Annotated in this window: 50 protein-coding genes, 1 tRNA gene and 2 pseudogenes (2 of these 53 only partly in view); 28 read left to right on the top strand and 25 right to left on the bottom strand. The window is 55.8% G+C overall.

Annotation, left to right across the window (positions count from 1 at the left end):
* Together Q5H92_RS24465 and Q5H92_RS24470 are read right to left on the bottom strand one after the other, a co-directional pair.
* On the bottom strand, window positions 1-2,171 hold the 5' portion of the coding sequence (locus Q5H92_RS24465) for an efflux RND transporter permease subunit (protein WP_305014204.1). It extends 937 nt beyond the left edge of the window; the window shows 2,171 of its 3,108 coding nt (coding positions 1-2,171); the start codon lies at window positions 2,169-2,171; its stop codon lies beyond the left edge, outside the window.
* Between the two features lie 116 nt (window positions 2,172-2,287).
* Window positions 2,288-3,514 (bottom strand): efflux RND transporter periplasmic adaptor subunit, encoded by a 1,227-nt coding sequence (locus Q5H92_RS24470; protein WP_305014205.1) that lies wholly within the window; start codon window positions 3,512-3,514, stop codon window positions 2,288-2,290.
* 182 nt (window positions 3,515-3,696) lie between these two features.
* Here Q5H92_RS24470 and Q5H92_RS24475 point away from each other — a divergent pair, with 182 nt between their 5' ends.
* Window positions 3,697-4,053, top strand: a complete 357-nt coding sequence (locus Q5H92_RS24475; RefSeq protein ID WP_305014206.1) for an MGMT family protein — start codon at window positions 3,697-3,699, stop codon at window positions 4,051-4,053.
* 21 nt (window positions 4,054-4,074) lie between these two features.
* Here Q5H92_RS24475 and Q5H92_RS24480 read toward each other — a convergent pair whose 3' ends face one another.
* A complete protein-coding gene (locus Q5H92_RS24480) occupies window positions 4,075-5,526 on the bottom strand; it encodes a hypothetical protein (protein ID WP_305014207.1) in 1,452 nt (483 codons plus the stop codon).
* 174 nt (window positions 5,527-5,700) lie between these two features.
* Complete coding sequence (locus tag Q5H92_RS24485; protein ID WP_305014208.1) at window positions 5,701-7,149, bottom strand: hypothetical protein; 1,449 nt, start codon at window positions 7,147-7,149, stop codon at window positions 5,701-5,703.
* Between the two features lie 183 nt (window positions 7,150-7,332).
* Between Q5H92_RS24485 and Q5H92_RS24490 the strand changes: the two genes are divergently transcribed.
* Entirely contained in the window at window positions 7,333-10,026 is a 2,694-nt protein-coding gene (locus Q5H92_RS24490; protein WP_305014209.1) for a TonB-dependent receptor, read from the top strand.
* A 93-nt stretch (window positions 10,027-10,119) separates the two neighbouring features.
* On the opposite strand, the gene Q5H92_RS24495 is transcribed toward Q5H92_RS24490, so the two are convergent.
* The 6 genes from Q5H92_RS24495 to xseA form a co-directional block, all read right to left on the bottom strand.
* Window positions 10,120-10,533: a response regulator gene (locus Q5H92_RS24495; RefSeq protein WP_305014210.1), complete on the bottom strand. Its 414-nt coding sequence runs from the start codon at window positions 10,531-10,533 to the stop codon at window positions 10,120-10,122.
* Window positions 10,530-11,312: a sensor histidine kinase gene (locus Q5H92_RS24500; RefSeq protein ID WP_305014211.1), complete on the bottom strand. Its 783-nt coding sequence runs from the start codon at window positions 11,310-11,312 to the stop codon at window positions 10,530-10,532. Before Q5H92_RS24500 ends, Q5H92_RS24495 begins: the two co-directional genes overlap by 4 nt.
* A 229-nt stretch (window positions 11,313-11,541) precedes the next feature.
* Window positions 11,542-12,246, bottom strand: a complete 705-nt coding sequence (locus Q5H92_RS24505) for a hypothetical protein (RefSeq protein ID WP_305014212.1) — start codon at window positions 12,244-12,246, stop codon at window positions 11,542-11,544.
* 29 nt (window positions 12,247-12,275) lie between these two features.
* Window positions 12,276-12,590 (bottom strand): hypothetical protein, encoded by a 315-nt coding sequence (locus Q5H92_RS24510; RefSeq protein ID WP_305014213.1) that lies wholly within the window; start codon window positions 12,588-12,590, stop codon window positions 12,276-12,278.
* Window positions 12,591-12,692: 102 nt separating this feature from the next.
* The gene (gene xseB / locus Q5H92_RS24515) at window positions 12,693-13,010 is read right to left on the bottom strand and encodes an exodeoxyribonuclease VII small subunit (protein WP_305014214.1); all 318 of its coding nucleotides are present in this window, start codon (window positions 13,008-13,010) and stop codon (window positions 12,693-12,695) included.
* 37 nt (window positions 13,011-13,047) lie between these two features.
* On the bottom strand, window positions 13,048-14,394 hold the full coding sequence (xseA, locus tag Q5H92_RS24520) for an exodeoxyribonuclease VII large subunit (protein WP_305014215.1): 1,347 nt from the start codon (window positions 14,392-14,394) through the stop codon (window positions 13,048-13,050).
* A gap of 251 nt (window positions 14,395-14,645) precedes the next feature.
* On the opposite strand from xseA, the gene Q5H92_RS24525 reads away from it, so the two are divergent.
* Window positions 14,646-16,712 carry a M13 family metallopeptidase gene (locus Q5H92_RS24525; RefSeq protein WP_305014216.1) on the top strand — a complete coding sequence of 689 codons (2,067 nt, stop codon included), beginning with the start codon at window positions 14,646-14,648 and terminating at the stop codon, window positions 16,710-16,712.
* Between the two features lie 244 nt (window positions 16,713-16,956).
* Complete coding sequence (locus Q5H92_RS24530) at window positions 16,957-19,056, top strand: M13 family metallopeptidase (RefSeq protein WP_305014217.1); 2,100 nt, start codon at window positions 16,957-16,959, stop codon at window positions 19,054-19,056.
* A 242-nt stretch (window positions 19,057-19,298) separates the two neighbouring features.
* On the opposite strand, the gene Q5H92_RS24535 is transcribed toward Q5H92_RS24530, so the two are convergent.
* Together Q5H92_RS24535 and Q5H92_RS24540 are read right to left on the bottom strand one after the other, a co-directional pair.
* Window positions 19,299-20,024 carry a peptidylprolyl isomerase gene (locus Q5H92_RS24535; protein WP_305014218.1) on the bottom strand — a complete coding sequence of 242 codons (726 nt, stop codon included), beginning with the start codon at window positions 20,022-20,024 and terminating at the stop codon, window positions 19,299-19,301.
* A gap of 75 nt (window positions 20,025-20,099) precedes the next feature.
* Window positions 20,100-21,290: a zinc dependent phospholipase C family protein gene (locus tag Q5H92_RS24540; protein WP_305014219.1), complete on the bottom strand. Its 1,191-nt coding sequence runs from the start codon at window positions 21,288-21,290 to the stop codon at window positions 20,100-20,102.
* Window positions 21,291-21,446: 156 nt separating this feature from the next.
* Between Q5H92_RS24540 and Q5H92_RS24545 the strand changes: the two genes are divergently transcribed.
* From Q5H92_RS24545 to Q5H92_RS24565, 5 genes are all read left to right on the top strand, one after another.
* On the top strand, window positions 21,447-22,061 hold the full coding sequence (locus Q5H92_RS24545; protein ID WP_305014220.1) for a hypothetical protein: 615 nt from the start codon (window positions 21,447-21,449) through the stop codon (window positions 22,059-22,061).
* 203 nt (window positions 22,062-22,264) lie between these two features.
* Window positions 22,265-22,519 (top strand): acyl-CoA-binding protein, encoded by a 255-nt coding sequence (locus Q5H92_RS24550; protein ID WP_305014221.1) that lies wholly within the window; start codon window positions 22,265-22,267, stop codon window positions 22,517-22,519.
* Window positions 22,520-22,671: 152 nt separating this feature from the next.
* The gene (locus Q5H92_RS24555; RefSeq protein WP_305014222.1) at window positions 22,672-23,712 is read left to right on the top strand and encodes a hypothetical protein; all 1,041 of its coding nucleotides are present in this window, start codon (window positions 22,672-22,674) and stop codon (window positions 23,710-23,712) included.
* A gap of 132 nt (window positions 23,713-23,844) precedes the next feature.
* Window positions 23,845-26,457 (top strand): hypothetical protein, encoded by a 2,613-nt coding sequence (locus Q5H92_RS24560; RefSeq protein ID WP_305014223.1) that lies wholly within the window; start codon window positions 23,845-23,847, stop codon window positions 26,455-26,457.
* Window positions 26,458-26,689: 232 nt separating this feature from the next.
* Window positions 26,690-29,326 (top strand): T9SS type A sorting domain-containing protein, encoded by a 2,637-nt coding sequence (locus tag Q5H92_RS24565; RefSeq protein ID WP_305014224.1) that lies wholly within the window; start codon window positions 26,690-26,692, stop codon window positions 29,324-29,326.
* 74 nt (window positions 29,327-29,400) lie between these two features.
* Here the strand turns inward: Q5H92_RS24565 and Q5H92_RS24570 are convergent, their stop codons facing one another.
* Both Q5H92_RS24570 and Q5H92_RS24575 read right to left on the bottom strand, forming a co-directional pair.
* A complete protein-coding gene (locus Q5H92_RS24570; protein WP_305014225.1) occupies window positions 29,401-29,631 on the bottom strand; it encodes a CDGSH iron-sulfur domain-containing protein in 231 nt (76 codons plus the stop codon).
* 116 nt (window positions 29,632-29,747) lie between these two features.
* The gene (locus Q5H92_RS24575) at window positions 29,748-30,275 is read right to left on the bottom strand and encodes a GNAT family N-acetyltransferase (RefSeq protein ID WP_305014226.1); all 528 of its coding nucleotides are present in this window, start codon (window positions 30,273-30,275) and stop codon (window positions 29,748-29,750) included.
* Between the two features lie 114 nt (window positions 30,276-30,389).
* On the opposite strand from Q5H92_RS24575, the gene Q5H92_RS24580 reads away from it, so the two are divergent.
* Window positions 30,390-30,857 (top strand): hypothetical protein, encoded by a 468-nt coding sequence (locus tag Q5H92_RS24580; RefSeq protein WP_305014227.1) that lies wholly within the window; start codon window positions 30,390-30,392, stop codon window positions 30,855-30,857.
* Between the two features lie 159 nt (window positions 30,858-31,016).
* Here the strand turns inward: Q5H92_RS24580 and Q5H92_RS24585 are convergent, their stop codons facing one another.
* On the bottom strand, window positions 31,017-31,463 hold the full coding sequence (locus Q5H92_RS24585; RefSeq protein WP_305014228.1) for a hypothetical protein: 447 nt from the start codon (window positions 31,461-31,463) through the stop codon (window positions 31,017-31,019).
* Between the two features lie 127 nt (window positions 31,464-31,590).
* Here Q5H92_RS24585 and Q5H92_RS24590 point away from each other — a divergent pair, with 127 nt between their 5' ends.
* The gene (locus tag Q5H92_RS24590; protein WP_305014229.1) at window positions 31,591-32,214 is read left to right on the top strand and encodes a deoxynucleoside kinase; all 624 of its coding nucleotides are present in this window, start codon (window positions 31,591-31,593) and stop codon (window positions 32,212-32,214) included.
* A gap of 171 nt (window positions 32,215-32,385) precedes the next feature.
* On the opposite strand, the gene Q5H92_RS24595 is transcribed toward Q5H92_RS24590, so the two are convergent.
* The 3 genes from Q5H92_RS24595 to Q5H92_RS24605 all read right to left on the bottom strand — a co-directional run bounded on the left by Q5H92_RS24595 (window position 32,386) and on the right by Q5H92_RS24605 (window position 34,675).
* Window positions 32,386-33,063 (bottom strand): DUF2461 domain-containing protein, encoded by a 678-nt coding sequence (locus tag Q5H92_RS24595; protein ID WP_305014230.1) that lies wholly within the window; start codon window positions 33,061-33,063, stop codon window positions 32,386-32,388.
* 244 nt (window positions 33,064-33,307) lie between these two features.
* Window positions 33,308-34,132: an MOSC domain-containing protein gene (locus tag Q5H92_RS24600; protein ID WP_305014231.1), complete on the bottom strand. Its 825-nt coding sequence runs from the start codon at window positions 34,130-34,132 to the stop codon at window positions 33,308-33,310.
* Window positions 34,133-34,156: 24 nt separating this feature from the next.
* On the bottom strand, window positions 34,157-34,675 hold the full coding sequence (locus Q5H92_RS24605) for a hypothetical protein (RefSeq protein WP_305014232.1): 519 nt from the start codon (window positions 34,673-34,675) through the stop codon (window positions 34,157-34,159).
* A 324-nt stretch (window positions 34,676-34,999) separates the two neighbouring features.
* Between Q5H92_RS24605 and Q5H92_RS24610 the strand changes: the two genes are divergently transcribed.
* The 5 genes from Q5H92_RS24610 (at window position 35,000) to Q5H92_RS26755 (ending at window position 40,892) form a co-directional block, all read left to right on the top strand.
* Window positions 35,000-35,072, top strand: a tRNA-Lys gene (locus Q5H92_RS24610).
* 166 nt (window positions 35,073-35,238) lie between these two features.
* A complete protein-coding gene (locus Q5H92_RS24615) occupies window positions 35,239-35,766 on the top strand; it encodes a hypothetical protein (RefSeq protein WP_305014233.1) in 528 nt (175 codons plus the stop codon).
* A gap of 272 nt (window positions 35,767-36,038) precedes the next feature.
* Window positions 36,039-37,688, top strand: a complete 1,650-nt coding sequence (locus tag Q5H92_RS24620) for a 5'-methylthioadenosine/S-adenosylhomocysteine nucleosidase family protein (RefSeq protein WP_305014234.1) — start codon at window positions 36,039-36,041, stop codon at window positions 37,686-37,688.
* Window positions 37,669-40,308, top strand: coding sequence for an AAA-like domain-containing protein (locus Q5H92_RS24625; RefSeq protein WP_305014235.1), 2,640 nt, complete (start codon window positions 37,669-37,671; stop codon window positions 40,306-40,308). Before Q5H92_RS24620 ends, Q5H92_RS24625 begins: the two co-directional genes overlap by 20 nt.
* A gap of 233 nt (window positions 40,309-40,541) precedes the next feature.
* Window positions 40,542-40,892, top strand: a complete 351-nt coding sequence (locus Q5H92_RS26755) for an HK97 family phage prohead protease (RefSeq protein WP_369811179.1) — start codon at window positions 40,542-40,544, stop codon at window positions 40,890-40,892.
* A gap of 164 nt (window positions 40,893-41,056) precedes the next feature.
* On the opposite strand, the gene Q5H92_RS24630 is transcribed toward Q5H92_RS26755, so the two are convergent.
* Window positions 41,057-41,266, bottom strand: a complete 210-nt coding sequence (locus tag Q5H92_RS24630) for a helix-turn-helix domain-containing protein (protein ID WP_305014236.1) — start codon at window positions 41,264-41,266, stop codon at window positions 41,057-41,059.
* A gap of 155 nt (window positions 41,267-41,421) precedes the next feature.
* Between Q5H92_RS24630 and Q5H92_RS24635 the strand changes: the two genes are divergently transcribed.
* The 3 genes from Q5H92_RS24635 to Q5H92_RS24645 all read left to right on the top strand — a co-directional run bounded on the left by Q5H92_RS24635 (window position 41,422) and on the right by Q5H92_RS24645 (window position 44,262).
* Window positions 41,422-42,762 (top strand): toxin-antitoxin system YwqK family antitoxin, encoded by a 1,341-nt coding sequence (locus Q5H92_RS24635; RefSeq protein WP_305014237.1) that lies wholly within the window; start codon window positions 41,422-41,424, stop codon window positions 42,760-42,762.
* A gap of 167 nt (window positions 42,763-42,929) precedes the next feature.
* Entirely contained in the window at window positions 42,930-43,487 is a 558-nt protein-coding gene (locus Q5H92_RS24640) for a murein L,D-transpeptidase catalytic domain-containing protein (protein WP_305014238.1), read from the top strand.
* A gap of 94 nt (window positions 43,488-43,581) precedes the next feature.
* Window positions 43,582-44,262 carry a recombinase family protein gene (locus Q5H92_RS24645; protein ID WP_305014239.1) on the top strand — a complete coding sequence of 227 codons (681 nt, stop codon included), beginning with the start codon at window positions 43,582-43,584 and terminating at the stop codon, window positions 44,260-44,262.
* Window positions 44,263-44,360: 98 nt separating this feature from the next.
* Here the strand turns inward: Q5H92_RS24645 and Q5H92_RS24650 are convergent, their stop codons facing one another.
* The gene (locus tag Q5H92_RS24650) at window positions 44,361-44,744 is read right to left on the bottom strand and encodes a hypothetical protein (RefSeq protein ID WP_305014240.1); all 384 of its coding nucleotides are present in this window, start codon (window positions 44,742-44,744) and stop codon (window positions 44,361-44,363) included.
* Between the two features lie 648 nt (window positions 44,745-45,392).
* On the opposite strand from Q5H92_RS24650, the pseudogene Q5H92_RS26795 reads away from it, so the two are divergent.
* Window positions 45,393-46,345 (top strand): annotated as a pseudogene (locus Q5H92_RS26795) (ADP-ribosylglycohydrolase family protein).
* A gap of 16 nt (window positions 46,346-46,361) precedes the next feature.
* On the top strand, window positions 46,362-46,865 hold the full coding sequence (locus tag Q5H92_RS24665) for a hypothetical protein (protein ID WP_305014243.1): 504 nt from the start codon (window positions 46,362-46,364) through the stop codon (window positions 46,863-46,865).
* A 270-nt stretch (window positions 46,866-47,135) separates the two neighbouring features.
* On the opposite strand, the gene Q5H92_RS24670 is transcribed toward Q5H92_RS24665, so the two are convergent.
* From Q5H92_RS24670 to Q5H92_RS24680, 3 genes are all read right to left on the bottom strand, one after another.
* A complete protein-coding gene (locus tag Q5H92_RS24670; RefSeq protein WP_305014244.1) occupies window positions 47,136-47,411 on the bottom strand; it encodes a hypothetical protein in 276 nt (91 codons plus the stop codon).
* A 116-nt stretch (window positions 47,412-47,527) separates the two neighbouring features.
* On the bottom strand, window positions 47,528-48,031 hold the full coding sequence (locus Q5H92_RS24675; protein WP_305014245.1) for a hypothetical protein: 504 nt from the start codon (window positions 48,029-48,031) through the stop codon (window positions 47,528-47,530).
* Window positions 48,032-48,528: 497 nt separating this feature from the next.
* On the bottom strand, window positions 48,529-48,816 hold the full coding sequence (locus Q5H92_RS24680) for a hypothetical protein (protein WP_305014246.1): 288 nt from the start codon (window positions 48,814-48,816) through the stop codon (window positions 48,529-48,531).
* Between the two features lie 483 nt (window positions 48,817-49,299).
* Here Q5H92_RS24680 and Q5H92_RS24685 point away from each other — a divergent pair, with 483 nt between their 5' ends.
* From Q5H92_RS24685 to Q5H92_RS24710, 6 genes are all read left to right on the top strand, one after another.
* Window positions 49,300-49,485 (top strand): hypothetical protein, encoded by a 186-nt coding sequence (locus Q5H92_RS24685; RefSeq protein WP_305014247.1) that lies wholly within the window; start codon window positions 49,300-49,302, stop codon window positions 49,483-49,485.
* A gap of 51 nt (window positions 49,486-49,536) precedes the next feature.
* Window positions 49,537-50,871 carry a hypothetical protein gene (locus Q5H92_RS24690; protein ID WP_305014248.1) on the top strand — a complete coding sequence of 445 codons (1,335 nt, stop codon included), beginning with the start codon at window positions 49,537-49,539 and terminating at the stop codon, window positions 50,869-50,871.
* Between the two features lie 76 nt (window positions 50,872-50,947).
* Window positions 50,948-51,616 carry a hypothetical protein gene (locus Q5H92_RS24695; RefSeq protein ID WP_305014249.1) on the top strand — a complete coding sequence of 223 codons (669 nt, stop codon included), beginning with the start codon at window positions 50,948-50,950 and terminating at the stop codon, window positions 51,614-51,616.
* 313 nt (window positions 51,617-51,929) lie between these two features.
* Complete coding sequence (locus Q5H92_RS24700; RefSeq protein ID WP_305014250.1) at window positions 51,930-52,478, top strand: hypothetical protein; 549 nt, start codon at window positions 51,930-51,932, stop codon at window positions 52,476-52,478.
* Window positions 52,479-52,505: 27 nt separating this feature from the next.
* On the top strand, window positions 52,506-53,729 hold the full coding sequence (locus Q5H92_RS24705; protein WP_305014251.1) for a PIN domain-containing protein: 1,224 nt from the start codon (window positions 52,506-52,508) through the stop codon (window positions 53,727-53,729).
* Window positions 53,730-53,738: 9 nt separating this feature from the next.
* Window positions 53,739-54,236: a hypothetical protein gene (locus tag Q5H92_RS24710; RefSeq protein ID WP_305014252.1), complete on the top strand. Its 498-nt coding sequence runs from the start codon at window positions 53,739-53,741 to the stop codon at window positions 54,234-54,236.
* Between the two features lie 1,426 nt (window positions 54,237-55,662).
* On the opposite strand, the pseudogene Q5H92_RS26760 reads toward Q5H92_RS24710, so the two are convergent.
* Window positions 55,663-55,893: pseudogene (locus Q5H92_RS26760) on the bottom strand (Arm DNA-binding domain-containing protein); the annotation flags it as partial.
* Between the two features lie 18 nt (window positions 55,894-55,911).
* Here Q5H92_RS26760 and Q5H92_RS24720 point away from each other — a divergent pair.
* Complete coding sequence (locus tag Q5H92_RS24720) at window positions 55,912-56,262, top strand: hypothetical protein (RefSeq protein WP_305014254.1); 351 nt, start codon at window positions 55,912-55,914, stop codon at window positions 56,260-56,262.
* Here Q5H92_RS24720 and Q5H92_RS24725 read toward each other — a convergent pair.
* Window positions 56,222-57,108: the 3' portion of a Rossmann-fold NAD(P)-binding domain-containing protein gene (locus Q5H92_RS24725; RefSeq protein WP_305014255.1), read on the bottom strand. Its footprint extends 58 nt past the window's final position; 887 of the gene's 945 nt are visible here — the last part of the coding sequence; its start codon lies beyond the right edge, outside the window; the stop codon is at window positions 56,222-56,224. The two genes, Q5H92_RS24720 and Q5H92_RS24725, sit on opposite strands and share 41 nt — an antisense overlap.

Here is a 57,108-nt window from a genome sequence, read left to right on the forward strand (position 1 = left end):
GTCTGGGCCTTTTCGCGGTCAATCACCACGCGCAGCTCGGGCTTGTTGAACTTCAGGTTCACGTCCACGAAGCTGAAGGTTTTGTCGGCCAGCGCGGCTTCCAGAAACTTGGGCACGGCGGCCGTCAGCTTCTCAAAATCCTGCGTTTGCACCACGAAGCCCACCGGCAGGCTGCCGCCGCGCCCGCCGCCCCCGCCGGAACTAATGCTCTGGTCCTGCGACACCGACACGCGGGCGCCGGTGTATTTCTTCACAGTGGCCGTCAGAATGTCGGCCAACTGCTGCTGCGAGTGCGGGCGCTGCTCGGGGTCCTTCAGCAGCACGCGGGCGATGGCTGAGTTGGCCGCGCCGCCGCTGCTGCCGCCGCCGGGCGAAGTCACGGTCAGAATATTGTCGGCGTCCTGCTTGGAGCTGTCGGTCAGTACTTTGGTCAGCTCGCCCATGTAGTTGTCCATGTACTCGAACGAGGCGCCTTCCGGGGCCGTGGCGTTGATGCTGAGGCGGTTGCGGTCTTCCACCGGAGCCAGCTCCGAGGGCAGCGTTTTCATGAAAAACCAGATGCCCACACCCGTCATCGCCACCAGGCCCCAGGCCAGCCAGCGCCGGTCAAGGAAGGTGATGAGGGCGTTGCGGTAGCCGTTGGTGAGGCTCTGGAAGAAGGGTTCGGTCTTGCGGTACAGCCAGTTGTGGTCGCCGCCCGCCTTCAGCAGCTTCGAGCACATCATGGGCGTGAGCGTGAGCGACACAAAGGCCGAAATCAGCACCGAGCCGGCCAGCACAATGCCGAATTCGCGGAACAGCTTGCCCGTGATACCCGACAAAAACACCACCGGCAGAAACACCGCCGCCAGCACGATGGTAGTCGAAATAACGGCCATGAGGATTTCCTCCGAGCCATTTTTAGCCGCTTCCATCGGGCTTTCTCCTTCCTCAATTCGACTGTAGATGTTTTCCAGTACCACGATGGCGTCATCCACCACTAGGCTGATGGCCAGCACGATGGCCAGCAGCGTCAGCACGTTGATGGTGAAGCCCATCAAGTCCATCACGAAGAAAATGCCGATGAGCGACACCGGAATGGCCACCACCGGAATGATAGTAGAGCGCCAGTCGCGCAGAAACAGGAAAATCACGACCACCACCAGCACGAAGGCCTCAATAATCGTGTCCTCCACCTCCGCAATCGAAGCCCGGATAAACACCGAGTTGTCAAAACCAGTGCTCACCTTCAGGTCCTTGGGCAAGTCGTTCTGATATTGCTTCATCCGCTTGTTAAACTCGTCGGTGATGGCAATCTGGTTGGTGCCCGGCTGCGGAATGGCCATGATGCCCACCATCGGAATGCCGTTGCGGCGCAGGATGGTCTGGTCGTTTTCGGGGTATAGCTCGGCGTAGCCAATGTCGCTCAGGCGCACCAGCGAGGTGGGGTCGTTGCGGATAATCAGGTTGTTAAAGTCCGCTACGGTGGAGAGGCGGCCCATGGTACGCAGCGAGAGCTGGGTGCTCTGGCCCTGCACGGCGCCGCTGGGCAGCTCCACGTTTTCGCGGGCCAGGGCCTGCTGCACGTCCACCGGCGACACGCCCAGCGCGGCCAGCTTGATAGGGTCGAGCCAGAGGCGCATGGAGTACTTGCGCTCGCCCCACACGCGGATTTCGCTCACGCCGGGAATGGTTTGCAGACGCTCCTTGAGCACGTTGTTGGCGTAGTCGGTCAGCTCCAGCAGCGTGCGCGAGGAAGAACTTAAGTAGCTCAGGATGATGGGGGAGGAGTCGGCGTTGGCCTTGCTCACGGTGGGCGGGTCTACGTCGCGCGGCAGGCGGCCCTGCGCGCTTGATACCTTGTCGCGCACGTCGTTGGCGGCCGCTTCCAGGTCCACGTCGAGGTCGAATTCCACGGTGATGGTGCTGGCGCCGTCGCGGCTGGTGCTCGACAGGTTGCGGATGCCCGCGATGCCGTTGATGCCCTCTTCGAGCGGCTCGGTTATCTGGCTCTGAATCACGTCGGCCGAGGCGCCGGTATAGCTGGTTTGCACCGTGATAATAGGCGGGTCCACGCTCGGGTACTCGCGGATGGCGAGCGAGCGGAACCCGATGCCGCCAAAAATCACAATGAGCAAGCTCATCACGATGGCGAGCACCGGCCGGTTGATGCTGACGGAGGAAAGACTCATAATCTATTGATTGAACGAGGTTGAGACGCATACTTGCGTCTCGTCGTTGAACGATGACGCTCAGGCGGCACAGACGACGAGACGCAAGTATGCGTATCTACAATCGTGCAGCGTTACTATTTCTGTATTGAAACCCGGTCACCGGCTTTCACCTGCAAAATGCCGGTGCGAATAACCGTGTCGCCCACGGCCAGACCTTTGGTAATTTGGATAACCTTGTCCGAGCGCACGCCAATATTCACGGGTTGAACGGCGGCCTTGCCGTTTTTCACTGTGAACACCGTGTAGCCGCTGGCCACCGGCACCACGGCTTCGGTCGGAATCTGCAGGGCCTCGGCAGTTTCGCCTAGTTCCAGGTTCACCTTCACGAAACCGCCGGGGCGCAGCTCCATATTCTTATTAGCGTAAATAGCCCGCACCGGCAGCGTGCGCGACACGGGGTCAATCTGCGGGTTGATGGCGTAGACTTTGGCTTCTATTTTCTTGGTCGAAGCCTCATCGGTCACCTGCACCGGGTCGCCCACGCGCACGGCCGAGGCAAAGCGGCTGGGCACGTTGAAGTCAATCTTCACCGGCGACACCCGCGAGAGCGTGGTGATGGCCGTGCCCGGCGACACATAGGCGCCCACCGAGGTGTTGCGTAGGCCCAGAATGCCATCGAACGGCGCCCGCACGTAGGCTTTTTGCAAGGTCACGCGCAGGGCGGCGAGGTCGGCCTGCGAGGTGAGCAGGGCGTTTTGCGACTGCTCATATTCCTGCCGGCTGATGTATTCCTTGGCCAGCAGCGTGCGCTGGCGCTGCTCCTGGTCGCGGTAGAGCTTGATGTTGTATTCCTGCTTCTGAAGCTGAGCCTGCACATCGGCCGCGTTGATGGTGAACAGCAGCTGGCCCTTGCGCACGGCCTTCCCTTCCTGAATGTTGAGGCTGGTGATTTTGCCTGAAATCTCGCTCTGGATGGTCACCGACTCGTCGGCCATCACTGAGCCTGTCGAGGCCACTTCGTCGGAGAGCTTGGTGGCGGCTACCACGTACACCTGCACGGGCACTTTGGCGCCGGGGCCGCCCGCGCCGCCAGGCCCACCTTTGCCGCCCTTGGCACCGCCGGCCGCGCCACCTTTACCACCTTTTTCGCCCGCGTTTGGGCTGGGGAAATACGTCATCTTGGCCCAGACCATGCCGCCGATAACCAAGGCTGCTATCAACCAGCCCAGCCAGCTGCGTTTACCTTTCGGCGGTGTTTCCGGAGTTGGGGCAGGAGCGGAGGGTGGCGCAGCAGTGGGGGCGGGAGTGGAAGTGGTATCCCAGTTTTTGGGCGGGGCAGTCGTTTGGTTTTCAGAAGACATAGAAGGCAAGAACGCACAAGCGGCGGCGGATGTTCGGTAGCAAGCTCGGCGCTAGTGAAATACGGTAGCGGAGTGGCAGTGCCAGAACTAGCAATAGGGCAAAATTCGGGTGAAAAGTTGCTTCGCTGCCCATATAATAGACGTAGAAGGGCGCTACCCTGACCGAGACTACCTTCGCCCCGATGAAGCCGACCGCCCAAAACCCAACCGAACCGCGTAATTTTTTCCAGGACGTGCACGAGGTCGTGCGCCTCATTCCGCCCGGCCGCGTCACCACCTACGGCACTATTGCGCACTACCTGGGCGCCCGCCACGGCGCCCGCACCGTGGGCTACGCCATGATGGCCGCCCACACCGCCGAGCAGCCCGTGCCCGCCCAACGCGTGGTCAACCGCCTAGGGCACCTCACCGGGCGAATGCATTTCGCCACGCCCTTCGCCATGCAGGAAGCCCTCGAAGCCGAAGGCGTGCGCGTGGAGGAAGACCGGGTGGTCGATTTTCAGAAGCTGTTCTGGGACCCCAGCGTGGAGCTGGCTTGATAGTAGTGCTGCGTGGCGTTCCTACGGCTTGCCCCGCCGTTCCAGCGCGTCCACTTCGGCTTCGCCCTGGCGGGTGGGCATCCATTGCCAGGGGCTGGTGGCCGAGGCGCTGAGCAGCTTCACGTAGTTGGCGGTGGCGGTGCTGGGCACGGCCAGCGTGGCCGGCCCGCCCAAGGTGCCCATGCTCAGGCGCATGGGGCGGCCGAAGTGCGGCCAGGACAGCTCCAGGTACTCACCGGGGCGCAGCTGGCCTACTTCGTGGTCGTTGAGGAACACGCGCTGGACGGCATCGGGGGCGCTGGCCGGGCGGTATACGTACACAAAAGCCGTGTCTTTGCGCAAAGGCTGGCCGGGCGTGAGGAAGGGCGCCACCAGGCCGGTATGCAGGTCCAGCGAGTACACCATGGGCTGGCCGGTGTTATCGTTCATGGTGCCGCCCAGGTGCCCAACCCCGATTAGGCTGCTTTCGAGCAACCGTTTATTGCGCTGGTTCACGGCCAGCATGTCAATCGGCGCCGCTCCGACGAAGGTGTAGCAGTCGGCCTGCCGGGTAAGGGGGCGGTAGAAGTTGAGCTGCCGCACGTAGGCTTGCCGCCCATCCGAGAAGCCCCACACTTCGTGCCCGGGCACCCGGCTGCCGGCTGCGCTGCGGGCGTGCACCTTGAGCACCATGGTGCCCTTCCATTCGGAAGCGCTGCCCGCCGCCAGCGTGGCCGCGTGCAGGGTGTCGAGCTGCAGCCGGGTGAGGGTGTCGGGTTGGTTGGCCAGAAAATCATCGACTGTGAAGTATACGCCTCGGCGCGGCGCGGCCACCCGCGCAATGGCCGGGCGCACGGCCTGCGGCTGGTCGGTGGCCAGCTGGGCCAGGGTGCGAACCGGCCGTTTGGCCGCCGCGGCCCAGTCGACCACCGCGAGCTGGCGCAGGCAGTTGCCCAGCAGCGTGGCCAGGCGCACGGAGTGCTCAAAGTCCAGGCCCACGCCCGGGGCACTGACGCGGTCGGCCACGCGGCGCACAAAATGGTAGCCGTCGGGCTGCACAGCGTACACGTCGGCCATCAGGTCGGCCGACGACGTGCCGCCCCATTTTTTGCCGTCCACCAGTTCGCCCACCCGCAGCTGCCGCACGCACAGCACCACGGCGTGGTCGGTGGCCTGCCGGGGGGCCTGCTGCTGCATCCAAGCCGTGAGCTCGGGCACCAGGCCCTGCTCAAAAAGCACGGCCCGCTGCTTGTTGCTGATGCCGTGGATGATAACCCCGATGGCGCTTTGGCCCGGCCGGGTGTCCAGCACCTGCGCCACGTACCAATCGCGCACGGGCAGGCGAATAGTCTGCTCCTTAAGGTCGAGGTAGTACGGCCGGGCGCGCGGGGCCGAGTGGTCGGTTTGGGCTATGGCCGGTGCCGCGGCTACCCAAGCCATCAGCGCCAGCCACAAGCATCGCTGCCGAATAAAATCAGGTAGTAGAAAGCGCATCGAAAAACTTGGGAAAGGGGAAGTTAATGGTAGAGAAGTTTAGGGAAAGAACCGTCATGTCGAGCTTGCCGAGACATCTCGCGTGGGGTAGTAAATCCTGTCGATTGGATTGGTTCGGCGCGCGAGATGTCTCGGTAAGCTCGACATGACGGTTCTTTCCTCGCCGAAAAAGAATCACCTGCCCGCCTTGCTTAGTCGCTGAATGCGCCGCAACTCAAACTGGCCTTCCTTCACCGGCACCAGGCGGAAGGTGGGCGCGCTGCCATCTTCCGGCACCATGCATTCCAAATAGTTGGGCTGGCTGAAATCGGGCACGAACTGGTGGCAGCCTTTGGGCTCGCCCGCCACCTGCCCGCAGAGAGCAAGTTCCTGGCGGCGGTCGGTCCAGATTAACTTGGTCCACTGGCCGGCCTGCAGCATCAAAGGTTTCTGGCCGGTGATGCTGAGCGTGGCCGACCGGTTTTTCGCCGACTCCACCCGGCGGTACACGTACACGCGCGCCGTGTCGGGCACCGTCTGGAAGCCGTCGGCGTCGGTGTGGCCGGCTTCGGGCATGGGCAGTACGCGGCCGCTGGCCAGGTGCAGCTCGTACGGAATCATGGTGCCGCCGCCTTGGGCGGCGCCGGCAATGGCCGCGCCTATCGCGCCACCGGCCACGGCGGCCACGGCCATGTTGGTGGCCGCCTGCTCATCAAAAAGCGGTGGGCCAATGAAGGTGAAGTTGCGGCCATCGGCCGTGGGGAGCAGCTTGTAGAAGCGGCTTTTGTGCACAATCAGGGCTTCTCTGCCGTCGCTCAGGCCCCAGATGTCGTGGCGACTCACCGGCACGCGGGGGTTGCGGGCGTCGGTGCGCAGGTAGAACGCCTGCACCTCGTCGGTGCCGGCCCAGCGTTTGCCGGTGTGCGCGATGTGCTCAATGGCAAACGGGTACTTCGGCTCGCTCGGCGCGTTGTTCTGAAACTCCTGCAGGCTGCGGTAGAAGCCCCGCTGTGGCAGCGCCGCCAGCTGGATGGGAAAGCGCCGGCTGGTGGCCCCGCCCCGGCCGGCCAGGGCATCGGCGCGGGTCAGGACTTCGGCGTTGGGTGGGGCGGCGGGCAGGGCGGCCAGCTGGCGCAGGCCCTCCTGCAGCACCTGGGCCAGGTTGGTGGCGTGGTGCTTGGTCACCTCCAGGCCGGCGCGCCGGGTGGCGGCGCCCACGGGCAGCAGCACCCGAAACATGCTGTCGGGCAGCGGTTCCAGAAAATCGGCAATCAGCTCGGCCTCGGCGGCTTCGCTGCTGGCGCGCACGTCTTCGCTCAGGGCCAGGGCAAACACGCGCATGAGCACCGGACGGGCCTCGGCGCGCGCCGGCGCTTGCGTCTGGATGGCTTGCAGCAGCTCGGCGGCCATCGGCTGCGCGAAGTTGGCCGATACTACGTGGTTGTCGAGGCCCAGGCGCACGGGACCCAGGCGGCTACGGTCGGCGCGCAGGTCCAGCACGCGCGTCACCTGCCAGGGGCCGGCGGGCACGTCCAGCTTTTCAGCTTTCAAATCGATGTAGAGGGGCATGGCCTGCGCGCGGCCGGAGCGGGGCGACCCGAACAGCCCGGCCAGCAAAAGGCAGAAAGGAAGGAAGCGAGACATGTGCCAAAACTACAGCCTCCGGCCGACCCAAAAAAGGACCCGGTGGGCCCGGCCGGCGCTGGCTGCTAGGCTGAAGGACTTCCCGGAATTTCATGTAGCCGTAAAGTCCGGGCGCGCCGGCCGGGCCCGGGCCATGCCGTATATTTGTAGTCCCCGGAGCGTGCCGGGTTCCTTTTAGCAGGTATGAAACACTTTATTACTGTCTTTTGCGCCGTGTTGCTTTCCATGCCGGCGCTGGCCCAGACCACGTTTTCCATCCGAGGGCGCGTGCTCGACAAGGTGACCGGCGAAACCCTGCCCGGGGCTACGGTGCAGGTATCTGGCAACGGCCAGAACACTGGCAGCGGCGCCGACGCCGAAGGCGGCTACAAAATCAGCGGCCTGCCGGCCGGCACCTACACCGTGCAGGCCAGCTTCATCGGCTACAAGCCCAACACCCAAACCGTGAAGATTTCGACCCAGAGTGTGGTGGTCACCTTCACCCTCGGCTCCGACAACGCGAGCCTGGAGGAAGTGCAGGTGGTGGCCAGCCAGGCCCAAGAGCGTTCCACGCCGGTGGCTTTTTCGGCCGTGAACGAGGTGAAGCTGCGCGAAACCCTTTCGAACCGCGACCTGCCGATGATTCTCAACGAAACGCCCGGCGTGTACGCCACCCAGGGCGGCGGCGGCACCGGCGACTCGCGCATCAACGTGCGCGGCTTCGACCAGCGCAACGTGGCCGTGCTCATCAACGGTGTGCCCGTGAACGACATGGAAACCGGCCAGGTGTTCTGGTCGAACTGGGATTTGGGCGACGTCACCAAGTCGCTGCAGGTGCAGCGCGGCTTGTCGGCCTCCAAAATATCGGTGCCGTCGGTGGGCGGCAGCATCAACGTGCTCACCCGGGGCTTCGACGACAAGAAGTCGGTGCTGGCCCGCGTGGAAGGCGGCTCCAACAACTACCAGAAATACTCGCTCATGCTCAGTTCCGGCCAGCTCAAGGGAGACTGGGCCGTGACCGTGTACGGCTCGCGCCGCACCTCCGACGGCTGGGTCGATAAGGCTTTCGACGATGCCTGGACGTATTTCGGCAACGTGAGCAAGCGCGTGGGCAAGCACAGCCTGTCGCTCACGGGCCTGGGCTCGCCGCAGCGGCACGGGCAGCGCACCTTTCCGTTCTATTCGGTGAGCATGTATTCTTACGAAAAAGCCCGCGAACTGGGCGTGCCCGAATCCCGTTTGGAAAAAAGTGGCGACCGGGGCTTCCAGTACAACCCCTACTGGGGCACGCTGGACCGCTACACCCTCAACAACGGCGTGAAAACCAGCAACGGTCAGGAAGTGCTCAACGAGCGCACCAACTTCTACCACAAGCCCCAGATTAACCTCAACGACCTGTGGCAGGTGAACGACCGGTTCTTCGTGTCCACGGTGCTCTACGCCTCCTATGGCAACGGCGGCGGCAGCACCGGCCTCACCAGCGGCAACTCGAGCACGCTGACCCAGCGCAACGGGCAGACCGATTTCCAGGGCATCTACAACGCCAACATCCGCAACTTCCCCACGCAGCGCAACCCCACCACCGGCCGCGCCGATACCCTGTATGGCCAGCCCCGCGCGGCCACGGCCATGCTCGTCAACGCCGTGAACAGCCACCGCTGGTACGGCTTCGTGGTGGGCGGCGACTACCTGCTGAGCGACAAGCTCACGCTCTCGGCCGGCCTCGACGGCCGGACTTACACCGGCCTGCACTACCGCGAGGTGCGCGACCTGCTGGGCGCCGACTACGCTGCGCCCATCAACAACGCCAACGCGCCCGCCGGCACCCGGCTCGGTGTGGGCGACAAAATCAGCTACAACTACGACGGCAACACGCGCTGGCTGGGCGGCTACTCGCAGCTCGAGTACAAAACCCCGCTGCTCTCGGCCGTGGTGAGCGCCACCTTGTCGCAGGTGAGCTACCGCCGCATCGACTACTTCCAGAAAGTGCAGGCCGACGGCAGCCCCGTGCAAACCGACTGGGCGCGTTTCAAGGGCTACAGCTTGAAGGCGGGTGCCAACTACAACTTCACCGAGCACGATAACTTCTTTGCCAACGTGGGCTACAACAGCCGGGTGCCGTTCTTCAACCAGGTGTACACCACCTCCGGCCTAGCTTATCCCAACGTGCGCCCCGAGGGCATCACCAGCTTCGAGGTGGGCTACGGCATCAACTACCCCAGCCTGAAAGCGACCCTGAATGCTTACTACACGTTGTGGAGCAACAAATCGACCAATTCCTACAACGCGACCGATGGAATTTATACCTCGGTGCGCAACGTGGACGCCCGGCACGCCGGCGTCGAGCTGAGCATCGCGCAGGAAATCAGCCGCCGCTTGCAGCTCAACGCCGCCATCTCCCTCGGCGATTGGCGCTGGGTGGGCAAGGGCCTGGCCAACTACACCGACGAAGCCGGCTTTCCCATTGCCGGCCGGCAGCAGGACCAGCCGGTGTATCTCAACAACGTGCACGTGGGCGACGCCGCCCAGAATCAGTTTCAGCTAGGCCTGCGCTACGAGCCTTTCCGGGGCGCCTACATCCGGCCCTCGTTCCTGCTCTTCACCAAGTACTACAGCAGCTTCAACCCCGAAACTATCCTCGACCCCACCACCAGCACCGACTCGTACCGCCTGCCAACTTCCCGCAACCTCGACCTGCACTTTGGCTACGATTTCAAGCCCGTGTTGAAAGAGCGGGTGCGCCTTGGCTTCAAAGGCTCGGTGCTGAACGTGCTGAACGAGTTCTACTTCACCGACGTATCGAACCGTTCGAGCTCCAACACCAGCAGCCTCGACCTGCTACAGGCTTTCTTCAACCGTGGCCGGACCTTCACCCTCGGCCTCTCCGCTACGCTTTAGCGGTAAAACGGCGAATGCGTAAATGAGTAAGGGGGATGTTCAATGGCTTTCGGCCGTCGAACATCCCCCTTACTCATTTACGCATTCGCCGTTTTACCGACTGCCCGCCGCCGCGGCCGCCAGTACGGCGCTGCGCATTTCTTCGGGCGAGGTGTTTTTTACGAGGTAGCTGTGGGCACCCTCGGCCAGCACGGTGCTCACCAGGGATGGGTCGTCGTGCATGGAGATGATGACCACGCGCACGTTGGGAAACTGGGTGCGAAGCAGGCGGGTGGTTTGCAGGCCGTCGAGGATGGGCATTTGCATGTCCATCAGCACCACGTTGGGGCGGCTGCCCTGGTCGAGGAGTTCGAGCAGCTCCTGGCCGTTGCCGGCCTCGCACACCACCTCGATGCCCGCGTAGCCACTGAGCAGGGCGCGCAGTCCTTTGCGAAACAGAATGTGGTCGTCAACGATGGCCAGCCGTACGGCGCCGGCCCCGGCCGCGGATGCAGAAGAGGAGTTCATGAGTTGAGTGTGAAAGTAGGGGTGGGCGTGCCGGCAGGCAGCAGCGTCACGGGCAAAATGGCCTCGACGCGTGTGCCGACGCCCGGTTCGGAATGATAATGCAGCTGGCCGCCAAGCACGGCCACACGGCTGCGTAAGTTGATAAGGCCCATGCCCACGGGCTGGCCGTGCGGGCCGGGGGGCGGCAGTTCTTCTAGGGCCGCGAGGTCGAAGCCCAGGCCGTCGTCGGAGTAAGTAAGGGTGAGCAGGCCCGGCGTAGCGCCCACCCGCAGCAGAATGTGCGGCGCCTGGGCGTGCAGCAGGCCGTTGGTGAGCAGCTCCTGAGCAATGCGGTACACCATTAGCTCGTGCGGCGGAATGAGGCGGCCGAGCTGGCCTTCCTGCTCCAGGCGCACTTCGGGGCCGTGGTCGGCGGGCACGGCCTGCACCAGCGCGCGCAGCGCTTGGGCCAGGCCCAGCTGCTGCAACGTGGCCGGCTGCAGGTTGCGCGAGATGCGGCGCACTTCGGCCACGGCCTGGTCGATGAGGGCGCTGGCTTCGGGCGAGGGCGGGCTGCCCGGCGCAAACAAGTGCAGCTTGGCCAGCGCCAGAATGGTACCCACGCCGTCGTGCAATTCGCCGGCAATGCGTTGGCGCTCGTCTTCCTGCGCCACCAGCGCGGCGGCCAGGGCCTGCTGCTGGGCCGCTTCCTGCACCTGGGCCAGTTCCTGCTGCTGGCGCAGCTGTCCCCGTTGGTAGCGTACCACGAACCACACCAGCCCGAGTACGAGCAAGAGCAATGTAGGAGTAAGTAGCAACAACGGTAAAAGTGTATTCACATGAGAGCTCCGAAGCGAGCAGGTAGCGCAAAGTAGTAGAAAAAAGCCACCAAACCGACGGACTTAAACCAATGCCCGGGGTTTGTAGCGCAGGCGCAAGGGTTGAGGTTGCCGAAACACGGGAAGCGAAACCCGCTGCCCGCATCCGAACTGCCGGGCAGGTAGCTGGCCCAGGCCGTCCAAAACACCGTCAGGAAGTAGCCAGCGTCGCCTGTTCCGCCGGCACAGGGGCGGTAGTGGACGCGTCCCGGTGCTTGGCACGCAGAAAAGTTAGGGTCAAAAAATAGTTGAACCCCATCCCGAATAGCGCAACCACCGGATACTTCCAGTTTTGGTCGTAAACGGTTTTCGACAAATAGTCCAGGCTGAAAGCGGTGACGGTACCCGCCGAGTACAGAAGCTGCCCCAGGCCCAGCAGCCAGAAAGGGTCTTGCATAATGTGCTTTTTGGGCGGGCTGTTCAGGGTTTGCTCCATGTACAGCATGGCAAACCCGGCCAGCACCAAACATTGCATAATCCGGCCGCCGGAAACGCCTAACAGTGCGCTATGAGCAAACATTGCGGCAACGCACACCACTGTCCCTAACAGGGCCATCTGCACCGTCCGGCGCGCTCCCGCCGAATGCAGAACCTGGTAATAAACCGCCCCGAATAGCAGCGTTTTGCCTACGTTGAACCCAATTAGAAAGCCGTAGTTGGTGGCAAAAACCGCCGGATACAGAAAGTTTATCCCCAGCGAGCAAAAGGCCGACAAGTACACGTACCAGCTCAGCAGCTTCACGGCCGGGCTGAAATGCCGCCGCCGCCACCACACCACCATCATGGGCACGATGACACTGGCCTGGTTGAGGTTCACCAGGCGGTCAGTGAATAGAGTGAGCTCGTCGGGAGTCATGGCTGGAGGAGAAAAAGGCCCGTGGGGAATTAGCTGTTGAGCACGTTGGCCATGCCCGAGTGCGGCGGGCCAGAGCTGCCTTCATCGGCAATGAGGTAGCCGTCGGTGAACAGGTCATCTTCATTGTGGTCGGCGCTCACCGCCACCAAGCGAGTAGCCTCGCCATCGAGGCCGAAGTAGAAGCGGATTCCCTGCGACTCGGGCTGGTCGAGTAGCTTCTTTAGAATGTTGGTGCCCAAGAAGATACTCAGTATTTTGCCCTGGTTGGCATCCCGGTAATTAGTGGTTAGTTCGATTGCTCTTGATAAGGTGATTTGGCTACCTTCGCTACCATTAAAGGGCATAAATTTGAAAAAAAAGAAATTGAACAAAAAGAAGTTATGGTTGGATGGAAGGGTCAAATATAGCGTCCTAATTGAAAGATTGATATCGGTATAGAAAATTCTTTACCAGGCCCGGCCCGGCCCGCCGGCCAGGTGGTCGTGCTCGTCGTCTTCGTCCTCATCTGCCGATGCTTCCTCTTCATCGTCTTCCTGCTCCGGCAACTCATCGGCCTCGTCCTCGTCGTCGAGCGTGTCGAACACGCGGTCGAGGGAGGTTTCTGCGTGGCGGAGTTTCTGGCGGCACAAGCGGATAAGTTCGGCCGAGCGCTCGACGCGGGCGGTCAGGTCGTCCACGTCCACAGCGTCGGTTTCGAGGGCGCGTAGAATGGTTTCCAGCTCTTCAATGGCTTCGCGATAGGTCAGGTTTTGGGGGGCAGGCATGGGAAATGTAGCTAATGAGAAATAAGGCAGCTAGGCCTCAAAAAGCGGCCGGCTTGCGGTTGGCGGCCAGTTGCAGCAGCCGCAGCTCAGCCCGATGCAGGTGGCGCTCCAGGGCCAGCTGCAACTGATAGCGGCGGCGCAGCAGGGTTTCGCGCCGGCGCCGGTGGTGGCGGGCAAAGCGCTTGAGCAGCACCCGGCCGCGCTGGCGCAGGCCGCGCTGCTCGCGGGCCAGGGCGCGGCGCGCGGCGCGCGGCACTTGGTGTCGAAAACGCCCGAGGCTGGCTTCCAGCTGTTGCAGCTGCTCGCGCGGGTGCTGAATGGCCTGACGGGTGCGCTCCAGCAGGGCCGCGCGGGCGGCGTCGAGCTGGCGGTGGGCGGCATAGCGGCTGCGGCTGCCCAGTTGGTCGAGGCGGGCGTGGCGCTGGCTGAGTTGGCGGCGGGCGCTGCCCACTATTTGCTCGCCCAGGCCCAGAATGGCGGCTTTGAGCCGGGCCAGGCGCTCGACTAGGAAGGTGGCTACGGCGGTGGGCGTTTTCAGGGCGCGGTGAGCGGTGAGGTCCACCACGGCTTCGTCGCGCTCGTGCCCGATGCCCGTGAGCACCGGCAGCGGAAACGCGCCCACAGCCGCCGCCAGCCCATATTCATCAAATGCCACCAAATCGGCCCGGCCGCCGCCGCCTCTTATAATAACGACGGCATCGAACTGGCTGCGCCGGGCGCGCACGCCATCCAGCGCCGCCCGGATGCTGGCCGGGGCGTCGTCGCCTTGCATCATGGCCGGGAATAGAGTGAGGGCAAAATCATACGGGGCCTCATCCAGCTGCTGCACAAAATCCTGGAAGCCAGCGGCCGTGGGGGAGGAGATGACGGCCAGCCGCTGCGGCGCCAGAGGCAGCGTAAGTAGCTTCTGGCGCTCCAGTAGGCCTTTTTCTTCCAGCAGGCGCAGGGTTTTCAGGCGCAGCAGGGCCAGCTCGCCCACGGTGTAGCTCGGGTCGATGGCCACCACGTCGAGGCTCAGCCCATACTGCTCGTGGAAGCGCACCTGCACGCGCAGCAGCAACTTAAGGCCGGCGCGCAGCGGCTGGCCGGTGGCCCGCTCGAAGGCCGGCGCCAGCTGCTGGTAGCGCTGGCTCCAGAGCGTGGCGCGGGCCTGGGCCTTCATGGGCATGCCGCGGCTGTCGGTGCCCTGCTCGGTGAGGGTGAGGTAGCAGTGCGCGCCGGCAAAGCGCGGCACGGTCAGCTCGGCCACTTCGGCCACCACCCAGTAGGATTCGGCCAGCTGCTGCTGCAGGGCCTGGCGCACGCGGGCCAGCAGCTCCGTCAGGCCCAATGGTGGCGGGGGCAGCGTGGGCGGAAGCTCGGGGCGGCGGTTGTAGAGCGGCATAAGACGCAAGTTACGGCTGCTAGGTTGGCCTAGTGAGGTAGCAGGCGCGAAATCAGCTGTCATCCTGAGCTTGCGAAGGACCTTATCACGGCTGAACAGGCAGCACTATACCAATCAAGTATGAGAAGGTCCTTCGCTGCGCGGACGCCAGATGAGGATGACAGACGCTTGCGCTATGAGCCCCCGTGCAACCGCTGTTTTGGTACGGTGTCCCTAACTTCACGGCATTATTTCCCAACCCAATCTTTTTCATGAATTCAAATTCCATTGCGCGGCGGCTTAGCCTGGCCGTGCTCGGCCTGGGCAGCCTGGTGGCCACCAGCGCCTCGGCCCAAACCACCAAAATGGCGTCGGCGCAGAAAGGCACCGGCATCACCATCGCCAACATCGACCCGTCGGTGAAGCCCTGTGATGACTTCTTCCATTACGCTTCGGGCAACTGGCTGAAAAACAACCCGATTCCGGCCGCTGAGTCTCGCTGGGGCTCGTTCAACGAGCTGGCCAACAACAACAACGCCACCCTGCGCGCCATTCTGGAGCAGGCGGCCAAAAACGCGCCCACGGCCGCCAAAGGCTCGAACGCCCAGAAAGTGGGCGACTTCTACGCCTCGGCCATGGACTCGATGGCCATCGAAAAAGCTGGCCTGAAGTACCTCAAGCCGCACCTCGACCGCATCATGGCTATCAACAGCCTGGCCGATGAGCAGAAATTCCTGGCCGACCCCAAGGCGCATGCTGGTAGCGTGTGGTTTGGCTCGGGCGTGGGGCAGGACGAGAAAATCAGCACCCAGTACGCCGTGTACCTCGGCCAGGGCGGCCTCTCGTTGCCCGACCGCGACTACTACCTGAAGGACGACGCCCGCTCGAAAGCCATTCGCGCCGCGTATCAGAATTACCAGGTCAACATCTTCAAGATGCTAGGCGACGACCAGGCCACGGCCGAGAAAAACGCCGCCGCCGTCACGCGCATCGAAACCCGCTTGGCCAAGGCCAGCAAGAGCCGCGTGGACCTGCGCGACCCCTACGCCAACTACAATAAGATGACGGTGGCCGAGGCCAATGCCGCCTTCCCCAACCTGGCCCTGCCCATGATGCTGAAAGAAGGCGGCCTGGGCGCGGCGAAGGAAGTGATTGTGGGCCAGCCCGAATTTATGAAAGAGGTGAGCGCCGCCCTGCAGCAGGAGCCCTTGGCTGACCAGAAGCAGTACCTGCGCTGGCACCTGGTGAGCAGCGCCACCGCGGCCCTGCCCAAAGCCTACGGCGACGAGGCTTTCAATTTCAGCAAAGTGCTGAGCGGCGCCAAAAAGCAGCAGCCCCGCTGGAAGCGCATGCTGGGCTCGACGGACCGCGCCCTGGGCGAGGCCTTCGGCCAGCTCTACGTGGACAAAGCGTTTACGCCCGCCGCCAAGGCACGCGCCAAGCAGATGATTGAGAACCTGCGCGTGGCTTACGCCGAGCGCATTCAGGCCACGGATTGGATGAGCGCCGCCACCAAAAAGGAGGCCCTGACCAAGCTGAACGCCTTTGTAGTGAAAATTGGCTACCCCGATAAGTGGAAGGACTATTCGGCCCTGAACATCAGCCGCGAAAGCTACCTGAACAACCTGTTTGCCGCCCAGGAATGGGCCAACAAAGAGGAAATCAGCAAGTTTGGCAAGCCGATTGACCGCACCGAGTGGGGCATGACGCCGCCCACCGTGAACGCCTACTACAACCCGCCGATGAACGAGATTGTGTTCCCGGCCGGCATTCTGCAGCCCCCATTCTTTGATGCCAAGGCCGACGACGCGGTGAACTACGGCGGCATTGGCGCCGTGATTGGCCACGAGATGACCCACGGCTTTGATGACCAGGGCCGTCAGTACGACTCCAAAGGCAACCTGAAAGACTGGTGGACCAAGGAAGATGCCGAGAAATTCAACGCCAAAGCCGATGTGGTAGGCAAGCAGTTCGATGCTTTCTCGCCGCTGGATTCGGTGCACGTGAACGGCAAACTGACCATGGGCGAGAACCTGGCCGACCTCGGCGGCCTCACTATTGCCTACCAGGCCTTTGAAAAAACCCCGCAGGCCAAGGCCGGCAAGCTCATCGACGGCTTCACGCCCGAGCAGCGCTTCTTCCTGGCTTACGGCCAGATTTGGCGCACCAACACGCGCGATGAGTACATCCGCCAGCAGGTGCAGACCGACCCGCACTCGCCCGCTATGTATCGCACCAACGGCCCGCTGATGAACATGCCGGAGTTCTACAAAGCCTTCGGCTGCAAGGACGGCAACAAGATGATGCGCGCCGCCGCCGACCGCTCGAAAATCTGGTAGGCTGAGCCTCACGCATGACTTGAAAAGAACGTCATGCTGAACGCAGTCGAAGCATCTCTACCGCGAAGAGTAATTATTTACTTCTACGGTAGAGATGCTTCGACTGCGCTCAGCATGACGTTCTGCTTTTAAAGAAGTAGCAATTGCCAATCCGGCATTGTTCTGCTTAATTTTTTGCGTTGTTTAACAGCAAGGAGCGGTTGTAACTTGCACTTCTTAATATTATCCCACCTTTCTTTTCAAGATGACTAAACTAAACTTTGTGCGCCGCGCGGCCTTATCGGCAGCGGTGCTCGGGCTGGCGGCCGGAGCGGCCCAGGCCCAGGACCAAAAAATCAAGACCAAATCGAGTGCGGGCAAAACCAAAACGGTGGTTTCAACTACCGGCCAGTCAGGCGTGGGCATCACCCTGTCCAACCTCGACCGTACGGTGGCGCCCTGCGACGACTTTTACCGGTTTGCCAACGGCAACTGGATGAAAAACAACCCCATTCCGGCCTCCGAAACGGGCTGGGGCGGCTTCAATGTGTTGCGTAACCGCAACCGCGACGTGGTGCACGGCATTCTGGAGAAAGTGGCCGCCGACCGCACCGCCAAGCCGGGCTCGAACGCCCAGAAAGTCGGCGACTTCTACGCCGCCGCCATGGACAGCATGGCTGTGGAGCGCGCTGGCCTGAAATACCTGCAGCCGCGCCTGGATAAGATTAACGCCATTCAGGACGTGGCCGGGCTGCAGCGCTACCTCGCCGACCCTAAGAACTACGGCAAGGGCTGGTACGGCCTCGGCGTGGGCCAGGACCCCAAAAACAGCACGCAGTACGCCGTGCAGGTGCGCCAGGGCGGCCTCACGCTCTCCGACCGCGACTACTACCTGAAGGATGATGCCCGCTCGAAAACCATTCGAGCTGCTTACCGCACCTACCAGATTAACACGTTCAAGCTGCTCGGCGACGACCAGGCCACGGCCGAACGTAACGCCGATGCCGTGACGCGCCTCGAAACCCGCATGGCCAAGGCCAGCCGCGACCGGGTGGCCCTGCGCGACCGCGACAAGAACTACAACAAGATGACCGTGGCCCAGGTGGCCGCCGACTACCCCAACCTCGACATTCCGCTGCGCCTCAAGGAAAGCGGCCTGAGCAGTGCCAAGGACATCATCGTGGGCCAGCCCGAGTTCCTGAAAGAGGCCAACGCCATGATTAAGGACGAGCCCTTGGCCGACCAGAAGCAATACCTACGCTTCCATTTGGTGGAGGGTGTGACGTCGGCGCTGCCCCAGGCGTACGTGGACGAGAGCTTCCGCCTTTCGAAGGTGCTCACGGGCGCCAAGGTGCCCCAGGCCCGCTGGAAACGCGCCTTTGCCGCCACCGACAACGCGCTGGGCGAGGCGTTCGGCCAGATTTACGTGGACCAGGATTTTAGCCCCGCCGCCAAAGCCAAGGCCAAGCTGATGGTCGAAAATATGCGCCAGGCCTACGCCGAGCGCATTCAGGCTACCGAGTGGATGAGCGCCGCCACCAAGGCCGAAGCCCTGAAAAAGCTCAACGCCTTCGTGGTGAAAATCGGCTATCCCGACAAGTGGAAGGACTACTCCAAGCTGAGCATCAGCCGCGAAAGCGCCCTCAACAACCTGTTTGCGGTGTCGGAGTTCAACACGATGGACAACCTGAGCAAGTTCGGCCAGCCCGTCGACCGCACGGTGTGGGGCATGACACCGCCCACGGTGAATGCCTACTACAACGCCAGCCTGAACGAGATTGTGTTCCCGGCCGGCATCCTGCAGTCGCCCTTCTACGACCCCAAAGCCGATGATGCGGTGAACTACGGCGGCATCGGCGCCGTGATTGGCCATGAAATGACCCACGGCTTCGACGACCAGGGCCGCAAAGTGGACTCGGAAGGCAACCTACGCGACTGGTGGACCAAGGAAGACGGCGAAAAATTCATGGCCAAGGCCGACGTGGTGGGCAAGCAGTACGACGCCTTCATGCCGCTCGACTCGGTGCACGTGAACGGCAAGCTGACCATGGGCGAAAACCTGGCCGACCTCGGCGGCCTCACCATCGCCTACGCGGCCTTCATGAAAACGCCCCAGGCCAAGGCCGGTAAAATCATCGACGGCTTCACGCCCGAGCAGCGCTTCTTCCTGAGCTGGGCCCAAATCTGGCGCATCAATCAGCGCCCCGAAACCACTCGCCAGCTCGTGCAAACCGACCCGCACTCGCCGGGCCAGTTCCGCACCATCGGGCCGCTGCAGAACTTCCCGGAGTTCCACAAGGCCTTCGGCTGCAAAGACGGCGACAAGATGGTGCGCCCGGTTTCGAACCGCGCCAAAATTTGGTAAGACGTTTGCATAAGCACTCCTGAATCATGCACGGGAAACTGTTCCCGCGCCCGATACGAGAAGGTCCGCTCCCTATGGGGGCGGGCCTTTTTAATGGACAGAGGGCTGTGGCTGATAAGAAAACGCCTGTCATCCTGAGCGCAGCGAAGGACCTTATCCCGACTGAACAAAAATCGTTCTTGCTTGATAAGGTCCTTCGCTGCGCTCAGGATGACAGGCGTTTCCCTGGCGGAATGAAACCTCTACTTCACCACTTCCACCTTCATAGGAATGTCCTTCACCGGCCACTTGTCCGACTCCACGGGCTCGTTGGAAATCTTGTCCACCACGTCCTGGCCTTCGATGACTTCGCCGAAAACCGTGTACTTGCCGTCGAGCGAGGGCACGCCGCCCACGGTGGCGTAGGCGTTGATTTGGGCGGGCGTGAGCTTGCGGCCGGCCATGGCCTGCGACTGAAACGGCGCCATCTTTTCGCCCACCACAAAGTAGAAATCGGTGTTGGACGACAGGTGACCGGGGTTCTGCTCGTCGTCGTAGCGGGCCATGCCCAAGGCACCCTTGCGGTGGAAATGCCCGGCCCGGAACTCGGGCGGCAGCCGGTAGCGCTTCAGCCGGATGGTGCGGGCGTTGTAGGTCTGGCCGCCCTGCACCGCGAAGTTTTTCACCACGCGGTTGAACATGGTTTCATCGAACACGCCCTTGCGGGCCAGCAGCAGGAAATTGGCCTTGTGAATGGGCGTGTCGTCGTAGAGCTTCACCCGGATGTTGCCCAGGCGCGTCTTAATTAGCACTTCGGAGCCGGGGTATTGCTTGCCGTAGGCCAGCAGCGCGGCCGGGGCGGTGCTATCGGCCAGCGTGGCCAGGTCGGGGCCGGGGATGGTGGGCTTGGCGGCGGGCGCAGCCGTGGGCGGCGGCGTCTGGTTGCAGGCGGCCAGCAGAGCCAGCCCGGCGAAAAGGAAGCGGTTCATTCCACAAAATAAGCCCGCGCGGGCAGATGCTCGCGCGGGCTTATCAAAGGGGCAATTAAAGTGCAGTGATGAGGCCTACTCGCTCTTCAGCTTCACTTTTTCGCTACCGTCCTTGTCTTTGGTCTTGATTTTTACCTTGTCGGTGGCCGGCGTGGCAGCCGGAGCTGCCACCGGCGCAGCGGCCGGGGCGGCGCCTGCTTCGGTGGCATCGGCCGGGGCGGGCGCTTCCATGTCCTGAGCCGATTTTATTTGGTCGGCGGTTTCCACGCGCTTCACCTTTTGCTGGGCCAGCAGGAGCTGGTCCTGGGCCAGGGTGTTTTTCTTCCAGGCCGTTAGCTCGGTGCTGAGCTTGGCTTTTTCGTCTTTGCTGGGCTTGTTGGGCGTCATCAGGGCGTTGAGGTCGGGCTTGCCGGCGTCTTGCCAGGCCGTGAGCCACAGCGACGACACCAGCGTGGGCGCGCCTTTGAGGCGGTAGTCCACCATGCCGCCCACGGCCTTCTCGTACTCAGCTGCGAAGGCATCGGAGTAGCGGCGCGAGGTTTTGCCGTACTTGTGCGAGAACGTGAAGCGCACCTCCGGCTTCATCACTTTCTCAATCTTGGTGGCGCGGTCAAACGTCTCGCCCAGGAAGCCGTAGCTCTGCGCCAGCACGTCCCAGATGGCCGCCAGCGGGTCCTTCACGTACTTGGCCGGCTCGCCGTCGAGCTTGTAGTCGTTGATGTATTTCTCGGGCAGCTGGCTTTCCCAGAGGCTGTGCAGGCCTTTCTGGTCGGTGAGCTGGCCGTCGTAGTTCACGGTGGTGTGCAGCGGCACGAAGGCATCGCCCACGTAGTGGCTCAGCTCGGCCGAGTACTTCACGATAGCGGCCGTGTCGCGCGAGCGGAAGGCCTCGGTCAGGTTGTCCTTCATCTCCATCACCACCCACGGCACGGTGCCGTACTTCTTCAGCGTGTCGGCCTTAAATTTCTCCACCGCTTTGTCGTACTGGCGCGGCATTTTGCCGAAGGGGTTGTCTTCGGAATAATGGTCCATGTCGATGTAGTGCTTCGGCGCCTCGGTGGGGTCGTCGTTGCGGCGCTCGTCGGGGGCGGTGCTCAGGTGCACTAGCTCGGGCATGTGCCGGTAGTAAAACGCCTGCATCGAAGACGGCAGCTCATAAACGGCCACTTGCGAAATAATGCGGTGGCCAAAAAAGCCCCAGGCGCCGGCCGTGCCGTGGGCAAGCATGAGGGCCGCAAGCAGCAGCGGCAAAAGGATTTTCTTCATGAGAAAGGGAAAGATGGCGGGACAGAAAAGACGGGGCCTGCCCAAAGTTCGGGAATGGTTTGCACATTCGCTCGCGTTGCCGTTTCCGAACCCCACCAGCAGCTGCCGCCTGGCCTACCTTTGCGCTTGGTGGCCGATGGCTGCCATCCCTTGCTTATGCGTTTTTCCAGCTTTTCAATTGTGATTTTGAGTGCGTTGCTGGCCGGGCCAGTGGCAGCGCAGGTGGTGGTGCAGCCACCCGGCGCCTACCGCACCGCTGCCGCCTACCACCGCCGCCAGCCCCAGCCTGCCGGCACCGATGCCTTCTTTCCCGATAAGCGCGGAATGGTGGTGGTGGAAGTGCCCCAGGGCGCCCGCACCACCAAGCTGCGCATTGCCCCCGACAGCGTGTGGGGCTTCGTGAATGGCAAGGGCCGCACCACGCGCCTGTTCCGTGGCAACGAGTACCGCCTCGAATACGCCGACACGCTCTGCATCTACAGCAGCAGCAACATCATGGCCGGCAACGACCGCAACGGCACCAACCTACTTGTGCCCGGCGCCAGCGCCATGGGTTCGTTCACAAGCCCGCGCTATTTCTTCAGCCGCGGCCTCACGGGCCTCATTTTTCCGCTCACCATGCCCTATCTGCGCGAGGCCTACAGCGTAAGCAACCCCGCCTTCGTGACCTCCCTCGCCGACCTGCGCGTGGACCAAAGCCTGGTCGATTTCGACCGCAAAACCGGCCTCTTTCGCATCACCACGCTCTATCGCGCGTCCAACGGGCGCTAGTCGCCCGGGGGCTGGCGAGCCTGTATAGAACGCTTGACGAGCCGATTTTAGTGGCCATAAGGCCCGTCATGCAGAGCGCAGCGAAGCATCTCGCGTGCCGAAGTAATCTAATCAAATGAGTCACTATTGCACGCGAGATACTTCGCTGCGCTCTGCATGACGGCCTTTTTAGCTCACTTACTCATCCACCAACCCACCACCGCATGACCACACAAGAAGAATTCGATGCTGCCAGCCAGCGCGCCCAGCAGCTGCCCACCAAGCCCAGCAACATGGTGCTGCTCCAGCTCTATGCCCTCTATAAGCAAGCCACCGAAGGCGACCTGACCGGCGACCGTCCCGGCGGCTTCGATTTCAAAGCCATTGCCAAATACGACGCCTGGAACGGCCTGAAAGGCACCAGCCAGGAGGCCGCTCGCCAGCAGTACGTAGAGCTGGTGAGCGAGCTGGCGGGATAAGGCGGCGCCGTCCGTTTTTAAAAGAACGTCATGCTGAGCGCAGCCGAAGCATCTCTACCGCAATAGTAAATGAATACTCTTCGTGGTAGAGATGCTTCGGCTGCGCTCAGCATGACGTTCTTGTGTGCAGCACTTATATCTTCCCTGAACCCATGGATATCTCCCGCAAAAAGCCCGCCTACCCGCTCACGCCGGCCCTGCGCGAGTACCTGCGCGACTACGACCGCGACGTGGCCCTGCCCGTGGCCTATGCCGATTTGCGGCGCTTCAGCAACTCTTTTCCGCTGATTGACCGCACCGGCAAGGACACGCTTTGGCAAACCATCTTCTTCGAGGGGCCCGAGATGCAGGAGCTCAGCACGGGCCTCACGGAGGTGTATGCCCAGCTGAAAACGGCTGGCGATATGTCCTTCACCCAGCACCTCGTGGCCGACCGGATTGACTACTGCGAGTTCGGCAACTCGCGGCCGTTTCGGGTGCGGATTGTGAACCGCTTCAACGACAACTACGACTATTTCTACGTGAAGCAGGCCGACGCTTCGCGGCTGTACGGGCTAGAATTGGAGCACCTGCTTTCCCCCAATTCCATCAATTTCCTGGTGAGCGGCGACACGCTCATTGAGGAGCACATCGTGGGCATTCCCGGCGATGACTTCATTGAAAAGCACCTCACCCGGCCCCACCTCAACCAGGTGCGCATCGCCAAAGAATTTGTGAAATTCAACGAGCGCTGCTTCGTGCGGCTGCTGGGCGACATGCGCGCCTACAACTACGTCATTGCCGTGACGCCCGACTTCGAGGACGAGCAGTACCGCGTCCGGGCCATCGACTTCGACCAGCAGAGCTACGAGGGCCGCCGCAGCATGTACCTGCCCCGCGCTTTTAAGGACAACGCGCCCGTGGTGGAGATGTGCGCCGCCCTGCTCAAGCCCGAAACCGTGCGCCAGTACCAAACCGAGGAGCGCGCCCTCATGGCCGGCCGCGCCCGCGCCGAGCGCCACCGCCTAAAAGCCCTGCTTGACGTGATGCGCGCCCACGACCTGGCGCCGGCCGAAAAGGTCGAACAGCTCAAAGCCGAGCTCAACCGCTACCACCACACCCAGGCCTTCGACGGCTGCGATTCGATGGGCGACCTCGTGCGCCAGCACCTGTGGGTGATGCTGGGCCCCAGCGCCAAGCCGGCTGCGGGGTAGGGGGGCACCGCCCGAAAACGGACCCGAAAAAGCCGTAGGGCCGGGCATTATCTTTCGAATCCCTGACACTGGATGTCAGGGATTTTTTTATGACTTTTGATTTTACGCTTCCCTGTCTCCCCTACGCTTCGCATGAAAAAACCACTACGCTACCTGTTGTTACTCCTGCTGGCGCTGGGCCTCACGTGCCCGGCTCACGCTACTGCCCCGCCCGCCGCCGGCCACTCCCTAAGCCTCGCGCTGAACCCCGATGGCACGCTGCGGGCCGGGGTGAAAGGCTCCTTCGATGCCCATAATTTTCGGATGAGCACCGCGCCCGACGGACGGCCCGTATTCCGACCAGCGGGCACCACCGGAACGGGCGATGAGCGGTGGGCGGACGGGTTTGGCCTGCCCAATGGCGTGGACGGAAGCGTTAATGTCGTGTTGCAGGCCGGAACCGATATGTATATCGGAGGCAGTTTTAGCTTCGTTGCGACGAGTAATGCAGGCGGGGTAGCCGCTAACTTTGTAGCGAAGTGGAACGGGACAACGTGGACCAGCCTGGGCACCGGACCGGGCAACGGCGTTGATAATACCGTTTCGGCGCTGGCGCTGGCCGGCAACGGAGATTTGTACGTGGGCGGGTTAATCAGCCGGGCCGGCGGGGTGGCCGTCAATGGCGTGGCGAAGTGGAACGGGACGACCTGGAGCCCCCTGGGCACGGGCCTGACCGACAGCGGCGGCCTGCCCGGCGTGGGGCAGGCATTGGTGGTGGCCGGTAATGGCGACCTGTACGCCGGCGGCCGCTTTGCTCAGGCCGGAGGCGGGCCCGCTAGTAACATCGCCCGCTGGAACGGGACGGCTTGGAGCCCCCTGGGCCTGGGCGCGGGCGTTACTAATCGCAACGAGCAGGTCAATGCGCTGGCGCTGGCCGCCAACGGGGACGTGTACGCGGGCGGCACCTTCAGCCAGGCCGGCGGCGTGGCCGCCAACAACATCGCCAAGTGGAACGGCACCGCCTGGAGTGGTCTGGGCGCGGGCGTAAACGGCGCGGTTTCCACGCTGGCCGTGGCCGGCAGTGGGGACGTGTACGTGGGCGGCAGTTTTACCCAAGCCGGCGGCGGGGCGGCCAGCAATGTGGCCCGGTGGAACGGCACGGCCTGGAGCCCCCTGGGCACGGGCCTGGACGCCCCCGTTCGGGTGCTCCTCGTGGCCGGCAACGGCGACGTGTACGCGGGCGGCAACTTTACCCAAGCCGGCGGAGTGGCGGCCAACTACGTGGCCCGCTGGAACGGTACGGCCTGGAGCCGGCTGGGCACGGGCGCGGGCCTGAACAACGCGGTTTCCGCGCTGGTCCTGGCCAGCAATGGGGACGTGTACGCGGGCGGCTTTTTCATCAAAGCCGACGGGATTCCGGCCAGCGCTATGGCCGTGTGGAACGGCACGGCCTGGAGCAGCCTGGGCCTGGGCACGGGCAATGGCGTGTATGGCGGCGTTTATGCGGTGGCCGTGGCTGGCAACGGCGACGTGTACGTGGGCGGCAGCTTCACCCAGGTCGGCAGCGTGGCGGCCAACAACATCGCCAAGTGGAACGGCACTGCCTGGAGCCCCCTGGGCACGGGTACGGCCTACGGCAGCTCGCTGGGCAATATCCTGGCGCTGGCGCTGGCCAGCAATGGGGATTTGTACGTGGGCGGCAACATCACCCAAGCCGGCGGCGTGGCGGCCTACTTTGTAGCCAAGTGGAACGGCACCGCCTGGAGCCCGCTGGGCGCGGGCATGGCCCCGCTGAATACCGCCGGCGCCGTGCTGGCCCTGGCCGTGGCCGGCAATGGCGACGTGTACGCGGGCGGCCGCTTCACCCAGGCCGGGGGCGTGACGGCCAACCGGGTGGCCAAATGGAACGGCAGCGTTTGGAGCGCCCTGGGCACGGGCTTCGCTGATAGAAACGACGTGGTGAATGCCCTGGCAATAGCGAGTAATGGCGACGTGTACGCGGGAGGCTCCTTCACCCAGACCGGCGGGGTGACCACTGCTAATGTGGCCAAGTGGAACGGGACGGCCTGGAGCCCCCTGGGCGCAGGCGTGAATGCCACTGTTTGGGCCCTGGCAACAGCGGGCAATGGGGACGTGTACGCAGGCGGGCAGTTCACCGCCGCCGGCGGAGGCGCCGCTAATGCCATTGCCAAATGGAACGGAACGACCTGGAGCCCTCTGGGCACGGGCCTGACCTCTGGCGGCTTCACGGGCTTTGTCGGTGCATTGACCGTAGCGAGCAACGGGGATGTTTACGCGGGCGGCAACTTCGCCCAAGCCGGTGCCGGAACGGCCAATAACGTAGCGAAGTGGAACGGGACGACCTGGAGTAGCCTAGGCACGGGACTGAGTAATACGGTGTCCAGTGTGGCCCTTGGGGCCACGGGCAAGCTGCACGCGGGTGGTTCTTTCGCCGCCACCGGCGACGCCAGCAAACTCATGTCCCGCTTCGCCATCTACGACCCCAACGCCCCGCTAGCCGCTGCCGCCGCCCAAGCCGCGCCCGCCGCGCAGCTCTTCCCCAACCCGGCCCACGGCGCGGCCACGCTGCGCCTGCCCGCCGGCGCGCCCCGCCTGCCCCTCACCCTCGCCAATGCGCTGGGCCAGGTGCTGCGCCGCTACCCCGCCCCGGCCACCGCCGAGGCCGTGCTGGACCTGCGCGGCCTGCCCGTCGGCGCCTACATAGTGCGTTGCGGCGAATTCAGCCAGCGACTGGTGGTGGAGTAGGCGCGGAGGAAGGCGCGCTTCCAACGGACCGCAAACCCAACCCGGTCAGCCAAAAAAGCCCGCGCGCAAGGGAACGACGGCCCCGCCCCGGCAGCGCCTCCAAAGAAAAAACGGCGCCATTGCCGCAGAAAAACAACGCCTTCGGCCACCCGGCCGGGGGCGTTGGTCATTTAGGGGGCCTCCTTCGGGCATCATTATTGCGCACGGCCGACGACTCATTCCTTCAATCCCTATGACCAAAAAGTTACTGCCTTCGCTGCTCCTGTTTCTGTGCTGGCTGGGCCTGAGTGGCGCGGCACGGGCCAATGGCCTAGCCCCGACGGGCCGCCCGCTGGCCGCCGCCCTCAGCCCCGACGGCACCCTCCGGCCCGGCGTGAACGGTTCGTTCGACGCCCGTCGGTTTCGGATGAGTACGGCGCCCGATGGGCGGCCGGTGTTTAGTCCGGCCAGCCTCACCGGTACGGGCGACGAGCGGTGGCAGGACGGCCTCGGGCTGAACGGCGCCGAGCGGCGGGTGAATACCGTGGTGCGGGCTGGCAACGACATTTACGTGGGCGGCGCGTTCCGGCTCATCGGCAACATCGTGGCCAATTACGTGGCCAAGTGGAACGGCACGGTATGGAGCTCCCTCGGCACCGGCCCGGCCAATGGCACCAACTCCGAGGTGCTGACGCTGGCCGTGGCCCCGAACGGCGACGTGTACGCGAGCGGCTTGTTCAGTCTGGCTGGCAACGTCCCCGCCGACGGCATCGCCAAATGGAACGGCACCGCGTGGAGCCCCTTGGGCACGGGCCCAACCGGCGGCCTCGACGGCTTCGCCTATGCCCTGGCCGTGGCGCCCAACGGCGACCTGTACGCGGGCGGCACCATCACCCAGGCCGGCGGGCTGCCGGCCAATGGCGTGGCCCGGTGGAACGGCACCGCTTGGAGCGCCCTCGGCGCCGGCGTCAGCCTGGGCAGCGCGAGCGGGCGCCCCGTCAGCGCGCTGGCCGTGGCCCCCAACGGCGACGTGTACGCGGGCGGCAGTTTCACGGAGGCCGGCGGGTTGCCGGCCAACGGCGTGGCCCGCTGGAACGGCACGGCTTGGAATGTCCTCGGCACCAGCGCGGCCAACGGCACCAACGGCGGCGTATTCGCCCTGGCCATTGGCACCAATGGCGACCTGTACGTGGGCGGTAGCTTCACCCAGGCCGGTGCCGTGCCCGCCAACAACGTGGCCCGCTGGAACGGCACCGCCTGGAGCGCCTTGGGCACGGGCGTGGCCAACGCGGCCCCGGCGGTGGTGACAATGGGCGTGGCCGCCAATGGCGACTTGTACGTCGGCGGCAACCTCACGCAGGTGGGCGGGGCTACCGTGAGCCGGGTGGCCCGCTGGAATGGCACGGCCTGGAGCGCCGTGGGCACGCCCCCGGCCAACGCCATCGGCACCACCATCAATGCGCTGGCGGTGGCTGGCAACGGCGACGTGTACGCGGCCAGCACCAGCGCCAACACCATTGCCGGCGCGGCCGCTTACTACCTGCTTCGCTGGAACGGCACGGCCTGGAACACCGTCAGCACTGGCCTGAACGGCGTATTCGGCCTCACCTACAACCCCGCCATTAATGCGATAACGACTGCTGCCAACGGCGACGTGTACGCGGCCGGCGAGCTCCGCATGGCCGGCAGCGCCGTGGTGAGCGGGGTAGCCCGGTGGAACGGTACGGCCTGGAGCGACGTAGGCCCCGCCACTGCCAACATCAACAACACCGTGCGGGCCGTGGCCGTGGCTGCCAACGGCGACGTGTACATTGGCGGCATTTTTACGCAAATTGGCACCGCCGCCATCAGCTACGTGGCCCGCTGGAACGGTACGGCTTGGAGCGCCCTGGGCACAGCTGGCAGCCTGAATAACTCCGTGAATGCGCTGGTCGTGGCGAGCAACGGCGATGTGTACGCCGGCGGCACCTTCACCCAGGCTGGCAACGCCGGCATTGGCTACGTAGCCCGCTGGAACGGCACCGCCTGGAACCCTCTGGGCACGGGCACCCCCAACGGCGTGAATGGCCCTGTGAGTGCCCTGGCGCTGGCCGGCAACGGGGATTTGTACGTGGGCGGTGCTTTCGACAATGCCAGCGGCATCATCGCCAACAACGTGGCCAAGTGGAACGGCACGGCCTGGAGCGCCCTGGGCGCCGGCCCGGCCAACGGCGTCAATGCCTTCGTGGACGCCCTGGCGGTGGCTGGCAGCGGCGAGGTGTATGCGGGCGGCGGCTTCGCGCAGGCCGGAGGCGTGCCCGCCAGCCGGGTGGCCCGCTGGAACGGCACGGCCTGGGGCGCGCTGGGCACGGGCGCCCCCACCGGCACCAATGGCGAGGTGTACACGCTGGGCGTGGCCGGCAATGGCGAGGTGTACGTAGGCGGCAACTTCACACAGTTCGACGGCATCGCAGCGGCCCGCGTCGCCCGTTGGACTGGCACTACGTGGAGCCCGCTCGGCACCGGGCTCAACAACCTGGTCACCGCCCTCACCATCGGGCCAGGCGGCAAGGTCTACGTCGGTGGGTCTTTCACGGGCGTGGGCGATGGCAGCAAGGTCATGTCCCGCTTCGCCATCTACGACCCCAGCGCGCCGCTACTGGCAGTCCGGGCCACGGCGCCGGCCGGTTTCGCGGCCTTCTTCCCCAACCCGGCCCACGGCGCAGCCACCCTGCATCTGCCCGCCGGCGCCCCCCGCCTGCCCCTTACGCTGGTCGACGTGCAAGGCCGCACCGTGCGGCAGTTTCCCGCCCCGGCCGCTTCTGAGGCTACGGTGGACCTGCGCGGCCTGCCCGCCGGCACCTACGTGGTGCGTTGCGGCCAGTTCTCACAGCGCCTGGTGGTGGAGTAGGGGAGGAGTTTTCACCAATAGAAAAGCCCGCGGACTAATTGGCCAGCGGGCTTTTCTATTGGTGAAAAGGTTATTTAAACGGCCGGCTTCGGCGCGGGCAGGTCAAACGCCGTGGCATCGTGCTCGAAATGGCCTTTGTGCGAGCCATCGCAAAACGGCTTTTGCTTGGAAAGCCCGCAACGGCAGATGCTGATGCGCTGGCGCCCGCCGAGGCCGTAGGCGTTGCCTTGGGCATCTACGAGTTCGATTTCTTCGCCCTCCACGCGGAGGGAGCCATTGGAAAGGACGGTGAGTTTGGTGGCCATTTTAGTAGGGTTGAGTTTTGAGAGTTGAATATTGGTTTAGGAAGGCATTGGAGTTTTAAAAGTTGAATGTTGAAGGTTGGAAGATGAACAACAACCCAACATTCAACCCTCAAAACTCATAACTCTTTTCTCATGATGTAGTCGTTCATGAAATACGGGCCGATGGGCACGTCCACCTCGCGCTGGCGGGCAAAGCCGCGCCGCTCGTAGAAGGCGATGGCGGGGTTGTAGCGGTTCACGTTCAGGTCGAGAAAGGTGCCGCCGGCGGCGCGGGCCGCGTTTTCCACCGCTTCGATGAGGTGCACGCCCAGGCCCTGGCCCTGCCGGGTAGGCAGCACGTAAATCTTGTGCAGCTTGTAGCCCGTGCCGCCGTCTTCCCCGGCCGGCAACGGGCTGAAGGAGGCGAAGCCCGCCGGCTCGCCCTCCACATACGCCAGCAGAAACGAGTGCTGCTGCTCCGCCATCTGCCGCTTCAGCGAGGCCGAAGTGTAAATGACCCGGTACATATACTCCAGCTGCTCGCGCGAGATGATGAAGCGGTAAGTGGGCTCCCACGTGGCTTCGGCGAGGCCCATGATGGTGGGAATGTCCTGGAGCGTGGCGGGCTCGATGCGCGTCGGCGCGAGGGGGGCGTCAGATGTCATAAGCGGCAAAACACGAAATTGGGGCGAAAAAACCGAAACCGGCCGCCAGCGCTGATACGGTTGGCGCGCTCCTTGCGTTAAAAGCTTCATTCCCGTTTCAAAACCGACTCTTCTATGCAAGCCTCTGCCTTCGTTTTTCTGCTGATTTCCGGCCTGCCCTTCGCCGGCCATGCCCAGGCCAACCCCGCCCAGGCCGAGCTGCTGCGGCGCGGCGAGCTCACAGGTGCCCGTCCCTCGGCCCGGCCGCAGACGCAAGCCAGTTTCCCGGTTGCCCGCCGCGCCGCGCCCGCTTCCGACCCTGTGCAGCAGCATTTCCTCAACGCCGACGTGAACCTGGCCCAGACCAGCGCCAGCCAGCTGCCCGACCTCTACGAGCGGTTCATGGCCACCACCCGCGACGAGCGCCGCGCCTGGAGCTACGCGCAGTGGGACGCCGCCGGCCAGGTCCTCACCCGCCTCAACCAGCGCTACGAACAGGTCCGCACCGACCTGCCCTTCGAGGAGCGCCTGCGCATCCGCAGCTTCCAGGGCGAGTTCCACACCCTGCGCGGCGCCCGCGACGTGAAAGAAAAACTCGACTAACACTTCGTGAGAACAAACAAAAAACCGGTCATGCTGAGCGCAGTCGAAGCATCTCTACCGCGCAACTAATCCTTTCGATTGGGTTTACTACTGCGGTAGAGATGCTTCGACTGCGCTCAGCATGACCGGTTTTTGTAATTCACCCAGAAGCCCCACGCCCTAGCCTTGGTCCTGCCGCGGCCCTTGCTGCACCAGCCACTTCATGGCCGCGGCCGGGTCGTCGAACTGCTCGATGGTAATGTGGGGCCGCAAGGCGGCAATGAACTCGTGGCTGGCAAACTGGTTTTCGCGGTCGGGCGAAAACAGGTAGGCCATGGCCTGCACGCCGGCTTTCACGGCCTGCGGCAGCCACTCGTACTGCAGCCAGGGCAGGGCGTCGCTCCAGTCGCCGCTGGTGTCGCTCTTGTCGTTCAATATTCGCGGATAGTCCAGCTGCTCACGCCATTGGGCCCCCTGCTGCACACCCCTGATAACCTCAGCCCCCGTGAGGTGGCCGTGCCAGCGCACGTATAATATTCGCTGTTCGGGGTAGTAGAAATACTCGGCTAGCGGGGAGCCGTGGGCATCCGTTAGGCTGAGCAGTTGGGTAGGAGGAGAGGTGGGCATGACAGGAAATTGCAATAATTTCGCAGAGTTTCCCAAATATAGTTAATAGTGAATTAAGGCTTTGTAATTCTCCTGCCTTGCTACCTTTGGGGTTCTGCTTTTCACTCGCCTTTTTCGTTCGTAGCGCATGCACATTGCCATCGTCGGCAACATTGGAGCCGGTAAAACCACCCTGGCCCACAAGCTGGCCCATCATTTTCGGTGGGAAGTATTTCTCGAAGATGTGGACGACAATCCGTATCTGAAAGATTTTTACCACGACATGCCCCGTTGGGCGTTCCACCTGCAGGTGTACTTCCTCAACGGCCGCTTCCGCCAGACGCAACGCATCAAGGAGCTGCAGAAGGCCGGCCGGGGCATCATCCAGGACCGCACCATCTACGAAGACGCGCACATCTTCGCCGCCAACCTGCACGAGTCGGGCCTGCTCGAAACCCGCGACTACAACAACTACTACGCGCTGTTCGAGTCGATGGTAGACCTCGTGGCGCCGCCCGATTTGCTCCTCTACCTCCGCGCCGACCTGCCCAAGCTCGTGAGCCAGATTGAGAAGCGCGGCCGCGACTACGAAAACAGCATCAGCATCGAGTACCTCAAAAGCCTCAACGAGCACTACGAGAAGTGGATTGGCGAATACAGCGCCGGCCGCTCCCTCATCGTCGACGTGAGTGAGCTCGACTACGTGCGCAACCCCGAAGACCTCGGCACCATCATCGACAAGATTAACAACACGCTTTTCGGCCTGTTTTAAGAAACAAAGGGGGGCGTTGTAAGGGCAAGAAAAGAACGTCATGCTGAGCGCAGCCGAAGCATCTCGCGTGCTGAAGTAATCCAATCGACAGGATTTGCTACCGCCCGCGAGATGCTTCGGCTACGCTCAGCATGACGTTCTGTTTATTCGCCTGCTCATCAATCCCAATCCTTACTCCCCGCCGGGCAGCGCCTCGTTGAAAAAATCAACCAGCGGCCGCGCCGCCCCAATGGCCGCCACCAACTGGTCCACAAAATCGGGTGCCAGCACCTCCGCGTCGGTATAAAACCGGCCCACGCCGAACGTCTTCAGCCGCAGCCAGGTCAAATCCGGGTCGTCGGCTGCGTAGCCACGCGGCGGCCGCGTCAGCTGCGGCCCCGTCGTATCCAGCCCATCGGGGAAGTAACGCAACAGCTCCGGCGCCTGCCGCAGCCGATGAAACTCGTCGCTGCTATAATGAATCTCCTGCCGGATGGCCGCCAGCAGCTCAGGGGTGGGGTGAAAGGTGCCCGCTCCCAGCCAGCTTTTGCCTTCAGGCTGAATGGCGATGAAATACCCCGCCCGCGGCGCGTGGCGCCCGCCCCGCTTGAGGCCGGCGCCCATCCGGCGCTTGTAGGGCTCGGGGTCGCGGTGAGCGCGGTCGTTTTTGTGCAGCCGAAACATTACGTCGGTGGTGGTCAGGTTGGCCAGGTCGGGGTCGGTGGCGGCCACGCGGGCCAGCACCTGGCGCACCAGCTCGGTGCAGGCGGCGCGGGCGCGCTGGTAGTCGGAGCGGTGCTCGGCCATCCAGGCCGTGGTGTTGTTGGCCGCCAGCCGGGCCATAAAATCAAGCAGGTAATTCAGTTCCATCGGGCAAACAGCGCGGCCGAAAGCGGGCGCGGCATTTCCCAACGCAACCCGCGCGCCGGGAGTTGCTGGAAGGTGTTTGCATTGGCCAAAAACGTACCCCGAAGCGGTTCTTCGGCCGAACGAAACCCGAACAAGTGCCGCAATAAAGGTCTTGCGCGCGCCGAAGCACGGTTTCGGAGTACCCGTTCCGACTTGTTTCAACAAATTCAAACAGCTTCGCAAGCGGGCCGGCGCATGGCCGTGCTTATTTGCGGCTGAGCACCGTCACGGCGTCGCCCACGCGCAGGCGGCCGTGGCCGGGCCCGGTCACATTCTGGCCGAAGAGCGTGCTGTTCTCGGCTTTGCGATAAGTGGCCAGGGTGCGTAGTGGGTCGCCCACGGGGCTTTTCTGGGCCGTGTCCTGGTCGATGGTTGTCAGCACGCACCGGCCGCAGCCCCGCACCGCCCGAAACGGCAGCTCGCCAATCTGGAACTGCTCCCAGCCGTCGTCCTCGTACGCCGCGCCGCCTTCGAACACTAGGTTGGGCCGGAAGCGGTTCATGGATACAGGTTCGGCCAAGCGGGTATTCAAATCGGCCAATGCCGCCTCGCCCGCCAGCAGAAACGGGTAGCCATCGGCGAAACTCACCAACTGGCCTTCGGGATTGAGTTCAGGCTCAACGTCGCGCCGCACCATGTCCGACATATACACCAATCGGCAAGGGCGCCCCAGCGCTTCCGCCAGCCACTCGTCGGCCTCGGGCGTGCCGCGCCAGGCCCACAGAATATCGTCCCACACCGTCACAAACAGCGTGCGGTCGGGCGTGGCTTCAAAGGGGATGAACAGCGGCAGCAAATCGGGCCGCTGGCGGTGTGAAATCAGAAAGCCATTATAAGCCGGGGCCACGGCCAATAGAGCCAGCTCCGGCTGCTGCCGCTGCGTCATGAAGCGGTTGCGCTCATCTACCAGCAGCCAGCGGCGGTCGTGGCGCAGGCCGCGGGCCGTCACTTCAGCCTCGGGCACGGCATAGCCGCCCAGGGACTTGACGGGGTAAATAAATAGGCCGGAGAGCGTGAGCGGTGCAGACATGGGCACAAAAGTACCGCCCCCTGCCTACTCCACCACCAGCAAATCCGAGGCCCGCACGAATGCCGTTTTGCGCTGCCATTCCACCCGGCACCAGATGTCCTGCCGCCCCAGCACCAGCAGCCGGTCGCCCACGGCGGCTGTGCTCAGCCACGCCGCGCCTGCGCCGGGCCCCGCCATCAGCGCCGCCCCCGAGCGGGCCACCAGCCCCACCGGTGGCGGCCGCAGCCAGTGCAGGTAGGCGCCCAGCAGCGCTATGTAAATGGTATAGCCCAGCCAGGCCCCCCGCTGCCCGCGCCGCCACAGCAGCCAGATTGCGCCCACCACTGCGCCCCCCAGCAGCAGTTGCAGCGCGGGATAATAGTAGCGCTGGGCCTGCACCCGTAGCTCCTGTTGCCAGGTGGCCGGGTAGCCCACCAGCCGATGCCGGGCTGCCACGGCCGCCATCTGGCGCCATGTACGCACCCGCGGCTGCCGGGCCTGCGCCAGGCTCAGGTACAGCAATGCCGCCGGGTAGTGCCCCAGTTGCTGCTGCGCGTAGGCCATTTTAAGGAGCAATTCTGGTGAAACGCGCCGTTTCTGCCACACCTGCGCCCGATAAAATGGTAAAGCGGCCTCGTATTGCCCCACCGCGAAGAGAGAATCAGCCTGTTGGAAGCTGCCGGGGGCAGTTGAAGCAGCAGAAGTGTAATTTTTTTTTGCCGGCAAATTTGCACTCAATCCACAGAGAGGCAGGAGGATTAGAAAGAGGAAAAGGGTTCGCACGGCAAGGAGAGTGACTTTTTTTAAAGTCAGGGTTGTGTAGTCCGGGAGGCTATAGTACTTTTGTGCCACCAAAGAAGGAAACGCCCTTCCAAGGTGCAAGGTACCGATTCTGTAGCTCAGCTGGTAGAGCAGTACACTTTTAATGTACGGGTCCTGGGTTCGAATCCCAGCGGGATCACAAAAGCCACTCTTAACGGGGTGGCTTTTTTGTTGTCTATCAATCACATAACGCATCTGCTGTTTTTTTGTCGGTCCAAACAAAGTGGTAAATGTTTGGTCCAAACAGGCAAAAATGTTTGGACCAACGCCCGGTTTTGGAGTGTTTGTTCCGCTACCTTAGCGATATGGCAGAATTTGTGTCCCTGATCGTCAAAACCGTTACCAGTGGCGTCGGGTGGGTGTTTGGCTTGGCGTCCAAGAAATACGCGCAACCCAAGCTGGAAATCGACATTGCCGGTTGCATGCGGGAACAAGCGGAATACGAAACGGACGAAAACGATGGCTATGAGAAGGTGCCCATTTATTCCTACCAAATCCGCCTGACCAACAATAGCGAACACCACGCCTATCACTTGCGCTTGGTGAGCTGTGACCCGCCGCAGTGTGCTTGCTACCTAGAATACTTGAAGCCCGTTCTGGCGCACAGCCGTGAATGCTTTGGCTTGGACCTTGAAGATCCGGTTACGGCACCGTGGGAATCGTTAGGCTATGATGCGGTGCTGGGTAGGTCCGGTATGTACGGAACCGGACCGGACCGCCCACCATTGCGCGAGCTGCGGATTGAGTACACCAACAGCAGGAACAAGAAATTCTTCACTGTTTTCCGCCCGAAAGAAGAACTGGAAAAGCGCAACGAACTAGGCAATGTCTAAAGTCAAGGGCAAGAAAAACCCACCAACAAAGTCAGTGGGTTTTCTATCAAACAAACAAAATGGCACTAGCCACTTATTTTAGGGCAAAGGTAGCCACCTCGGGGTACGGCGTGAATACGGCTGCTTATTAAGCCGGTAATTGAGCAAAGGTGCCCTTCGACCTTAGATTGTGACAACTTGGAGGGGTACATTTGTGAGAATGACTTTGCGTCGATCAAAGAGCAAGTAGCCATTGTTTATGCCTTTGATGTGGAAAAATATAGTTAAAACCAATGAATTTTAGAAGCATCAGTGAAGAAGAGTTTGCCAACTATATTGATCTATTGTCAATTGTTTTGGTCACTGTCACTCCAATCGAAAAGCTTTGCTTGCACGAAAGGATAGTGCCGCTACCAAACCTTGCAGATATTTTGGTTGTGCAAAAAAGATTTTATACCTACTATATAGGGATGCTCGGTAAATACGCTGTTTGCCATGTGGAGTCCAAAATGGGTAGCTCAGGCGCAGCCGCTTCTGTGATGACGGTACAGCAAGCGATCGAGTTTGTTGAGCCAGCTATGATCATCATGTTGGGGATTGCATTCGGTGCAGATGAAACTACGCAAAGAATAGGTGATGTTTTAGTTTCTGAATTAGTGATCCAGTACGAGAATGTGAAAATAAAAGCAGGTAAGATTCAATGCAGGGGTTATAGACAAATGTCCAGTGTTCTACTGTTTAATAGATTTACGAGTCCGTTAAATTGGCAGTTCAGTCTTACTAAAAATTATAACTCAAAAATCATTGCGGGTCATCTCTTATCTGGCGAAAAATTGATTGACGACGATAAATTTAGAAATCAATTGATTTCTAAATTTAGTCCAGTAATCGGTGGTGAAATGGAAGGTGTGGGGGTAGCTTCGGTGGCACACGCTTATAATAAAGATTGGCTAGTTGTAAAAGGTATATGCGATTACGCGGACGGTAATAAAAGTGTGAATAAGTCTAAAAGACAGAAAATTGCTGCAAAAGCAGCCGTTGATTTATGTCATAATATTTTCAGTGATGAATTTACGTTCAGAGATTTAGGGGTAACACCTCTGTCAATCACATCGCTGAATGATAACTGTCAAGATATTGATCAGGTTGTTTTTGCTAATTCTACATTTAACGCATATTCAACAAACAAAGAAGCCTTTTACTTGAATAGGGAATCGGATTATTTATTCAAGAATCTGCTAGATTATAACGCTAACATCTGGTCCTTCGGTGATAGCGGGTTAGGAAAGACCTGCATGACATTCCGTAATTTGTTGCAGAGTAACAAAAAAATGTGTGTCATTGATTTCTCTAGCGCTGATGCTAGTGATATGCTTGCAATATTTGAGTACATGCACGGAAGATTGATTGAATTTGCGAAATGTGATAAAGTTGCAAATTCATCAAATTTGATGAAATCGATGGATGCAATTTGCGAAACACTTAACAAGTATTTTAGCGATTGTTGCGTCGTGCTAGAAGAGATGCCTTTGGATGGTGAACGCAATGAGATTTTTAAACATGTTTTCTCGCTAATCGTGAAGATGTCAAATGCTTTCCCTGATTCAAATGTAAATTTTGCGTTTACGTCAATAGGGAATCCAAGAGAATATGCTTCATCAATGGCGGAGAAGATGAATGAAAAGATCCATTTTGTAGAATTGCTGGAATGGACAGAACGTGAGATGCAGGCTCTTTTAACTCTCATGTTGAAATCTATTGGCTGTCAAATGAGTTCATCGTATCAGAATATTTTAATAAATAAATCTGATAACAATCCAAGAAGTTTAAAGAGAAATTTACGCGATGTTATCTTGTTTACGCAAATAAGTGGTCAAGATTTTAGCGAGTCATTAGTTAAGTATTTTAAAGATAAATTCGGCTATGTACAACAAGCTGCTTAAATCCTACACCATTATTCCTGATCATCTCTACGTCCGTAGAGATGCTGATAGACTCATAGAGTTTATCATAAATGATACAGGTAGACCCGGTTATGTCTTGGTGGCTAGGCAGATGGGTAAAACCAACTTGCTCTTGAATGCCAAGTCTACATTGATAGGTAAAGACGATGCTTGCGTTTATGTGGATTTCTCTAATTCATTCAGATCTGCTCGTGAATGCTTTCGGTATATCATCGACTTAGCAATTGAAACTAACCCCGAAAAACTTCATTTTATACATAATAAGATAAAAAAAGCTCGTCAAGAGAGTGACGAAGTGGATCATGTTGAACATCTAACCGAGCTGAGATCACTATTACAAGTCATTAAAGGAAAGCTTATTATACTCATTGATGAGGTTGACGCTATGACAACTGTGTCTTTCTCAGATATTATTTTTAAACAAATTCGGAGTATTTATTTTTCAAGGACAAATTTTCCAGTATTACATAAACTAAATTACATACTTTCTGGAGTAGGTGAGCCGTCAAAGCTTATAAAAGATCCTAAAATCTCTCCTTTTAACATTGGGCAAGAGATTTTTCTTGGTGATTTTAGTTACTCAGAATACCAAGAATTTCTAAGAAAGGCGAATATGAACCTTGATAACGAGGTTGCAGAACGGATTTATTACTGGACGAATGGTAATCCAAGAATGACCTATGAGATCTGCTCCGCTGTTGAAGATATATTATTAATTGATTCAGCTATTGATGTTGAGGTAATAGATAAATTAGTTGGTATAATGTATCTAACTACTTTCGATAGGGTTCCCCTTGACAATATTCGTAGTATGGTTCAAGCAGATTCGGAAATGGCAAAATCTGTTAAGCGATTAAAAAATAAAGAATTGTCCTTAATAACGGCAGATCAAAGAAGACAGTTATACCTTTCAGGTATTGCCGGTGCAAATTTCGAAGGCGATAAGTTGAGTATCAAAAATAGAATAATTGATAAAGCTTTATCGAATGAGTGGTTGTCCGAAGTTGATGAAGATGAAGATTTGATCGAGCTGGTATCGTCTGCTTCAGCAAAAGGTGATTTTGATACAGTAATTAAATTGCTAGAAGGAAGCATTGATAAATATGCCAATGACTCCGCGTTCGTTCTTTTGCAAAAGAGCATCATTACATCATACTTTAATATAAAAAAGTATGCAAATTTGGTAGACCACTTTGAAAAACGTGGGACGGAAGTAAGTGATAATATCTCGTTAAATTCACTTTTGCTAAAATGCGAGTCGTTCTTTTTGTACGCATCTGCACTAGTTGAATTAAATCGTTATGACGAAGCGTTAATAATATTTAGAAAGATAGTTTCTCTTAAGTCACTCAGCTTGCCTTACTTTAACTCTCTGTTAGGCATGGCTCACCTGATTAGTTCTCCTGGATTTCTAAGTGATGATAACGCTGCGCGACCGCAGGAAAGGGCAAAATTAATTCTTGATCTTTACAACACCGCTGCTCAAGATCTAGAGTCAATCGATGTGAAATTGTCAAAAGACGAATATCAAGACAGTAAATTTTCTATTTACTGCAATTTTGGTATCTATTATAAAGACCATGATGAGCCGCAGCTAGCACACGATTCCTTTAAAATTGCTTTTAGTCAAGCACCATCTTCTATCCAGCCATTTGTACTGTACAATATGGCTATCACATCTCAATCAATACAGGAAAGCAACTCACTTTGCATTGAGACGGTCAATTCTATTGTGGATAATAAAGTCGTATTGCGCGATTATTTTAATGGCGTCGTAAATTACTTTGGTTATGTAAATGCATATGGATTGATTCTTAAGTGTTTGTCCTTTAGCCGTGAATATGCTTTTGTCCTTATAAAGTACTTTTTAAGTGAAGAACTTAAGATGCAGGCTTTTCAGGTAGAAGTAGATCAGTCTACGGATGATATTGTGCTGGCTCAACTCATAGCAAGAGATAGAATGTTTATGCTTGCCTTTAAAGAGTTTGCGGATTCTATGACAAGAGAGCAGCTTAGGTTTAGCTACAAAGTTTTTAAAGATTCAAAATTAATTAAAGTTGAGGATGCAAAACCAATTATGGATGCAATCCTGAAATTTGATTTTTTACCAGAAGTCGATTCTTTGGACATTTCATATATGTCAGTTATTGGTTTTAACTCTGTGAAACAAGGTGATTTAACTTATTCTCAAGCATTAATTAAATATATGCGCGAGAAATATTTCACTTTTAAAGAACGCCCTGTTTCGGAGCTAATACTTGTGGAGTACTTCGAGATGGAAATTATGCGAAAGCAATCAAAACCTCTTGAATTATTTGATAGAGCTAAATCGATACTGACAACTTTAAAAGGTTTTAATTCGGGGAAAGTAGATTCAGCTTTTCTTAACAAAGAACTTATGGATTATATTACAGATGTGGCTTTTAGGACCTATACTGAGCTTATGCCAAGATATTCTACCGCTTCCGAGCCGAAGATTGCGGAGAGAAGCAGAAGGGTGACAGTGAAATATATTGATGGGAGAACAGAAACAGACAAGTTTAAAAGATTTGAAAAGGACCTGCTTAAAGGTCGGTGCATGATCATCGAAAGTGATTAATTGTGATTAGCTGTTATGTTCCAATCGTCTTATTATTATCCTGTCTGCATTAATCATTGACTCAGCTGCATTCTAAAGCCTGTTCATTTGAGCAGGCTTTTTTTATGCCCATTCGGAAAAATTAGATTGTGATAGCATGATGCATACTTTGTAAATAAGTATTAACATGAAAAGTCATCTTGTTATTAAGTCTATTCCTTTTGAGCTAACATACATTGACACCGCTTCGTGTCGTGAGGTACGTAAGCGCTTATAGTAACGTAGATTCGCACAACGACATTTTGCAGAAAGGTGCGTACGCCAATACGATTCGCGAGAACAAAAGCCGCATCAAGTTTCTATGGAATCACGATAGTACCGAAATCCCGCTGGGTGTACCGGAAGAAATAGAAGAAGATAATTTTGGATTGAAAGTAACGTCCAAGATTATACCCACCACGAAAAGAAACGATTTACTGATTTGCTACGAAAACGGTGCTATTAACGAACACAGCGTTGGGTTTTATACCACAAACAAGAAAAGCAACGATAGCGGACAACGCATTATAATCGAAGCGCACTTGCTGGAATACTCAGCCGTGTAATGGGGAAGCAACGAAAACACGCTCCCATTGACCGCCATTCATGGGGGCGATGCAAATGCTGTTCTGTTGTGATATGTGCAGTTGTGTAGCAACTATCACTTAGGGGGTGGGGACGCCCAGCATAAGTGAAAGCTGTTGCAGCTTCTTTATGCAGTATTCCAGTTTTAGCGCAGGTCTGAGTCGACGCGGCTAATATTGGGCACATCCATCAGTACACTCAGTTCGATATCTAATGCTCGCGCTAGAGAAATCAGCACGTCCAGCGTGGGGCTGTAATGCGCCTGCTCTATCCTTTTGATGGTAGACTTCTCCACATTGGCAATATCAGCTAATGCCTGTTGACTGTACCCCTTAGCTTCACGGAGGCTTTGCAAACGGCTTCCAAATAGTTTTACTCCTGCCGGGTTCTTCACCGAGGCAAGGTCCCATAACTCTAAGCTGGTGTTGGGGGCAGGATTGCGCCCATTTAATTGAATAAAGCTTATATTAGCCGAGCTAAACTAAAGCTAAGTTATCACCGCACGCTCTTATGAAGAAACCGTTTTCCCTGCCTCATCTCTTGCCTGCTGGGGCAATTATCGTATCCTTGCTTCTTGGAGAGGGCGCAGTTCATGCGCAGTCAACGCCACCGGCTCGCACTTATCATGTCGACCAATATGGACGAGAAACCAAAGTCGTTAAGGAACGCTGGGGGGAGAATGCCAGTGGACAGAAGCACGGCACCTACCTACGTTATTACACAGATGGCACGCCCGTAGCGAAATTCACTTACGTCAACGGCAAGAAAAACGGGGACTCGTACGAAATCACCAATGAGCGGTGGGGTAGGGTAAAATCCAGCGGCGCTTACGTAAACGATCTTCCCCAAGGATGGTGGACGAGCATATACGTCAACGGCAGCGAGCTAATTTCTAAAACGCTATACGTCTCAGGTGTCGTCACAAGTGTGATAGAATACAGTAAGGGCAAGCGTTCAGCCACTTATACCTACACCAAGGGGCATCAAACAGGAGTAGCACGCGTCTTTGGAAACTCGGAGGTGGAATTTGCTTCTGGGCAATACGTGGATGGCAAGCCATCCGGAACGTGGCTTAACGCTGCGAATAGCTCAGAAATAATTAGCTACAAGAAAGGCTACAAGTTAACGTTCGCAGATGGCAAAGCCGTTAGTGCGACAAATACTTTGGGGAAGCCAGTAGCACTGGTGAGCGAAAGTGAAGTGGCGATGCAGTTGGCTAATGCGAAAACGCAGAAAGAGACTGCGAATCGACGAGCTACACTTGACCCAGATTTCTTTGTAAAAGACAATCAGTTCAAGCAATCATTTTTGCAAGAACAGTTCAGGGGTATCAATGGTGAAGGTATGCGCGGCGACGACTTGATTAAATCTGGAATTTTGAAGCAACCAGATATCTCTGATCTAATCCGATTCAATCCTAACCTAGCGGCAAGTATTATAAAAATGTCGTTCATAGAAACAGGGGTTTCACCAATTAAAATGATTATGACCACCGGGCAAACTGCTATGGATAAAATGGCTAAAGCACTGATTGATATTCATTCGCCACAAGTTAGTGGAGAGTTATTGTATTGGGCATTGCGTGGCGTAGCCGAAGAAAAAAGGGTGTTAGTTGAATACGCCACAAAGGACATTATCAGTCGTCTTGGTAATAACAGTGCTGAATATAAGGCGCTGGTGGAGAAACGATTTTACGATATTGCTCTTGCTGAAAAACAATATGACCCTAAATCGTATCCACTTCGTCGTTGGCTTTATGAGCAATACAAAAAAGACGAACCGTATTTGTGGATGAATAAATTGACTGCTGATGCCGGAGATGATGCAAAGTACCCTGAGCGACCCAATTGATATTTTGTTCAGCAGATTCAACATTAGCAAATGATAGATTGGAAGTGTAAACATTGCGTTAGGCAAGACAAAGTGGTGCTATACTAACCCTTGATAATAACTTTGTTAAATTAGCGCAAATGCCACTTAGACTATTTTTCAAAAGGCGCTTATTAATCTGTAATTGTTTGTTAGCATTGGTGCTGGCATATATTGTTGATTGTATTGGGCTTGCGACGTATTATAAAATCAAGTTTTGGGTTCCAGTAATAGCTAAGCATCCAACTATTTTGGATACCCGCAAAATGATTTTCAGTAATCCCTTTTATAATCAACATTATGTGTTGCTAGTGAATATGAAGTTGTCTTCAAGTGTACCAAGAATGCAGATTTTGGACATAGCTAACAGCGAAGTTGTATTCAGAACTCGAGTAATGCACGGTAAAAACAGTGGCGGACAACTAGCAGTCCATTTCTCAAACCTCAGCGGAAGTAATATGACTTCACTAGGGCGATATGTAATTGTTGGGCAATACTCAGGTAAATATGGAAAGGCTTATCGGTTAGCAGGGCTAGATGCAACCAATTCAAATGCGTTGTCACGTAGCATCGTACTGCACCAGTCTCGGTATTTTGGGTTTGGAAAAATAGGTCGTAGTGAAGGTTGCCCTGCTGTGTCGAAGAAGGCAATGATTGAAATGACACCATACCTGAAAACTGGCACTCTCATTTGGGTTTATAAGTAGTTCGGAATTTAGCTAATGTGTGATACGCGCATTTTACAAACGAGCGTTTAAATAATGCGCGATTTCGTAACTTGTCGGAATATTACCACTAACTATGATCGAACCCCGCAACAAATTCATTACTTACTACCGAGTCTCCACCCAAAAACAAGGCGCGTCGGGCTTAGGGCTAGATGCGCAGAAAGCCGCAGTCACTTCCTTTGTTAAGGAGCAAGCGCATGTTCTCGGTGAATTTGTTGAAGTTGAAAGTGGGAAGAAGAATCATCGTCCACAACTCCACGCAGCCATTGCGGCAGCGCAGAATCAGAATGCGACCCTGCTAATCGCTAAGCTGGACCGGCTTTCACGTAATGCTGGTTTCATCTTCGCCTTGCGTGATGCCGGCGTTTCGTTCGTGTGTTGTGACATGCCGGACGCTAATTCGTTAACGGTGGGTCTTTTTGCCGTGATTGCCCAGCACGAGCGCGAAACCATTAGCAAGCGCACAAAGGATGCACTTGCGGCAAAGAAGGCTCGAGGTGCTATGCTTGGATCACCACAGAACCTCACCACAGCCGCTAGGAACAAAGGCGAAGAGGTCAGAAGAAGGAATGCGCTGGAAAACCCTCAGAATAGGCAGGCAGGTATGATGACGGCGTTGTTGCATGCTAAAGGGCATTCGCTGCAACAAATTGTTGATGAGCTAAACGATGTTGGCTTTAAAACACGTCGTGGAAAGCCCTTCTATCATTCGGCAGTCCAGCGGTTAATATCAAGAACTGCTTTCGCCAAATAACACCAACATGAGTTTCCTAGTGAAACTTGTCTTTAGTGCTGGCAGATAGGTTATAGATTGAGTATATCCTAGATTGTTTCAGGATTCATAAGCCTCAATTAATAGCACTGGTCCTGATTGCGTTCCAAATAATACAGCACATTTGAGTAGGTGTTGCCATTCGGAATATAATGGTTTGATACACTGGTCATCAATAGTTGCTTGTCATCAAGGAAGTTAAACACTACATCTAGCCTGCATCCGGGGTAGAGGGGAAGAATGTTGTTTTCCATTATTGAAAGCACATTGAGGAATACAGCGATCCGTGGAATGCCGACAAAGCCCACCTTCCATGCACCGTTTTGATGCTCAATATGTAAGATTTCGCTAGACCCGCTGGGAAGCTCGCCGTTTTGACCGAGCAACGCAGAAGTTAATGGTGTTTTGTCAAATCGCCCATTTGGTAAATTGCCGATTAGTTCGCCTGTGGTTTCAGCCGGCACAAAATGTGCGAACGAAGTGTCTAAGTATATGCCTGACATTTAATGAATATTGTTTTGTAATGTTATATATTATGGATAGGGTAGTGAGTTCAGGCTTGCATTACTGCAATGTTTTCATAATGCCAGTAGGTCAAGTATATTAATGCCTCTATTTAATTAACCAATGTTTGCAAGTTTTCCAAGTTGTTTAATAGCACCTTTCCTGCGTTCGTTCTAAAAAAGACAGGATGTTGGAGTATGTATTTCCATTTGGTATATAACGTTCCTCAGTGCATGTTAGGAGTAGTTGATCGTGTTGCAAGTAGTTAAAAAAGACATCTAAAGTATATCCCTTATTATACGGCAAAATGTAGTTTTCCATAATAGAAAGCACGTTTAGGAACACGGAGATGCGAGGTATGCCCCGAAACCCGACCTCGCATCCATAGTCGAGGTTATTCACCAGCAGTATTTCGCTGGAACCCCTTGGTACGTCGCCATTTTGTCGGAATAGCATCCTAATTAATGTTGTCGGTTCAACTAGCGTGCAAATTTCTTTTTCGCATGGTTCATCGTTCATTTTACTAGGTATATAATATGCGAACGAAGAATCAATGTACGTTCCAATACGTGCCATAATTTAATGTTTAGAGTATATATTTGTAAGTAATGAATGTTATTGACTCTTACCGAAGTGTATTATTAGGTCATGCTGTTGCGGATTCAATTGGGGTTCCGGTTGAATTTGAAGAACGGGAAGAGAGGCAACGCGATCCTGTCATTGGTATCCGTGGTTATGGCACCTTCAACCAGAAGCCGGGAACGTGGTCCGATGACTTCTCGATGACAGCGTGTCTCGCGGAATCACTGATTGCTTCGGGGACGGAAAGAATTGATACTGCTGACCTAAGCCAACGCTTCATTCAGTGGTTGAATTTTAGTTATTGGGCAGCGGAACTGTATTTGATGTCGGAATCGCCACACGAGCGGCGATTGAGCGGCTTGAGTTGGGCTGCCCACCGGAGCAGGCTGGTGGCAGTGGAGAATATGATAATGGCAACGGGGCGTTAATGCGAATCATCCCATTGCTCTTGCATCCACTGTGGCAGAAGGGAAACGCCTTGCAACGGCAAGAGGTGACAGAGCAGGTTGTCAGTGTCACACATCGTCACCCCCGATCTATCGTTGCGTGTTGTCTTTATCTGGAAATCGCGAACCACTTATTGCACGGCAGGACGTGCCAAGATGCATACGCCGAAGTGTGCCGCACGTTCGTTGCCTCGCTGACCACGCGGTTGAAGAAAGAGGTCATTTACTTCTCTCGCGTACTGGATGGAACACTCGCTGAGCTTCCTGAAGCCGCGATTGAGTCAGGTGGTTACGTTATCCACACCCTCGAAGCCTCGCTCTGGTGCCTGTTGCGTCAAGAAACGTACGAAACAACGGTTCTGGCGGCGGTTAATCTTGGAAATGACACTGATACGACCGCAGCGGTCGTGGGTCCGTTGGCAGCACTGGTGTACGGTGAACAATCTATCCCAGAAGATTGGATGGCAATACTGGCTCGTCGCAACGATATTGAAGATCTAGCAAAGCGGTTGGCAACACGAATGCACCTCTAAAGTGCGTTGTCGCGTTGTGAATCAAAGCAATTTTCGCATACTTTGGCTCATCAGCCTCTTTGCCATGTGTGCGTCGGGGCAGACACAGGGACAGGTTATTGCATTACCGGCAGCGTTTGTACCCGCTTGCAACATCACTCAGCTGAATGTCGCCTATGTCGCAGAGCTAAATCATCAACGCAAACTGGTCAATCCAAAAGCTAAGCTGGTGCAGGTTGACGCAGCAATGCTGCCCAGCACCATTCTGTTCAACGCCGTTCTACAACAGCGAGACAGCCTATTCCACGATAAATCTCACCAGAATGTGGAGCTAGTTGGAATGAGCAGCGACTTGCGATTGCAGAGCACAGATCCACAGCTACTGGCAAAGTATATTTATCATTGCTTTGCGCAATCTGCAATGGGGCACTGCGAAGCACAAGATGATTTTACCTTATGTCATGTTGCTATTAGTTGTTCGGAAAATTACTTTGTCGTTCGTTTAAATATTGTCGCATCTCCAATTTTCAAACGACAATAGGTTAGGTTGCTAGAAGCAACGTCAACCAAGTTGCTGCGATTATATTTTGATACTTATTGGTTTCTGAATGGGCAAAAAAAAGACCGCTCTAGGCGGTCCTTATTTTATTTACATTATTCCATGTACACTAGAGTTAATCATACCGTGTACAGTATTATATAAACCAATAGGCATAGTGATCAACTACTCTAAGTTGTTCAGTGCTGCAACCAATACTTCAAAGAACGTTTGTCATTCCGGTTGAATGACATTGTGTATTATCGCTAATACTTATTGTTGATTTAACACTTTCTCAATCTTCCATTGCCGTAATAGCGAGATTACATCAATGCTTTCAACGTCATTGGTTGGGATGACCTTAACGAGTATTTCAACTTCATCTTTTCTCAGATACTTATGAAACGCTTCGCCGTTGCCCGTCCTGCCAATTAGTTCGTAATCATCGGTTTTTGGATCATGGTCAATGCGTAGGTTTCTCACGTTCGGCGCAATGCGTTGGATACAGGCACAAGCCTCAAAGTGTTCTTCTGTTAATAGTACTGACATTGGTAATGGCGCTTTGCTAATGCAAAGTTTACAACAGAAAGATTTAATTTCCAAATAAACTTGTAACTATTTTCGCAAAACTCGCTCAATTCACGGGAATCAAAACTGTGTATTTTTTACACTATGAACAGTTTTGTATTGTCTGGATTAAACCCTTTCTTCCAAACCATGTGGCAATATTCAACGCTATCGCTCTTGCCGTTGAATCTTGGTCGTTGCGCGTGAACGATGCAATACAGCGGCATGTGATCCTTCCAGAAGGCGCGGCGACCAATTGAACCAAAGAAATTCAAGCGTAGCAGCATCACCACGAAACCACCATCAACGCAATCATCCAACGCCGTTGCAATGTATTCCAACGCGATGAGGTACGGCGGATTGGTGATCACCAAGTCGTACTGTTGTTCTGGAATCCAGTTGATGTAATCTGCTTTGATTGAGGCTCGGCTATCGGCTCGTATGTCCAACGTTGTTATCCGAGTGCAGCCAAGCTGCTCTAGGGCGACAGGATACGGCATAGCGTCAACGCTTGACCCTCCGCTTGCGGGATCCAGTGCTGCAATGTCCGAGAAGATGAAAGCGGGTTCCAGTTCACAGAACTTCGTGAAGAACTCGTTCACGGTTTGTTGTGGTGTGGTATAGTAATCGTGTGCGTTTCGTGGCTTAGTTGGATTTGTGCTGGACATTACTTTATAAACAATTCATGTAATCATATCGGGTTTCAAGATACAGGTTTGAAATGTGTACCTGCTCACGGCATTTGTGACCCTACTCACGGCATTTTTGACCCTCAAAACTCGATTATGACGGCATTTGTGACCCTCTTCACGGCATTTTTAACCCTCTAAACGGCATTTTTGACCCTTGAAACTCATTCAACGAATTGATTATCAATAGTTGTGAAGCCCCGCAAACTAGTAAAAGTAGTAAACAAGTAAATAAACGAAACAAAGCAAGCTGTTTTTCAAGCTTCGCTTTTAAGGCTTTCAAGGTGTTCAAAGGTAATGGTGAACGCAACGACACATTGAATAAGGTGAACGTCGCTTAGGGGCGAAAAAAAGGCATGAAAAAGCCCCGTTGATAAGTTATCAACGGGGCTACCAAGTATGCTGGTGATTTACTCGGCGGCTTCTTTGCTGCGACCGGACTTCGCTTTTGGAGTACCGTCCTTCTTTTTTCCGTACGGGAAATTAGGATCCACTTCGCCCAATTCCTTTGGTGCCTTCGGTGCACGTGGTTTGCGCTCCTTTACTTCTGGTTGGTAATCCTCAGCAAGCAATGCGTTCAATTCGCCCAATGCTTTCGTTGCGCGTGCGGCTGCTTTGCGAATCTCACTCACCAACGTTTCGTTCTTGGTCGCGTTGTTGATGATGTTTTGTAGTTGCGATAGGTCCAATGATGCCATAGTGTCTTGAGGTTAGATTGGTTTGTTGATTGATTACAGGACAAAGGATGCATCGAATCCTAGAGATTCCTAATATTACCACGAAAAACTTTTCATGAATTGCTGAACGGCGTCGTTGCAATGGTGCCGATCCAACTGCTACGGTAAAGCCAAAGTGAATGGTTGACGCGCTTGGCTACTAGCCCGCACTACCATCATTAAAGTGAAAAGTGAGGGTGCATATATAAGCAATATTAGAAATTATTATAGTTAATAATCGACGCGATTTGAAATAGAAACGTGTACGGGTATTGAGCGGGAGCGTAAGGAAAGAGAAAAGAAGCTATAAAGCAGGAAATGCTAAACCAAACGGCATGGAGTAAGCCCGCGCCGGTAGGCAGCGGCGGGCGTAACGAGCCATGAACAAAAAGATCGCATAAAGTTAGAATAAGAAGAAAACAAAGCGTTCTGTTCTTTATATATACTCTAAACAACAGATTTATTATGAACATCAGCTTTGAAATTAACGGCATCGCTTACGTGGGCGCTAGGGAGATAGAACGCCACTATAACCTGTGCAAAAGCAAGGCATGGAAACTGTTGAAAGGCTCCGGTATCACACCGATCGTTATTGCCACCAGTTTCTTTTATCCAGTCGATGAAATCGCATCTTTCATTAAACAACAATAAAAAAGGTGGTCGCTAAGAACAACCACCTTTCAAAAAAACACCTACTCAACAATGTTGCTTGACGATTATATATCACATATAGAAAAAGTTTTTGCGCCGAAAAATAAAAAGCCGAAAGAGGTAAAGCCAGAACGGTTATTTGCCTTGCAGGGCTTTGATACGAAAGCTCTATTAGAGAAGAACGAGCAAAAACATACCGACAAATACAACTACTTGATCCATTACCTGCACATGTCGCGGGTGCTGAACCAGAAGTACGAAAACAACGAGTTCATCCCACTCAATCAGAAAGTGTTCAGCGAGTATGTCACCAAGCGCAAAGCAAAAGCCATCATTGATTTCTGGTTACAATACAATGTGATCGAGTGCGACGAGGCAGCCAAGAAGGGTGTAAAAAGCTTAGGGTACCGGCTCACAGAAGATTACGTTGGCGTACCGATAGTAGATACTGGCATCGTTGATACCGTCTTTGAGGAACGGTTGCGGTTGCTGCGCATCCGAAACAACGAGAAGCTTGATTTAAACACGCCTCAGCACCGCTTTCTTCACTGGTGCCTACACGAAGTACGCATTGATGCGACGGATGCCACACGCAGGCTGATTCGTGCTGCATTCAACGCTAGGAAGTGCATACCCGCCAACGCCACTGCAAAAGAGGCAAGGAACATTGCCAAAGCAAATGCCAAGCTAGAAAGCAAACTGCTGCGCAACTGCACCGCAATCCACTTGATTCAGGATCGTGCCTTTAGAATCAAGCGCGACACCACTGGCAAGCGAGTACACCATAACGTGGCTACGTTGAACCGACACAGCCGCCAAAGCATCTACTTAGAGAACGGGAATAAGCTATGGAATAGCGACGTAAAAAACAGCCAACCACTTATCATGTGTTTGCTGCTGTTAAAGGAGTACCAGAACCGTGATATGCCTGCTTGTATGCTTAAGTACATAGACGATTGCGAACGTGGCGTCCTGTACGACGAGCTGATGAAGGCATTACAGCTACCAGAAGACACAGACCGGGTAGGCCTTAAGAAGCGCGTGTTCAAAGCGGTGTTCTATGGTGAAAACAAACACGCCAAGCGCTACCCCGAGTGGATCGCGTTTTCCAAACTGTTTCCATCGGTAGCCACGTTCATCACGGCATGCAAGCGCAAGAACTACCAACAGCTAGCCATCAACATGCAGCGGGCGGAAAGCGAGATCATCATCGACGGCGTGATTGCTCAGCTTGCCGGCAAGTACTTGCCGCAAGACTTCTTTGCGCTCACCATCCATGATTCTGTAATCTGCGAAGCGCACAACGTTGGCGAAGTGGTTGCACTGATCACACAGGCTTTTAACAAGCGCGGTCTAAATCCAACTATTGAGAGCAAAGCGCTTTAATTGCAACCTACATCGTTGCAAGAACGATGCTGTTGTGTACCTTGAGCTTTGTGCTCGTTAACAGAGCTACTTCAGCATGGACTATGTTTATGATAACGCAGGCTACCTTTTTTGGGGCGGTCTGTTGGTTCTCGTGATTATCAGCGGGGTACTCAGGTACGTCAAAAACCGTCGCAGCCCCTACCACACGCAACTACGAGACCGTAAGCGTAGACTGATCGAAGCTGAGGAAAAGGGTGATTACAGGTCGCTTCAGCAGATTCTATTGGAGTGTAAGTGGCTAGAAATGCACGAAAGGGATGCTAGGTTTTCATATTCCTATAGGCACATAGATGCCACGCATCGCGAAATAGAGGCAAATAGCAGGACCATTTATGCAAGTATTGACGCCGAAAAAATGGTGTTGCCTAATGCTAGTAATGTTGCTAAGCTGAATAAATACGAATGCCATTCATTCTTTAATGAACTCGTATTTGATTACCGAAAAGCATTGGCAAATAGCAGTTACAACGGCAATTTCTTCTTTCCTGAGAAAATCCTTCCATATCCCAAACAGTACTTATTGTTCGCGCTGGATAAGTTGATAGCCGTGGAAAGTGGCAAAGATGATTACGCGACGTTGCGTGAATACTTAGTTAAAAATTGCATCGGTATGCTGCCAATGTTTTTACCCGTTGATAGGGAATTAAACAAGAAAGCCGGTGAACAGTACCTTGCTGCTATCAATACGGGTACAGTCGCTTAAACTCATCTAGCTTGACGTAACACGCGTAGTCTTCTAACCTATCGGTATCATCACCAGTGAAGGTGGTTAGATGCTCACACAGCTTGTTTACTTCGTTGTCGTAGTACAGTTCCACGAAGAAGCAGGTATTCATGTGGCACAGCCCTACGGTATCTTCCTCTTCATGCCGAGTGGCTATGTAGGTGCCGTACTCCCATACAGCCACAAACTGATCTTGTAAGGGTAGGGGGCTAAACTCGGCAAGTGTCATGCTCATAGGACAATGATAGGTTATGTGTGTCTATCTTGCCCACTTACATCAAGACCTTAACACATGGATAGTGGCTGGTTAGTAGCAGGAACTTCAATAGCGACCATAGTTGCAACAGGGTTTTTCAATATTTGGAGTAAGCATATTGACAAGGCTCAAAAGATAGATGAACATAAGCTGACGATAAGGAGCTTATATGTTGCTAAAAAGATAGAAGCTGGACAAGAATTTATAAGTAGAAATACTGTTCTGATTACCAAAATTCACGTTGAGCTTGCGCTATACCAAGACTTGCTTACAGCAGGGAGATATGGCAAAGATTTAACAGATAGACTTGATGCTGCCTATAAGGCGGTAGTGGCAATGTCGTTGGAGCGGAATAACTTCTCTGATTTGTATTTTGATCTGAGTACAATTGAGACTGAATACAATAAACTTTCGTATTCGTATAACTTGTTGATAATAAAAATGAATGCAGCCTCTGATGTGGACAAGCCAGTTGAAGTCGAAACGGTCAACGACGCGATTAGCCACTTGAATCAAATGCTAGCACTAAATGCTGAGATGGCGAATGCTGTGCGTACTAGATTGGCTAAGTACGACATTCTGTAATTATACATCATTATATTTCACACGACCATGATCATTGTTTTAGATACGAACATCATAATGGAAAACTGGCTGTTCGATAAGCCATATCACAAGGCGCTTATAGATTACATCAACAAATCTGTTGATTGTCAAGTAGTATTTCCTCAAATAGTATGGAGCGAAATCAGGGCTAAATATAAATCGGAATTAAAAGATGCGCTAAACAAACAAGCTAGTGCTAATCGTACGGTCGGAAAGTACATATATATTTCCAACGATTACGACCCTTTTGGTGATTCAATGAAAGAGCTAAAAGAAAATGCTCATTTTATTGATATTGACAAAGCTTACGATGATTATAGTGAATATCTGTTGGCAACTTTATTGTGTGGGTATCATTCAATAATAGAATACCCAGATGGCGTCCTTCCCCGCTTGGCTGAGAAAGCGATTGCTAGGATCAAGCCGTTTAGCACGAAAGGGGAGGAATTTCGAGACGCTATCCTATGGCAATCGGTGTTGAATATCGCTCATGAGTACGACGAGTTAAATCCAATAGTGTTCATCAGTAAGAATACAAATGAGTTTTCAGATATTACCGATAAGAATAAGCTTCATCCTGAACTTGAATATGAGGTTAATGCACTTAAAGATAAAGTTGTGCTCTATTACACTTCCGTTGAAGACTTTATTAAAGCGCATTTAGAACCTATTGAACATATCAATTGGGTATGGACATTGGAAAATGTAGAGAGTATAGGACTAAATAATCACATTTTGAATTACATTGAAGGAATTAGGAGCGATGTTATGCTTCGTTTCGCTGCTAGATTTAATGATGTCATTTTTGATGCCGAAGGGTCTCCCGGTCAATTAAAATTGCGGGCACCCGGTTTGTTTTATGTTTCACAAGAAGAAACAATCTACACGTATAAGAACGGCGACGTGTCTCTTTTCGCTAATTTCGATGGTACATTGATCCTGCCAACAAGTTATTACCCGCGTTTACCATCAAGTGATTTTTCGCGATATGACAATGGTGTTGCTAGAACTGTGAATACCAGCAACTATTCACCCGGTTATACTGAGTTTCCTTATCATTTTACTACTCAAATTGAGCTGACGATAAGCGAAAAGTCTTTGGTTTACAAAGCGGTGGCATCATTCGTCATGAAGGGTAAAAGTTACGAGCCTACATCAGAAAAGTGGCTTCGATATGATGTAGAGAGGTCTATGAATCAGTACGATGAAGAGAATGACTTGCCTTTTTAAAGTTTTGGTATGACAAACGAAACCCTATTCAAGATTCTGGCTGTTGTGTCGCCTTTTGCAGCTAGTGGGATTACATATTTTCTAGCGCTACGCTCTAAGAAGAACGAATATCTATATCAAAACAGGTTGCCGGCTTTTAAAGAAGTTGCAGCAGTATTCGCCAAAATCAGAAAGTATTGTATCGGCAGAATGGCAATAGAAGTAGGAGCCGAGTTCTCTCCCTTCTATGGGGAAGATGGCTCGGCATTGGAACTCAGGGAGCAACTGGCTGAGGTTAGGCAACTGAACGAAGTGTTCCTTACTGATAAAAGCAAGTCCGTTTTGGAATCTGTAGACGAGCGATTAGCAATGCTTTGTCATATAGAACTTCAAGCAGCAAGTATTGTCCAGCTACCGGAACCGTCAGAATATGCGTCGGATACGCTCACTGGTTGGTCCGATCTGCTTAATGTGGTAGAAGATGCTCTTAAAGTGCTTTACAAAGAAATTGGACTGCCTAGTAAGTAAGGCGACGATCGAAATAGAGGAAACCCACTGGCGTTAGCCAGTGGGTTTCTTATTGCCCAATTGTAGTCGATATTATGGTAACTTAGCCCCGCATAAGTGCCATCCAACCAGCTTTTTGCAAAAATTAATTTGCTTTCAGTAATCGGTCGGTTTCCTGCAAAATCATTTCTTCATCTGCTTTAAAGTATTTGGCAAGTTCGCGTAAGTCTTTGGTGCCAATCATCGTGCCTACCGTTTCTTGTTTATAGCCGAGCCGTACCATGTTTGATACAAAAGAACGGCGCAAACTATGCGAAGAAATCATGTTGTACTTATAATCGTATTCAGGTTTACCAACACCACGTTTCGTTTTCAGCTTGGCTAGCATCTCGTGTTCGTGTATGTGTAAGCCGTGTGTTTCATACATTGCTTTCAAGCATTCTTTGATGTACTTGTTGAACTTCTGTTCACTCAGCACCTTCACAGCTTCTGAATGTCGCACCGGCAATGCAAACGAACGATTGGGATATTCCGACTTTCTCAAAATGTCAAACCATTTTGACGTTGCCAGCGGTATTTTGTAGGAACTGGTGTTTTTGTGGGTATAGCCTTTGATGAATTTGCCCTCAAAATACCAGCTTGAATCCACCATGTCGGAGTATCGGCAGCCTAGGGAAGCTTGCACCAATGCCATGTCAATGATGCGGATCCAGCTTGGCTTGCAGTTTTTGTGGTTCCGAAATTCATCCAACCATTCCAATTCCTCTTGATTGAGGAACACCACGTCGAAAACTTCTTTAGTGACTTTAAACTTGCGGCTGCGAAAAATCGGGTTAACGGTTATCCCATTTTCAACACACCAACCAAGAAACGTAACTAGACGCTTGATTAAGCCGCCAAAGTGGTTGTCGTAATTTCCTTCAATATCCAGTGCCCATTGTTGATAAGCGGCATAAAACTTTATATCAAACCCATCAAGCGACAACGGATACTGCGTTGCCTGTGAAAACTTGCTGAGGCTCGTGAACAACGCCTTTCGTTGGGTTAGCGTCCCTTTTTTTAGCCCGCCAGTTCTAACGAGTTCTTCACATTCAGTCAAAAATCTTTCAAAGGTCTTGTCAAAAAGCTTCCGATCCGCTAGCGCTTTGTCATTGCTCTTGTAGATGCCTTTTTCTTCCAACCGTTGTATGATGCGGTTTTTCTTCGCTTGGGTTTGAATCGCTGCACCTTCGTTCATCAAATCACGAAACGAAGCGCGTTCGTACTGCAACACTTCGTTCATGTTGCCGATGCTCTGAAACACATCGTCAATCGCACCGTCGGATTCTTCGATCCGCTTCATTGCGGCTTGTGTGTCGGCTATCCACTGCGCTGTAACGGCGCGTTCTGCTGCTATAGGGTAGCCCGCTTTTACCAACTCGTGCGTTGGTTCGGGTAGGGCAGAGGCGACCGAAAACAGCAGCGCTTGCACCGTCTGAATCTTGTGATTCGCCGCAACGCTTTCGTCGGTGCGGACCACCACCAGCTTCTTTACCGAATCCCAACTGGCTTTGTCCACTGCTATGCCGGTTGGGTACTCTTTGGTGTCCCGGTTGTAGGTGTAGGTGACTTGGACGGGGTGCGTCCCGTCTGCGTTGGCACGGCTCTTTAGCCGGGCACTGATACTGAATTTACCCATCTTGTTTGTCTGTTAGTGATGGTGTGGATCGAAGGTAATCGAAGTGGTCCAAACATCTCAAAAATGGTCCAAACATTTTACATAAACCCGTTAAAAAGCCCAGCAGACCCACTTTTAAATCTCGTTTTTGGGTTCGAGTTGACGGGTTTCTATTCCAGCGGGATCACAGCAAAGCGCCCCATTCTGGAAACAGGATGGGGCGCTTTCGTTTTGATTGGTCCGGCTGCTGCCAGTTTCTGGGCGGTTGGTTTTAAAATCCGTCAAATGTCAAAAGGCCCCGCAGATGCCAATGCTGCGAGACCTTTTGATAATTGGATGGCGGCAAAGGCTACTTCAATAGTTCATGTAGCACCGTTTGCATGGAGATAGTTCGGTTGCCGGCTTCTTGGATGATGAGCGAGCCGGGCGCGTCGAGCACGGCGTCGGATACTTCCACGTTGCGGCGCACGGGCAGGCAGTGCAGGAATTTGGCGCCGTCGGTCAGGGCCATGTGTTCAGGGGTGAGCATCCAAGTGGGGTCGTTACCGAGCACTTGGCCGTAGTCGAGGTAGCTGCTCCAGTTTTTGGCCTGCACGTAGTCGGCACCTTCCAGAGCCTTTTTCTGGTCGTATTCGATGCGGGCGCCTTTGGTGAATTTGGGGTCCAACTCGTAGCCTTCGGGGTGGGTGATGACGAAATCAACCCAGTCGATTTCCGAGAACCAGTCGCAGAAGGAATTGGGCACGCACTGGGGCAGGGCGCGCACGTGCGGGGCCCAGGTGAGCACCACTTTCACACGCTCCTTCTGCTTGGTTTCGGCCACCGTGATGAGGTCGGCAAAGGACTGCAGTGGGTGCAGCGTGGCGCTTTCCAGGCTGATGACGGGCACGGTGGCGTACTGCAAAATCTTGTTGAAGACGACTTCGCCGTAGTCCTCGGCCTTGTCCTTGAGGGTGGGGAAGGTGCGCACGCCCAGCACGTCGCAGTACTGGCTCATCACCGCAATGGCGTCCTTGATATGCTCCTGCGTGCCGCCGTTCATCACCGCGCCGTCGGCCATTTCCAGGGTCCAGGAGTCGGCCCCGGCGTTCAGCACCCAAGCTTGCGCGCCGAGGTTGTAGGCTGCTTTCACGGAGCTGAGGCGGGTGCGCAGGCTGGGGTTGAAGAAGATGAGGCCGACGGTTTTGTTGCGCCCGATGTGCTGGTAGCCGTAAGGGTTGGCTTTGATTTCGAGGG

This window comes from Hymenobacter mellowenesis (assembly GCF_030581005.1).
GTDB lineage: Bacteria > Bacteroidota > Bacteroidia > Cytophagales > Hymenobacteraceae > Hymenobacter > Hymenobacter mellowenesis.

Excerpts from the sequence above, each read along its gene's own strand:
- Q5H92_RS24490 (WP_305014209.1), top strand. The coding sequence starts at position 7,333 with ATGAAACACTTTATTACTGTCTTTTGCGCCGTGTTGCTTTCCATGCCG.
- Q5H92_RS24575 (WP_305014226.1), bottom strand. The coding sequence starts at position 30,275 with ATGACATCTGACGCCCCCCTCGCGCCGACGCGCATCGAGCCCGCCACG.
- Q5H92_RS24550 (WP_305014221.1), top strand. The coding sequence starts at position 22,265 with ATGACCACACAAGAAGAATTCGATGCTGCCAGCCAGCGCGCCCAGCAG.
- Q5H92_RS24480 (WP_305014207.1), bottom strand. The coding sequence starts at position 5,526 with ATGCGCTTTCTACTACCTGATTTTATTCGGCAGCGATGCTTGTGGCTG.
- Q5H92_RS24580 (WP_305014227.1), top strand. The coding sequence starts at position 30,390 with ATGCAAGCCTCTGCCTTCGTTTTTCTGCTGATTTCCGGCCTGCCCTTC.
- Q5H92_RS24720 (WP_305014254.1), top strand. The coding sequence starts at position 55,912 with ATGGTGTGGATCGAAGGTAATCGAAGTGGTCCAAACATCTCAAAAATG.
- Q5H92_RS24495 (WP_305014210.1), bottom strand. The coding sequence starts at position 10,533 with ATGAACTCCTCTTCTGCATCCGCGGCCGGGGCCGGCGCCGTACGGCTG.
- Q5H92_RS24510 (WP_305014213.1), bottom strand. The coding sequence starts at position 12,590 with ATGCCCTTTAATGGTAGCGAAGGTAGCCAAATCACCTTATCAAGAGCA.
- Q5H92_RS24535 (WP_305014218.1), bottom strand. The coding sequence starts at position 20,024 with ATGAACCGCTTCCTTTTCGCCGGGCTGGCTCTGCTGGCCGCCTGCAAC.
- Q5H92_RS24695 (WP_305014249.1), top strand. The coding sequence starts at position 50,948 with ATGGACTATGTTTATGATAACGCAGGCTACCTTTTTTGGGGCGGTCTG.
- Q5H92_RS24690 (WP_305014248.1), top strand. The coding sequence starts at position 49,537 with ATGTTGCTTGACGATTATATATCACATATAGAAAAAGTTTTTGCGCCG.
- Q5H92_RS24615 (WP_305014233.1), top strand. The coding sequence starts at position 35,239 with ATGGCAGAATTTGTGTCCCTGATCGTCAAAACCGTTACCAGTGGCGTC.
- Q5H92_RS24670 (WP_305014244.1), bottom strand. The coding sequence starts at position 47,411 with ATGTCAGTACTATTAACAGAAGAACACTTTGAGGCTTGTGCCTGTATC.
- Q5H92_RS24545 (WP_305014220.1), top strand. The coding sequence starts at position 21,447 with ATGCGTTTTTCCAGCTTTTCAATTGTGATTTTGAGTGCGTTGCTGGCC.
- xseA (WP_305014215.1), bottom strand. The coding sequence starts at position 14,394 with ATGCCGCTCTACAACCGCCGCCCCGAGCTTCCGCCCACGCTGCCCCCG.
- Q5H92_RS24605 (WP_305014232.1), bottom strand. The coding sequence starts at position 34,675 with ATGGCCTACGCGCAGCAGCAACTGGGGCACTACCCGGCGGCATTGCTG.
- Q5H92_RS24645 (WP_305014239.1), top strand. The coding sequence starts at position 43,582 with ATGATCGAACCCCGCAACAAATTCATTACTTACTACCGAGTCTCCACC.
- Q5H92_RS24470 (WP_305014205.1), bottom strand. The coding sequence starts at position 3,514 with ATGTCTTCTGAAAACCAAACGACTGCCCCGCCCAAAAACTGGGATACC.
- Q5H92_RS24700 (WP_305014250.1), top strand. The coding sequence starts at position 51,930 with ATGGATAGTGGCTGGTTAGTAGCAGGAACTTCAATAGCGACCATAGTT.
- Q5H92_RS24585 (WP_305014228.1), bottom strand. The coding sequence starts at position 31,463 with ATGCCCACCTCTCCTCCTACCCAACTGCTCAGCCTAACGGATGCCCAC.
- Q5H92_RS24600 (WP_305014231.1), bottom strand. The coding sequence starts at position 34,132 with ATGTCTGCACCGCTCACGCTCTCCGGCCTATTTATTTACCCCGTCAAG.
- Q5H92_RS24525 (WP_305014216.1), top strand. The coding sequence starts at position 14,646 with ATGAATTCAAATTCCATTGCGCGGCGGCTTAGCCTGGCCGTGCTCGGC.
- Q5H92_RS24680 (WP_305014246.1), bottom strand. The coding sequence starts at position 48,816 with ATGGCATCATTGGACCTATCGCAACTACAAAACATCATCAACAACGCG.
- Q5H92_RS24530 (WP_305014217.1), top strand. The coding sequence starts at position 16,957 with ATGACTAAACTAAACTTTGTGCGCCGCGCGGCCTTATCGGCAGCGGTG.
- Q5H92_RS24540 (WP_305014219.1), bottom strand. The coding sequence starts at position 21,290 with ATGAAGAAAATCCTTTTGCCGCTGCTGCTTGCGGCCCTCATGCTTGCC.
- Q5H92_RS24705 (WP_305014251.1), top strand. The coding sequence starts at position 52,506 with ATGATCATTGTTTTAGATACGAACATCATAATGGAAAACTGGCTGTTC.
- Q5H92_RS24710 (WP_305014252.1), top strand. The coding sequence starts at position 53,739 with ATGACAAACGAAACCCTATTCAAGATTCTGGCTGTTGTGTCGCCTTTT.
- Q5H92_RS24590 (WP_305014229.1), top strand. The coding sequence starts at position 31,591 with ATGCACATTGCCATCGTCGGCAACATTGGAGCCGGTAAAACCACCCTG.
- Q5H92_RS24635 (WP_305014237.1), top strand. The coding sequence starts at position 41,422 with ATGAAGAAACCGTTTTCCCTGCCTCATCTCTTGCCTGCTGGGGCAATT.
- Q5H92_RS24625 (WP_305014235.1), top strand. The coding sequence starts at position 37,669 with ATGTACAACAAGCTGCTTAAATCCTACACCATTATTCCTGATCATCTC.
- Q5H92_RS24475 (WP_305014206.1), top strand. The coding sequence starts at position 3,697 with ATGAAGCCGACCGCCCAAAACCCAACCGAACCGCGTAATTTTTTCCAG.
- Q5H92_RS24555 (WP_305014222.1), top strand. The coding sequence starts at position 22,672 with ATGGATATCTCCCGCAAAAAGCCCGCCTACCCGCTCACGCCGGCCCTG.
- Q5H92_RS24685 (WP_305014247.1), top strand. The coding sequence starts at position 49,300 with ATGAACATCAGCTTTGAAATTAACGGCATCGCTTACGTGGGCGCTAGG.
- Q5H92_RS24565 (WP_305014224.1), top strand. The coding sequence starts at position 26,690 with ATGACCAAAAAGTTACTGCCTTCGCTGCTCCTGTTTCTGTGCTGGCTG.
- xseB (WP_305014214.1), bottom strand. The coding sequence starts at position 13,010 with ATGCCTGCCCCCCAAAACCTGACCTATCGCGAAGCCATTGAAGAGCTG.
- Q5H92_RS24485 (WP_305014208.1), bottom strand. The coding sequence starts at position 7,149 with ATGTCTCGCTTCCTTCCTTTCTGCCTTTTGCTGGCCGGGCTGTTCGGG.
- Q5H92_RS24620 (WP_305014234.1), top strand. The coding sequence starts at position 36,039 with ATGAATTTTAGAAGCATCAGTGAAGAAGAGTTTGCCAACTATATTGAT.
- Q5H92_RS24560 (WP_305014223.1), top strand. The coding sequence starts at position 23,845 with ATGAAAAAACCACTACGCTACCTGTTGTTACTCCTGCTGGCGCTGGGC.
- Q5H92_RS24595 (WP_305014230.1), bottom strand. The coding sequence starts at position 33,063 with ATGGAACTGAATTACCTGCTTGATTTTATGGCCCGGCTGGCGGCCAAC.
- Q5H92_RS24570 (WP_305014225.1), bottom strand. The coding sequence starts at position 29,631 with ATGGCCACCAAACTCACCGTCCTTTCCAATGGCTCCCTCCGCGTGGAG.
- Q5H92_RS24505 (WP_305014212.1), bottom strand. The coding sequence starts at position 12,246 with ATGACTCCCGACGAGCTCACTCTATTCACTGACCGCCTGGTGAACCTC.